The following is a 57,671-nucleotide window of genomic DNA, read 5'->3' as shown; positions in this document are numbered from 1 at the left end:
GGCACACGGCTTGATCGAGCTTATGTAGAACGAGAAGTCATGCCCATATATATGAAGGGATGGTCAATGAATTCCGTTTGCAACAAATTATTCCGTGCAGAACTAATTGTTGGGAATGAGATATTTTTTCAGAAAGGGAGGGTCCTCGGAGAAGACAAATTGTTCGGAATGGAGTTACTAGCCGCCTCGAACTCTATGTTCTATGAAAAATATGCAGGTTATCATTATCGGGAAGTACAAGGCAGCGCGACCAGGAACCTGTCCAAGATGGATTACTTCGGCCATGCGATAGAAGTATACGAAGAGAATTACCCGCAGGTTTACGCTCGGTTAATGGGACCGGCCCAATTGAATCAACTGAAGTCTATCGAATTAATTCAAGCGATTATGTCCTACATACATGTTTATTTTATACCTGGAAACGGTCTTGCGATTAGGGAGCAATTGTCGGCTGTAAAAGATATTCTGAGGCATACATCAGTTCAGTCTGCGCTTCGCATGTACATAAATCTTAACGTGGATGTAGGGAAGTACGAGCTGTGGATGCTGAGGCTGATGAATCGACGTTCTGCGCTTGGGCTTTATGGATTGACGGCATATAGTAGATTTAGAAACCATACAAGAAACGAGGGGTAGTCAGGTGAAAATATTAATGTTTGCGCATTCTGGTAGCCAAAATCGGGGCTGCGAGGCCATTGTCCGTTCTACAACTAACTTGATCAAAAATCATATTGGCGAATCCAAGGTGTTTTTGGCCTCTTCGAAACCGGAGACCGATAGAGGAATTGACGGACTGGAAGAAGTTTTTGACGGATCGGCTTCCATCATTAAGAAATATTCGGGCAAGTGGTTCGTTGCGTTATTAGAAAATAAATTGTTTCGAACCGAATCCTATGCCTTAGGAGAACTGGAAGCCAAAACAATCAGTCGAATTAAAGATATGGACGTTGTTATGTCGATCGGCGGTGACAATTATTGTTACGGGGAACAACCTGGTTGGTACGAAATCGACAGAAGAGTAAAAAAGCAGGGCAAAAAGCTAGTGTTATGGGGGTGCTCGATCGGAGAAGAGGATATGTCCCCACAGAAGCTTGAGGATCTCAAGCAGTTCGATCTTATCGTTGCACGCGAGTCAATCACATATAACATGTTGAAAGAGAAGGGACTTGCGCAAGTTAAACTTGCAGCCGATCCTGCGTTTACGATGGATCAAGAGCAATTGCCTCTTCCTGACGGGTGGCAAGATGGCAATACCATCGGGATCAACTTCAGTCCGCTCGTCTGGAGACTTAATGAGCAATCCAGGCTAGCCGTGGTCCAGTTGATACAGCATATTCTGGATTCTACCGATATGACGATTGCGTTGACCCCACATGTTATTTATGAAGGGAATAACGATTATGAGATGCTCCAGCACTTCTACAAACAATTTCATGCGACCGGGCGAGTGATATTGCTGCCCGATCATTTGTCTGCGATACAGTACAAAGGGTATATCGGACGGATGAGATTCTTTATTGGAGCGCGTACGCATGCGACGATAGCGGCTTATTCTAACCTGGTGCCCACAATGGTGCTTGGGTATAGCGTGAAGTCTAGAGGGATTGCGAAGGATATCTTTGGAGAAGAGAAGCTGGTGCTTCAAATTAACGAGCTGTCGGATGCCCAAACATTAAAGGCGGGATTTGACGAGCTTCTCCAGGACGAAGCAAACATTAAGCAACATCTTAGACAGGCGATACCAGGCGTGAAGCAATTATCGCGTCAAGCGGTCGACTATCTGAGAGAAATGGCTTAGTGACAGCCATGAAGAAGAAACTACTATTCGTGATGCCTAGTCTGGCAGCAGGCGGAGGAGAACGAAGTCTCGTAAACCTATTATCTCAAATCGATCGCGATAGGTTTGAGGTCGATATTTTTCTCCTGCACCCAGAAGGCATGTTCATGGAGCATTTACCGATATGGGTTACCGTTCTGCCGTTGCCAGGTGATTACCGCAACTTTATTCGTCCGTTAGTACCGGCGGTAGCGGGATTCCTGAAGGGGAGAAAGTTTAAGCTGGCATTCAGGCGACTTCAATACGCGATTGTTAACCGTGCACCTAAATCCGTTGGCGAGCGTGAGCAAGCAGCCTGGAAATATTTGAATGAGAGCTTGGTCCCACTAGAAGGCACTTACGATACGGCAATCGGTTTTCTAGAGAAGACATCCATTTATTTATGCGTTGATTTAGTGTCAGCACGTTCCAAAATCGGGTGGGTACACAATGATTATTCGATGCTGGAAACGAAAGCAGAATTTGATCTCCCCTATTTCCGGAAGCTGGACCATATCGTAACGGTATCGGATGAATGCGCGTCATCGCTAAAGACAATTTTTTCGGAGCACAGCCACAAGGTTAGTGTTATTCACAATATTGTCTCTCCCATGATGATTCGGGGGCTTGCCAAGAGTAGCGAGACAGACATATTCGAGCGACGCGAACGAGAAATCGTCATCTTAACGATTGGGAGGCTGCATGAGCAGAAAGGTCTGGAGCTTGCCATCGCAGCTTGCCGGATCATTTGTGACCGTGGTTTCCGTATACAGTGGAATGTAATCGGCGAAGGCGAGGAGCGGGTAAGATTGTCAGCGCTAATCGAACAATACGGAGTAAACAAATCCTTCAGGCTATTGGGATTACGTTCGAACCCTTACCCGTATCTCGAGCAAGCTGATATCTATGCACAAACCTCCAAATTCGAAGGGAAATCAATTGCCATCGACGAAGCCAAAATCTTGCAAAAACCGATTGTCGTAACGAACTTCAGCACAGCAAAGGATCAAATTCGGCATGAATCGGATGGATTGATTGTGGATATGAACGCAGCGAGCATTGCGGATGGCATTATTCGACTTATCGAGGATCATACCTTACGGCAGCATCTGAAGCTGCAATTATCCGGCATGGAATTAGGAACCGAAGAAGAGATTAACAAGCTGTATCGACTTTTGGCTTAAGGGGGTTCTGTATGAAGAAAAAGTTATTGTTCGTGATGAATAACTTGCATTGCGGAGGAGCGGAGAAGTCGCTGGTCTCCTTACTTAATCATATCGACTATTCTCGATATCAAGTCGATCTGCTGCTCTTTAAGCGCGAAGGAATCTTCATGAAACAATTGCCCCCTGAAGTGACATTAGTTGGAGACATGCAGAACTATCAGTTGTTTGATATGCCGATAGGCCAAGCAATCCGAATAAGTCTGAGACAAAGAGATTTTCGGATTGCCTTCGCAAGAATCGGCGCCGGGTTCATCTTTAGAAGTAAAGTAAACGCGGCTCAGCGAGAACAAAAGCTGTGGAAATATTTATCAACCGCATTGCCTCCCATTTCGATCCGATACGATGCTGCTATTGGTTTTCTGGAGAAAACGCCTGTTTATTATTGTTTGGATAAAGTCGATGCGGAGGTTAAAATCGGATTTGTTCACAACGACTACGAAAAACTTGGCATGGATCCTGCCTACGATAGAGAGCATTTTGGCAAGCTGGACTATTTGGTTACAGTTTCCGACATTTGCTCCGATGTATTGCTTCGATTGTTCCCTGAGCACATGAAAAAGGTAAAGGTGATTCAGAATATCGTATCTCCGGACTTGATTGTTGCGATGTCGCACGAAAGCGAGAGGTATGGCATTCCGTCTCTGGAAAACGAGTTTACGATTGTTTCGGTCGGTCGATTAAACATGCAAAAAGGGTTTGATATGGCCGCGCATGCTTGCCGTTTGTTACTTGACCGAGGGATTCATATTCGTTGGTATATCGTTGGTGAAGGCGAGGAAAGACGTAAACTAGAGTTGTTGATAGAAACGTTGGAGCTGCGTGAACATTTTTATTTGGTTGGTTTACAGGATAACCCTTATGCCTATATCAGGCGTGCGGATCTTTATGTCCAGCCATCCCGATTTGAGGGGAAATCGATTGCCATCGATGAAGCGAAGATATTGGGTATGCCTATCGTCGTTACCCATTTCTCGACGGCGGAGGATCAGATTAGTCACGGGAAAAATGGTTGGATCGTCGAAATGAATGCTGAAGCGTTAGCGGAGGGGATCGCCGCTTTGGCAGGTGATCCAAGCTTAAGACAAACATTATCTGAAGAACTCAAACAGGAAAGACTTGGTACGGCAGGGGAAGTAGAGAAGCTGTACGAATTGATTGCCGGAGGGGGGAGAGCTTGATGCTGCAGCTTATTGCGATAATCGTTCTTGTAGCGGTAATAGCCGTCATTTTTATCGATTTTATGCCCATTGCAAGGGATTGGTTGGGGCGTATCCACATAGGAAGATACAGCAGCCGGAGCGCATGGAAAGTGGCGGTAACGGATACAGGGATGAAGTGGCTTAATCGTACACCTACTATTAAGGTGACGGACAACAATCGAATGATCGTGATTGATATGTTAAAGGGTAACTATAAACGAACGACCATACAGCATTGGCAAGAAGCCGCATTGTTGCTGGGGTTTGCCGAGCATATGCAGCTTCAAGGCGAAGATGCCGGATTAAAGATGAGGATTGAACAGTACTATTCGGATACGTTCGATTCTGGTGGCCAATGGAAGGTCAAACCTCAGCATGTCGATGTTGGCATTCTTGGTTATGCGATAATGAAGACGGCAGGTGAATCCGTGGATCGTTTCAAGCCAGCTCTTGATGAGCTTTGGCAATTGATTCAAGACCACACGGGTGAGGATGGAACCGTTAAATATCGGATTTCAATGCCACAATACCGATACGTGGATACGATTGGTTTTATCTGTCCGTTTCTTATTGCATACGGTACAAGGTATGGGAAGAAGGAATGTATTGAGCTTGCTGTTCGACAATTGGAGCACTACGAGCAACATGGGATGTTAGGCAAACATTATATTCCAAGCCATGCCTATCATATTACCAAGCTGATGCCTGCAGGGTTGTATGGCTGGGGCAGAGGTCTTGGTTGGTTTGCGATCGGCTTGATCGATGCTTGGTCGGAGCTGCCTGCAGAGGATGTAGCAAACAAAGAAAAGCTAGCGGGAATGATCAAGAGATTTGCGAAAGCAGTACTCTCATTCCAGCATGCAAGTGGAAGCTGGAATTGGTCAGTTAATCGAGACGAAGCGAGAGCGGATTCGTCGGCAACGGCAACACTCGGCTGGTTTCTGGTTCGTGCCGCCGATATTGAGGAACTGCAGGCAGCTTGCAAAGAAGGAGCAGAGCGTGCTGCAAACTATCTCATGCGCGTTACCCGTCGTGGAGGCGAAGTCGACTTCTCGCAAGGAGACACGAAGGATATCGGGGTTTATTCTATGTTGTTTGGTATACTTCCGTTTACTCAAGGCTTCACGATAAGATTAGCGAGCGCGATAAGCCGATGAGAGTCAAGCACACGGTTCTCAACATTGCGGCAGGGCTAGGTAATCAACTGATCATTACTGCGCTCAGCTTCGTTTCTCGTACCGTTTTTATTAGCAGCTTAGGGCTAGAGTATTTGGGAGTGAATGCATTATTTACTAGTGTGCTGGCTATGCTCTCTCTTGCCGAAGCGGGGATCGGGGCAAGTATCGTCTATCATTTGTACAAACCGGTAGCAGACGGGGATAAACCAAGAGTCATGGCGTTAATGCGTCTGTATCGGAATACATACCGCATTATTTCTGGTGCGGTTATGCTGCTCGGGCTATTGGTATTACCGTTCTTGCCGCTCATTGTCAAAGAGACGAGCATCGAACATATTGAGCTGATTTATTCGATCTTTCTTCTGAATACAGCGGTGCCTTATCTGTTCGTATACAAACATTCGTACCTGAACGTCAATCAAAAAAACTATATCGTGACGATGGCGTTTTCGATTTCCGCGATCATATCGACAAGTGCCAAAATTGCAATTTTGTATTTGACAGAAAATTATTTGTTATATCTGGCTTTCGATAGTTCAATAACGATCATTACATCGCTCTTGTTAGCGGGGTATGCCAATCGAGCATATCCGTTCTTAAAGGAAAAGTCGAGTGTACAGCTTGACCCCGAAACCAAAGCGGGTTTTTATCGAAATATGAAAGCGATCTGTATCGCCAATATCGGGAATTATTTTATCTTTGGCGTGGAGAGTATTATGATTTCGACCTTCGTCAGCCTTGCTGCCGTCGGATTGTACGCCAACTATAAGATGTTGCTCGATATAAGCCGTACCTTTATGAATCAGATATTCTCCGGGATGTATCATAGCGTCGGTAACCTGGTAGCGAAGGAAAAGGATGCAAAAATTTATGAAATTTACAAAGTAACGTTCCTCTTGAATTTTTGGTTATATTCGTTACTAGCGATAGGCATGTATGTGCTTATACAGCCGTTCATCTCAGTATGGCTTGGTGAGTCGTTCCGCCTGGGAGATTCGATTCTACTCGTCCTCGTTATCATGTTCTATGAGCGAGGAATGCGCAATACAATTACGACTGTTAAGACAACATCCGGCATCTTTGTGGCAGACAGGTACGCTCCGCTGGTTCAAGCCGCTATTAATTTGGGATTATCGTATTGGCTCGTTCATTGGCTGGGATTCGTCGGAATCTTCTTAGGTGGATTAATCAGCGCAATCGCGATTCCGTTCTGGACGACCCCTCTGCTTGTGTATAGAGAGGTGTTCAAGAAGTCTCTTGTTCATTATTATGGACGATATGTCGTATACACGATAATCGGTCTTCTAGCACTAGGTACTGCCCATTTCATTTGCGGATTCATTTCGGATGATCATTATTTGGGATTATTGATGCAAGGGGTGGCGATTGTCTCTGTTGTAAATGCGATGTACATCCTGGCGTTCTATCGTACGAAAGAGTTCGGGTATTTGCGTAATCTGGCCAAGTCCTTTATAGGTAAAGTGGTGCCGGATCGAACTCGTGTGCAAGCTGCGACTTTAAAAACAGGTGAATAAAAAGGGATAAAATTAAGGCCTCCTGTCTCGAGACAGGAGGGCCTTGTTGTATTATCTATAAAATCGTTCCGTAAGGACGGAAGAATGCTATTGGAGCAACTTCCTGCCATATGACCGATCCATCAGCGACTGTTGCACCAGAGGCACTTGGCCAAGCAGGGATGATCGTTCCCGTCGTCCCAGATTTCGTAGCTTCATATATTCGATTGCCCCCGTAAATGCGGGTTCCTTTTACTTGTGCTTTACTTGGTGCCCATGCTGTTGCGCTAACTGCTCCTGCTACGACGCAAACCCAGCCAACGTGACTTCCAGCAGATGGAGCTGCATTGCCGTACGTATCTCCTTTGAACCAAACGCCTGAAGTAGGAGGCGTGAGCCCTTCAATATCGATGTCGTAGTCTATATAAATGCCAGCTTGGGGAGCAGGCAAGTTGATGTTTGAGAACACGTTTCTACTATTTGTGAATTGGCGGACTGCTTTGCTGTTGGTCGAATTGTAATATTGGAGATTCAGACGTCCGCTTCCCGTGTAAGTGATATGTGATCTTTTGATGGATAATGAGATCGTCCCAATCACGTTAAACACGTTTGTTAGCAAGTAAGCAAAGGAGCTGCTGGAGATCGATATTGAGCTGCGTTGCAGCTCGATTTCGCCGTATCCCGTGTTAAATTCGCCTTGGAACAAATAGGTATTCGAATTTACGACGATTTGGCAATCCAGCAACTGCGTGATAGGCGATTCTTCCGGAGTGTTTATGTTGCCAATTTTCACGATTGAATCAATTAGCTTACCGTGGCTAATGACCACAATTCTTCGTTTCATTGAAAAAATATGGTTATTGATCAGGCATTTATTGAAAGTACAAGAAGCGAATGTGATATTTTCTGCGAGTTTGCTTTGATTTCGGGTTTCAAGCTTTAAATTGAGATTCATAAATACAGTATCGGAAAAGCGGTAAGCTCTGAATGTCAGATCCTTCTGGGTGTTATATCCTTCGAACGTACACTTATCAATCGAATTCGCGGTAACGACAGGGGTTCCGACGAACTGATCGGTCCATATGAAATGGTTGCTTTCATTTACTGTCATGTCATCATCAGGCATGGCGAAGCTTCCGACATCAATTAAGGTATTGTTCTGGAAGTAGAGGTCGTAGCCGGTGCCTCCTAGTCCTGCATTAGGGGTGGATACGATTGTATTATGAGAGATATTGACATGGGCATGCGGCAAGTGTGCATCCATCAGACCTATACCAGTCTGGCAGCGGTACAAATAATTTTCTTTTACATTCGCCATATGAAGCGAATATAAGTTAATACCAATTGAACTCAAATTATAGAAATGGTTGTTATGAATTTCTATGGTCCAGCATCCGACTAGAGCACCATGAAAAAGATTGTAAAACAAATTGTTACGAACAATACAGTTGTCTCCGTAAGAATCTTCCTGATTAACGCCATATCTTGTAGGATCAGGAAATATAGGCTTACGGTCTAGCAACCCGGTCCCGTCATGAATGCTATTGTATTGAACGGTATTGTAATTGCCACCGAGTGTAATGCCGCCCCGATGGATGTTGTAGACCTCGTTATGCTCGATGGTGTTATGGTGTGGCGTAAGTCCGAATTTTAATGTAATCTGCATGTTCTTGGCTGGATTGGTTTCGTTATTGAATAGGAAGCGGAACTTTCGTGCTTCAGTCGGAATGGAAATGGGCGTATATATTTTTTTGTTGCTGTAATAACCGAGATACGAATTATCTGCAGCGTAATAAGCCACATCGATTTCCTTGTTGGTAATGGCCGTAAGCCGCGTATATCCAGCTCCTGCGACCAAAAAACTATTGTAATCGGTTGTAGGCAAGGTGATAAGTTGAGAAACGAGTGTCTTCCCTGTGGCTGGAATGACTGCTCCTGTATTACGATCGATATCGTTGACCGTAAGACCAAGACCAAACTCCGCATAATCGTAATTTCCAGTACTGTCGATGGAAATACCGTCCCCCATATAACTGCTGATGGTACATTGGCTAACCGTGCAATGAGAAGAGCCTTTGATTATTTGAATCCCATACGTCCATTCAACGGCTGCTTCTGCAGGGTTGACGAAGCTTCGATCTGCCTTGTCCCCGATCAGGACCGCATTGCGTACATGACTGTCAGTCACGCTCTGCAGCTTGATACTGACACCATCTTGACCGTTCGAATCTCTGCCAGGGAAGTTGTAGTAATCGGTAGCTCCGGTTCTAGTATCGAAGGGGGATTTGTTCGTAGAATCGTAGATGACCTTAAGCGTCGAGCCGCCGAAGTCGAGCGTCAAATTGCTCTGCGTAATCATAATGGTGCGAGGATAACAAATGGCGTACAAACCTTTCGGCACGAAGAGATATCGGTAACCATTGTCGTAAGCCCATTGAATCGCGTTGTTGAATCCCTGCACGTTGCGGTCAGCCTGCAAATAGTTGGCGTTGGTATACGGTTTGGAAGGGAGTCCGGCTATGATCCCCCATCGTGATAGCTCCAGCGTATAGCTTAAAGTGCTTCCGGAATCTGTCCCTGTCCCCGGTGATCCTTGAGGCCCTTGCGGTCCGACGTCTCCCTTAGGCCCTTGAATACCCTGGGGCCCGGCCGGCCCACTCGCACCGGTTGGTCCAGCAATCCCCTGCGCGCCGGTCGCACCAGTTGCGCCTTTAGCACCTGCGGCACCTACTGGACCTGCGGGACCTGCGGGGCCTGCGGCACCGGCTGGACCTTGAGGACCGGCCGCTCCCGCAAGTCCCTGTGCACCAGTCGCGCCAGTTGCTCCCGTCGGACCAGTCGCACCAGTCGGTCCCGTGGCACCGTAACCGCTTGGCAGTGCCGACGTTCTAATTTTGCCCGTGGTAGGATCATAAATGGAGTCCATTTTGGTCTGCAATTCGTTATCGTCATAGACGAGGAAATCTTGTCCGTTTACGTTCAGATATCCGTTATCAGGCATACGCTCACCTCTCGTCTCTATGGATTTGTTACTAGTATCAGTATATGTATGAGATAGATGACGGGAAGTGTATGCGTCTAGCCGCAGATGCGGAGGTGCATCATCTCCATGGAGGCCTATTGATTGGCATAAGGGAGCGGCTATTATCCAGCTCAGCTAGATGCTAGATATCGTGAAGGACTTTGTTACGTTTAACAGAACATTTTTGTTCGTTATAGCAGACAGCATACTGTCCTTATGATACAATGTTCTTAATAAAGAACATTGAACAATCTCTAGTTCTTTTTGGAGAATAAGATGGCGGAGGCGAAAACATTGACAATATTGATAACGGGCGGAGCAGGTTATATCGGCAGTCATACCTGCGTAGAGCTGCTGCGAGCAGGGCATGACATTGTCGTTATCGACAATTTATCAAACAGCCATTCGGAAGCACTTGACCGTGTCGCCGAATTAGGAGGCAAAGCCTTCCCAGTCTATATACAGGACCTGACGGATCGGCAGGCTCTTCGCGCAATATTCCGAGTGCATGACATTGATGCTGTCATCCATTTCGCTGGACTCAAAGCGGTGGGTGAATCCGTGCAGCTGCCGATGAAATATTACCGTCAAAATCTGATCAGCACCATGATGCTGTGCGAAACCATGGATGAGTTTGGCGTGCGGCGTCTGCTCTTCAGCTCCTCGGCTACGGTTTATGGGCTGCCCAAGGAGGTACCGATTTCGGAGCAAGCCGAGGTTGGTGCCGTTAATCCATATGGGCGAACGAAACAGATGATCGAACAAATGCTCGAGGATTTGGTCAGCTCAGATCCGCGCTGGAGCATCGGTGTGTTGCGTTACTTTAATCCAGTTGGCGCTCATGTGAGTGGACGGATTGGAGAAGATCCCAGCGGCGTGCCGAATAATTTGTTGCCGTACATAACGCAAGTTGCAATTGGCAAGCTGAAGGAGGTAGCCGTCTTCGGTGACGACTATGATACGCCGGATGGTACGGGCGTCAGAGATTACATCCACGTGGTGGATTTGGCTAACGGACATTTGCGCGCACTCGACAAGCTTTCGGCGGATCGTGGACTTCATGTCTATAATCTTGGTACCGGCTGCGGGTTTAGCGTAATGGATATGATCAGAGCATTTGAGCGAGCATCTGGTCGCAGTATTCCATACCGGATCGTAGCGAGAAGGCCAGGGGACGTAGGGGCATGTTATGCGAACCCGTCCAAGGCGAATGCCGAGCTGGGATGGCGAGCAGAGCGCGGCATTGATGAAATGTGCGCGGACGCATGGAGATGGCAGCTGGCCAATCCGAGAGGGTATGCGAGCAGTATGGCATATGCGGAACCAATCTAAGACCAAGAGGTGTGCGTATGCACAAGCAGAGTGTCCAGGTGAGTGTCGTCATCCCCGTGTTTAATGCCGGCTATAAGCTGCACAATTGTATGCAATCGATCCTTGCTCAGACTGAGCAGTCATGGGAAGTGATCGTGATCAATGACGGTTCAACAGACGAGAGCGGCTCGATCTGTAGTTATTACGCCTCCTTGGACGATCGGATTGTCATCATCGAGCAGCAGCGAAGGGGCAGTATCGCGGCGAGGCGGAAGGGCATTGAACTCGTGACCTCGCCATACATAACCTTCTTGGATGCCGATGATTGGATGGAGCCGACCATGCTGGAGAGGCTGCTGCAAACCATCAAGGATTATGAAGCCGATATAGCGGCAAGCAACTCCTACCGCGTGCTCAACGACTTCGCTTGGCCTAAGCGATTTAACACCAGTCACTACTTTCAACAAGAAAAAGTATACAGAGGAACTTCGATCAGGGACGAATTAGTAACTTCATTTATATACGGACATGACTTCCCAGCCTCGCTGCATGGCAAGCTGTACAGAACCGAGCTTGCGCGGAAGAGCGGAGCGTATCTGCAACATCTGACTTTCTTCGGAGATGATCTGTATTTCAATATGGAGATGTTCTTGCTGTCGAACACGGTCACGCTCATTCCGGAACCGTTGTATTACTATCGTGCAGGCGGGATGACCAGCCGGTATATGCCGGAGCTTCTGCAGCAAATCATTTCCGGTTATCGCATACAGCGTCTGGTCATTGATCATTATTATCCGACTGCAGCCAAAGAGGATAACTACATCGGTTCCAATGTCATGCTCCTTAATACGCTACCGACCTGCCTTCGGAACCTCTTTCTAGGCGGATTGTCTCAGGAGGAGCGCCATTCGCAGATCGTGGCGATGTGCAATCATCCAGAGGTGAAAAGCTGCGCGCATCACGAACCTTCCGCCAAGCATGTGAATCAGCGACTCGTTCGGGCCATACTTATGGGAGATATCTCCTATCTGGATCGATTGGGGCATGTTAAATTTATGAAGCAGCGACTAAAAAACTGGATACTACATCCTCTTTACGCAATTGATTCCAGTAAATTCGACAAATTGAGAAACAATTTCTTAAAATCTGAAGACACAAAGCGACAGTATCTTCGTTCCAGATAGGCTATTATTTGGTATATGAACTTTAGCGAGTCTAATATATGGGAGACTAGGAAGTGCGCTTATTATCTGGGCACCTTATAGCGCATGGAGTCAGTGGTGCAACCGCCCCAATCGAATGGGGGATTTTGGGGATGACACGATTTATATCGGACAACCAGCAGGAATTGGATGCGGAGTGGGTAGAGCTGATGTTAAGCGCGCGTTCGAAGGGTCTCACAACAGAAGAAGTGAGCAAGGTACTGCGTATCCTTCAAGAGCAGGGGCAATCTAATATAAAAGAAAACGCTGTATAGGTATACAGCGTTATTCGCGGTTGAACTTCCATTTATTAAATTCCAGAAACTCTTTGAATTGTTCCTTGCTCACGCCAGAAGCCATTGCTTCACGCACGAGTTCCTCCCAATCCCGGTCTAGGTTAGCGGAAGTACCCGCACCTTGTTCCTGGCCTATAAATTCCTCCACAGGTACATTCAAAACCTCGCCAATCTTCTCTAAGAACTGGATGGAAGGATTCTGTTGCAGTCCTCTCTCAATGGAGCTTAAATAAGATTTCGCAACCCCTGCCCGTTGAGAGAGCTCAGTTAACGAGAAACCCTTTCGTTTGCGAAACATCTGAATCCGTTCTCCAATCATAGCAGAGGCCTCCTTGGTAAGCGCAATCACAACAATATACGTTCTATTATAACGAATATATTGCAATTACGAAAGCGAAATAACGGAGAATGGTTCTGATGATGCAAGGGATCGGGACTTTTTGGCATTATAAGTAAAAAAATGAAGGTTAAAATGATGATACTTTTGCAGCTTCTTGTTTCTGGAGTGTTTTGCCCAGATATCCGGATGGATCAGATGCGAGCGAGGAGTAGTCGCCTTGCTCGATTAGCTTGCCTTCGCTAAGTACAAATACATGATCCGCGCCACGGAGCGTAGAGAGTCTATGCGCGACAAGAATGATGGTCATAGAGCCTTTGAGCCGGTCAATTGCTTCTTGTATATGGCTTTCGTTGTCTGCATCGAGTGCGCTAGTGGCTTCATCAAGCACCAGTATAGACGGCTTACGAATAATCGCTCTAGCCAGGACGAGCCTCTGACGCTCACCGCCAGACAACCTAACGCCGCGATCCCCGATCAACGTATCTAGTCCTTCCGGCAGCTTGCTCACAAATTCAGCGCAGGAAGCGAAGCGGAGCGCTTCCCATATTTGCTCATCCGAAGCTTCAGGCAGCACCAAAGTCAAGTTGTCCCTAATGGTCGCGTTGAACAGGAATGGGTCCTGCGGCACGTAGCTGATCGAACGGCGATACGCCGCCAGATTTGCCGTGGATAAGGTGACACCGTCGATTGTGATTTCACCTTCGCTAGGTGTCATGAGTCCCATAATAACATCGATCAGCGTACTTTTGCCCGCACCGGATGGACCTACGATTGCGGTCATCGAGTTCGCGGGTATAAACAAATGGATATCCTCAAGTGATGAGGGGGAACCAGGCGCATATTTGAAGGATAATCGACGGCACTCGATACCTTGACGTATGGTCATAGGCAAGACTGTTGCAGCCGTCGGCTTCATTCGTTCGGTGGCCTCTTCGTAATCTTGTCTTAGCATGGAAAGGGTTTTACAAGCAGGCTCCATGGATGCAAGCTGCTCCAGACTAGACTGGATGGATGTAAATCTAGGCCACAGCCGTGCAAAGATTACAGTAATGGTAAGCAATTCGATGCCTTGCGTACGGAAGAGCAAGAATGTTCCCAATATAAAGCCGGAAATCAGGAATGTAGAAGACAGTTTGTAGATGAGCTGAGAATTCATTCGCAGCTTGACGTAGGATATTTGCTCGCGGTTCGTGCCGTTAGTCAAGTTGTATAACCAATCCAGACGCGAAGCTTCGAGTGAGTTGCTTTTGATATCCTTCATTCCTGTGATTTGATCGGTAATTCCTGCAAGATATTGTTGAGAAAGTTGGGAGGTTTGGTTTCCCAGCTCCTTTGCCTTGCGAATAAATTTACGGGAAAGCAAGCCCAGCACAGCACCGCAAATCAGGACAAACAACGTCAGCAAAGGCGATAACCAGAAGGCGATTCCGATCTGGATGACCGTGAAAATAACGGAAGCGACAAGCTGCAGAAATGTGTTCATAGCTCCGAGCACGCGTGCTAGTTCTATGGTCAGCACATTAATCAAGTCAGATCCGCGTTTGCGCAGGAAAAAAGGCCAGCTGGCATTTAATAAACCATTATAGGTTTCGAGGCGCAGCTTCTGCGCGTATCGTTGCTGCAGCATAACGTTCCGGATCATAATATACCGGTAAATCAAGCTGTGAGAAATCGTGGTCAAGGTGAAGAGCCCCAGTACGATACATAAAGCTGCAAGGGTAGGGAAGCCTCCTAAGATCTCACCTATCCATGCAAAATATCCTCCTCCCATGTCAAGGCTGACTAGGCCAATAATGCCAAGCAGCGGAACGAGGAGGAGGATGCCGACGCTTTCTAGCAAGCTGCTGGCGACCATACCGAACAGATTGAAGTACAGCGCTGCTCCCGAATGGTCATGTAATTGTTTCACATAATATCTTATTTCTTTCATACTGCTAACCTCTCTAACTGGCCCGACGGGCATGATTGGCGAATTTCTCGACGACGATGAATCGATTCATTCCTTCGTACCCGCTTACATAACACGAGCCGCTGCGCAGCCAAGCGTGCGCAATTAGCTGCCCGTTCTCGTCTCTCGCAGTTCCGAGATACAAGGTGCTTGCAATCCCCCGTCGTTTCAGCATCATCATGCCAGCCATGGCTTGCACCATACACTTGCTTTCCCAGGGCGTGTAGCGGCTCATAATTCCGATCGCGGATCGGATATGTTTAACCGTGCGAATATGTAACTCGTCGATATCGGGAGATGTTTCTTCATTATTGTTGCCTAATCCGGGTGCTACTTTGGCGAAGCTTCGTTTGAATTTCAGCTTAGCCACCCCTAGGAACAGTAATGCTTCAATTAGCAAAAGGATCGTGCGCCGATCAAGCGAAAGCAGTGCTCGTAGCCTCTTCGTTGACAAGGATCAGCCCTTCCTTCCGGAGTTGCTCCAAGAATGCGATGGTTTGAGCGGCGCATTGCTCGGTGTCTACTGAATATTCGGAGGTCATGGATTCGACAAGCTTTTCAACCGAGATAGGTTCGGAGATCCCATCCCAGATATATCCGCCTACATGGCCAAGATTGTAGTAGTTTCCGTTTTTAATGCTCAGCATTACTTTTTCTCCACCCATGTCGCTAACAATATTTTCTTTGCAGGATGACACGATATCGGATAAGGAAAGCGGCAACGATTGGATCATGAGAACATCTCCTTATAAATGGATTGGTTAACGAAGTCATGCAGCGCTGCTAAGCTGTTTCCATGAGAAGGACGGGTTAGCTGGAACATATCGATGTGCCCCAAATATGTGGTGATCGTCTGGAAATGCCATTCCATAAGACCAAGCGGCTGCAGCAAATATCCGCGGAACGTATGTCGCAGCAACGCGTGGAACCGTTCGAGTCCTTCGATCGGTGCGATGGCGGCTCCGCTGCTTCTTTTCGTAAGCTCGAATATGCCGGCAAGCGGCAATGGCTTATTGCAAAAGCGGCTCGTAACGGGAACGGCAAATTTTGTTTCCCTCTCGAACAGCGGTTGCAGGCCTGTAGTTGATTTGCCTAGCAATTGCATGGACTCCTGCCAAATCTTTTGCTGCGGGTAGGCGGGCATGACGATGGGTGTTCCCTGATTGCTCATATACACGGCGATCAAGTCGTCACTAAGCAGCTCATGTCCTTGTTGCAGCAGGTAGGATGATAGAGTGGATTTGCCTGCACCAGAGGCACCGACAATCGCGTAAGCGCGGCCATCTATGGCGAGCGCACTCCCATGCAGCGGTAATATTCGTCGTTGCATCAATATAACGCCCATGCAGCTGCCAAGCAAAAAGAGTCTGATTTTATCGGAATTAGCGCTCGGGAAAGGAGATACCCATATGGTATGTCCGTCTTGCATCCCGAAGATGGCAGTATCCGGTATACGAAGCAATACGATGTCTTCGCCAAAAGCCAAATGCTCATGGTTGGACTTTAGCTGTTGCCATAATAATTCCAGAGAGCGTTCGACGATCGTTACTTGGGGCGCGAGTTCCGTTCCCTTGCGCTCCTCGCTGACGGATTCCAGCTCCGGCAGTGGGAATTCGCTTTCGATAATGAGACCGAACGAATGATAACGGTTGTTACGCTCCGGGAACTTCATCTCTATCACTCCATGAACAGGTTGGATTTGGGTAAGTCTGTTTTAAGGCAGGCACCCTTGTACGTTATCGTACAAGGGCAACCTGTGCTTGGTAAAAGAAGGATTGCATCTAACGTGCGAACTAGCTGTAGTTCACTACGTCGTGTTCGTCCGCATCCGGATCCGGTTGAAAAGCATCCGGTTTCGCGATACCTGGGCCTGCCATCGTCATATTGACGTTAAGCACTTCGAGCCCAGGCTGTTGCCATGCTTTTTTAACTTGTTTCATTTGAAATCACCTCCCTTCAAGCGTATTTGGGGGACATCTATTCGGTTACGCGTTACGTTTCAGGAACCGGCGGAAGATGAGCGCCCGCATGAGAACACGAAGTTCAGTGTCAAACACGATCTCAGGTTTTGGCGTATTTCCGATCGCGGCATATGCCTTGCGTAACGATTCTTTGTCGAGCATCTCGGAAACGGATGGATCTTCGATGGTCTCCCTGAATTCGTTCATAAGCATATCCCAACGAGGCAGCATTCGGTATAAGCCATCAGCACCCTGAATGCCTCTTACTCGCTGATTAAGTCGAATCGAATCCGGCAAATATCCTTTGGTAGCCCTGCGAATCAGAGACCTACCGTAACCATTCTGAACGAATTGATGCTCTGGTACGGATAAACAGAAGCGGATAACCCGCAAATCATTGGTAGCGTCCCGTTCCCAGAGAGAATGGCGCAATGACTGCTTGCAGCCCACTGTTCCGGTTATGGACCAGTAATACAACTTCTCAAAGTGTTTCTGTCTCGCGTCATAAATGTTTTGTGATGGATCACCCCAGAAGTCGTATCCGTGTTGCTCGAGACGTTCGAATACTTGGGTCCGTCGTGCGAAATCTGGATGAATGAGTTGCGGCAATACAGGTTCGTTATGACCGTTGCCGAACAGGCGGGCAAGCGAAGGGAATGCTTTTCGGCCAATGACTTTGCGTAGCTTCACACGGTTAGCGTTAAGGTTAACGCTATATTGATTGAACTCACGATAGAGGGTTAGCAGTTTGAACTTGCGAAGCAGTTCTGCCTGATAATCCTGCGCTGGCCCCCATGAGATCGTCCAATTGCCGCGGCTGCCTGTTAGCAGCACTCCTGCGCCAGTGGCTTGCGCTTGCTCGTAGATCCCTTTCAACCAATATGAATTTTCGTAAAATTTATAAGGTGTCTCCAATAGTTCGAGCCAGTCATCAATTTCGGAATATGGATTATGTTCCGGAAAGTCAAAGTATTGATCCCGAATGTTGCCGACATAGGACACGGTTTCCTTAATATGTGCCCGTTCGTTCGCCACTCGGCTGCGAGGCGTCCAGTCAGCGAAATCCTCGACCGGGACGTAGCTGAATGTATGAAGTTGTTTGTTGCGAGACTGAAGTTCTCTGGCCGCAAAGCTGACTACCGAGCCGGAGTCGAGTCCGCCGCTCAGATTGGCGCCGACCTCTCGGTGCGTCCGGAGTCGGGAAGTTACGGCTTGCCGGAACACATCCCGGAACGCTTCTTCATATTCTTCATTGGAGCGCAGCTTGATCTTTTCTTCCGGTATGAGAGTGACATACCGATTGAAGGTCAGTCGGCCCTCACGAAGAGTGAAGCTATGTGCCGGAGGGATTTGGCGGACGTTCCGATACACGGTGGATGATACGTCGACTGCTTCTGTCGTAATCGGTATCGCTAGAAACTCCGATATCCATTGTTCGCTTAAGCTTCGCTCAACCCCTGGCAAAGTCAGAAGTGGTTTGATCGTCGTACAGAAAGCGGTGAATTCATTGGTCTGCGAATAGTACAGTGTCCGTGAACCGGCAAAGTCCCTTGCTCCAAACAGTGTGCTTTCATTCGAGTCCCAGATGATAAACGCGAAGTCGCCAATGAGATGAGCGGGACATTGGGTTCCCCATTTCCTATAAGAGAGAAGCAGCAGACTACTGTCCGTCATCGATGTTCGTTCCGTCAAGGGAACCCCTAGCTTCTCAAAAAGTTCATTGCGATTATCAATAATGGCATCCGCCGTAATGATGAGACCACTCTCGCCATCTGCATATGGAAGCCGTTCAGATAATGATTCGGGCGTAATCCATTGTCCATGACAGCCAAGAAACGCTTCGCCTTGTTGCCAGGTTCCGATATAATCGGCAGGGAAAACGGAGAGAGCTTCCATCATGCGCGGACCATAATCGGCAGCAAGCGCTTGTTTTTCAAGACGAATCATACAGCTAATCGCGCTCATATTGCCTCCGTTTGTTCTTGTTATAGAACAGTGTGATATATTGGTATAAAGCCCATAAACGTAAGGGATATTCATCTAATAATATTTTAGAAAAGAAAGCTGTCAGTGAAATTTTTGTTCGTTCCTGTTCTTTATTGAGAACTCGTGATTAGATTATCATCACCGGTATTGGTTGTCAACAGTGTTTGTTGATTTTAATAAAATGAAAAACATTTTCGTTTTCGTTGACAGTGAAAATGGTGAATGATACGATTTATTCAATTGTTCTCAATAAAGAACATCTATAGGTGAGGTGCTGCAATTGGACATTCATTACGATGTCATCATGCCAGGGGATGAAGGCTACACATTGTCTTCTTACTTTCATATAATCAGACTTAGCAAGGAGAAAATTGTTGAGGATTGCCACCCTGGATTGTCTCTCAGCGTTCTGCGTCTGGATTTGGGTAGATTGTACCGTTTCAATGAAACGGGAGGGCGGATTTGGGAGCTGCTTCGCGAACCGCTTACAGCGGCAGAAGTTGTGAATGCCTTATTAATTGAGTATGATATTGATCGAATCACTTGCGAATCCGAAGTGTTCGGATTTCTTGCGAAACTGTCGAAGGAGCGGCTGATTCAGTTCGGGTTATCCTGTTAAGTCATCTGGGAGGTGCGAGCACCTGCACGAAATGCTCATCGGTCTTGCCGCTCTGCTTGGAGCGACAATGCTTGTTTATTTAATGTTTATTGTACCGACGCAATGGCTGAAGATCGAACGTGTGCATGTGGGGCTGGGTCTGGGCATTCGAATCTTGCAAATCAGTGATCTTCATGTTGATAGACTACGAATCAGTGCCGCCAAGTTGGCTACGATCATACATACCGAAATGCCGGACTACATCCTGTTAACCGGCGATTACACATACAAACCACGTTTTTTGTCAAAAGTAGACCGATATCTCGGGGAGATTGTCAGGGCTGGTATTCCGGTGTATGCCGTGTTAGGCAATCATGATTATGCGCTGCCACGTCCGAGAGAGTTGATCGATCTGTTCCGAAAGCACGGAATAACTGTTCTCCGCAATAGCAGAGTGGAGCTGCAGTCATTTACGCTGATCGGGATTGACAATTATAGTACGGGGCATAGCCGTGTAGAGCTATCGTTCCGCGGTGTCCGCCGGACAAAGCCGCTGGTTGTCATTACGCATGATCCGAACGTCGTGCTTGAGATTCGTCAGTCCTATGACTACTTGATGGCTGGTCACATGCACGGCAAACAATTTAATGTGCCGTATTTCTACTCGATAAAGCCCAAAGGCCCTTTATCACAAAAAGGTATTTATAAAGGATTACATCGCGGTGATTATGGCGTCTATTATATATCCAAGGGAATCGGTCAAGCGGGCGTCAACGCCAGATTTATGGTACGCAGCGAGGTAACCTTACATGAACTCTAACGAACGACGCCCAGAAATTAAAAGGCATATGCCTTCCGATTTTCTGGGCGTCGTTGTCATATTAGTAGAGGAAGGAACTGCGGTCAAGCTTGTTCAAGGTTCGTCGTGAACTTCGGGAACACCGCCGTGATCATCGTCTTCGCCGGGATAATCACGTCGTAATCCTTTATGCAATGATTTGTTTTCGTACCGAAAAGCGCTCTGTGTATGCTGGTCTTTGCGCCAAGGCGTGCTTTTGCCCAGTGATTCACTGACCAGACCTGAGCCGTATGCCCCTTCGGGAAACTCTTCGTTGAACAGATCGTTTTCGTGTGAATCGGCAGTAGATAGGTCGTCGTCAAAGTCGCGGTCATCCTGATTGCCAAGGAACACTGACGTTTTCCTCCCTGTATGGTTGTTTTCCTATTCGCGGTCGATTCCGGAGTCAGGTTCAGCCGTCCTTACTGTCTTGGAGGCATGACTTTAGAAACGCGCACTAATAAAGTTCCCCGTATTAATCTGTAAAATTCACCGTTCCCACCACAAAATAGAGAAATTGCCGCAATTCTTCCGCTTCCTCTTCGTTAAGCTTAAACACGTATTCCAGATAACCTTCTTCTTCCAGATCATCAGGGCCGATAATGGCTGTTTTGCCGAATTGAAGATCCGTCACCAGCTTTTTGCCATAGAAACGATTCGTCGTTATAACGGCAAGATCAAAACGTTTCAGGCTTGGGGTAATGAATGTAACGAACCGCGTGTTTGTATCTTCGGTAGAATCCGAGAGAAAGTCGTAATTAGGCAATTGCATGGGATGTACCTCCGTATGGTTATGTTGGTTATTATTATACCTCATTGCAGATGCGGGGGAAGCATGAGCTGAATAATTGTGGCTTGTCATGTATGGAAGGTTGTGGTAGTCTGTAAGCAACCGAATACATGAACGAACGAGGAAGCACCTCTTTGGCCAAAGGCCGAAGACGGTGCTTTTTTTGCGTTCACTTACCGTTTCGTTCTCATGATTCGCCAACAAATAAAGGTTGAAAGGTGAGTGTTTACATGCAGATCGTATTTATGAACACATTTGAGAAACATGTAGGAGGAGAGGGAATACAAACCGCAAGATTGTTTATCGGGGAGGATCAGGGAAAGTGGTCCGTCGAATGGCGTGAAGAGGAGGACGAGGGAGAACTCTCCTCTGTCTGGTTCGAGGGAACCTCTTGGGAGGAGATGATGTTGGCGTTCAGACATGGCGTTGCCAAAGAGATGGGAGCCGGCTTTATCCCCATCATTGGAGGCATGTTGGAGAACTCACGACAATCGTTTGGCGGGAGCTTGACGATGCTGCATTGCTACGGAGAGCTGTTCGCGGACCAAGAGCTGTTCCAAGCTTTGCGCGAATGGCGGAGGAAAGCAGCTTCGGGCGAGAAGAAGTCCGCTTATTTGGTGGCCAATAACCGGATGTTATGGATGATCAGTGCTTTCGTGCCTCAGACCGAAGAGGAGCTTAGCCAAATTCCTGGATGGGGCAAGGGGAAGCAGGCTGCTTATGGTGCAGATGTGCTGTCGATAACGACCAATGCTGAACGCACGACGACATTCCCGCTCGATTGGGTCGAAGATCGGCTTGATCCGGAGGTCTATACGGCTTGGCAATACAAGCAGAAGGAAAACAAATACAAGCTCGAGATGGAACGCCAGCAAGAAAAGAAAAAAATTTGGACGGTCCTCGAGCAAGGCGGAAAGCTGGTGCAGCTGGAAGAAGCGCTGAAATTGTCGCGCCGGGAGCTTCTGATTCGAATTGAGATGCTCCAAGCGGAAGGGTATGACGTAGAAGCTTTTGTAGATCGTGAGCTCAGCGAAGTGCCGGAATCGGAGCAGCAATTAATATGGGAAGCGATGACGGCCCAAGGAGATCGTTACTTAAAGCCTGTGCTGGAGCAGGTATACGGACAAGCCGAGGAAGGGAAAGCAGGACGGCAGGTAGAGCAGTTGTATGAGAGACTGCGATTAATGCGAATTCGCTATCGGAGGCAGGCCGGTATGGGAAGCGGCAATACAGCAGAAGCGGGTTAAGATGGTTTGGAACTAGGTCCAAAGGTGCATATCGGCGCTTACTAGTATACTTGTCCTAGTTATTCAGGTATAATAGTGTCAAATAGACAAATTGCGAATTTTGTCGAACAAAAAAGGAGCGCTTCCTGTTATGAAGGCAGAGTATATAAACCCGTTTCTTGAATCTGCAAAAATCGTAATAGAGCAAGTCGTTCAAATACGGCCTGCGACAGGACAGCTAGGTCTCAAGGACATTAAGTTTGTTGAGAATTACATTTGGATTCAAATTGGTCTCAACGGACAAATGCAGGGCGACATTGTATTCGGTCTAAGCGAACAGGTAGCTTTGAAGATGGTGTCCGCGATGATGGGTGGTTTCGTAATCTCTGAGATTGACGAAATAACCAAAAGCGCGATATCTGAGCTTGGCAACATGATTAGTGGCAATGCGAGCACAATGTTATACAATCAGGGAGTAAAAGTAGATATAACGCCGCCAAAGGTAATCCATTCTGCACAGTCAGCTGGTTTCAACGCGAAGCAAGCATTAACGATTCCGCTTATTATGGATGGCATCGGCGAACTAGACATTCAAGTTCTCATCGCTTCATAAGCGCAAGAAAGCTCCTGCGGGAGCTTTTTTTTTGCTTCCACGGATAGAGTGAAGTACACTTATTAGTAGTGCAGATAACGAACAATCTCAGGTAGGTGATGAGTGATGTTGAACGGAAAAGTCGTGTTGATTACGGGAGCCTCCAGCGGGATAGGGGCTTTGACTGCTGCACTGCTGGCAAGGCGGGGCGCGATACCCGTATTAACGGGTCGGAATGAAACAAGATTGGCTAAGACAGCTGCCTCCATAGAGGGGGATTGTGTCTATTACGTGATGGACGTAACCGATATGGTACAAGTTGAGAATGTTGTCAGCCGTGTCATTGAGAAATATGGTCGTATTGATGTTTTATTAAATAATGCGGGTTATGGCCAGTTCCAGACGTTCGACAAGATGCCTGTTGCAAGCTTTGAAGACATGATGGACACCAATTATATGGGGATTGTACGCTGTACGAAAGCTGTGTTGCCGCATATGCGGGAGCAAGGAAGCGGACATATCGTTAATATTGCTTCGATGGCAGGCAAAATCGGTTCAGCCAAATCGACAAGCTACACCGCGACCAAACATGCGGTGCTTGGTTTCACCAATTCGCTGCGTATGGAGCTGCGAAGCGAAGGGATTGCCGTGTCCGCCATTAATCCAGGACCGATCGACACAGAATTTTTTGAGATTGCTGATCCATCGGGTTCATATACGAAGAATGTCAGTTGGTTTATGATGAAACCTGCTTACGTTGCCAAGGCGATCGTTCGAGTAATCGAAAGGCAGAGGACAGAGCTGGATCTGCCGCATGCAGCAGGCTTTGGCATCAAGATGTACGGATTGTTCCCGCGGATAGCGGATCGAATGTTCGGTGGATTGTTTAATCGCAAATAAGAAAGTGATAAGAGGGGTTAACGTATGGGAAACAACAAATCATGGAGTGAGCTTGGAATAAACAGTGTGCTGGAGCAGGCGCTGTGTGATAACGGCCTGAAGAGTCCGACAGACGTACAAGCGGATACCATTCCGGCATTACTTGCTGGCAAGGACGTATCGGCAAGATCGCAGACGGGAACGGGCAAAACGCTAGCGTTTTTACTTCCGTTACTGCAACGACTGGATGCCGCCTCTGCCAATATTCAAGGCGTTGTTATTTCTCCGACGCAGGAGCTAGCTATGCAGATCGTGCGTATAGCGGAGCGTTATGCAGAGCCAATCGGAATCCGTGTGCAGCAGTTGATCGGAGGAGCGGCAATGAAACGACAGGTGGAGAAGCTGAAGCTACGCCCTCAGCTTGTAATTGGTACGCCAGGCCGTATTCACGAACTGCTCAAGAACAAAAAGCTGAAGCTGCACGACGTACGTTTTGTTGTAATCGATGAAGCGGATCAGACGTTCCAGCTAGGCTCGGAAAAGGATCTGGAAGCGGTGTTGTTCGCGATGGGGAAGGAGCGTCAAACGGCGTTTTTCTCCGCGACCTATCCAGAGGAGATGGAGCGGTACGAGAGACGCTGGATGAAGGAACCCGTCCGGTTTCAGCTTACGATGGAGCATCGTGTATCGCAGACGATCGAGAATCTCTATGTGGTGAGCGACCGCAGAGACAAGACGGATACTGCCAGACGTTTAGTACGCCTTCTTAATCCGGCTTCTGCTCTACTTTTCCTCAACGATACGAACGAGATTGCGAATTGGGAGGCGAAGCTCCGGTTCGAAGGGTTTGCCGTCGAGACGTTGTATGGAGACTCTGACAAGCAGAGGCGAGCCGCGACATTGGCGCGTTTCCGCGAAGGTTCTTGTCAGTTGCTGCTTGCGACGGATGTCGCAGCGCGTGGTCTTGATATCGAGGGACTCCCGCTGGTCCTCCAGCTTGATCCGGCTGTAGATGCGGATCATTATGTCCATCGCGCGGGACGAACAGGGCGTATGGGCAAGCCGGGTACCGTTATAAGTATCGTTACTCCGCATGAGCTGTTTATTATGGACAAATTCCGCAAGTCACTAGGTATCGATCTAAGTGAACGGGCCATGTATCGGGGCAAGCTGCTCTCGGATGAACAGCTGCGTGAAGCGACCAGGCCGGGAGCCTATCGAAGCAGCGGCAAGGAAACTGCTTCTAATCGTGTAAGTACAGCGGGAACGACAACTAGAACAGAAAGCGGCTCGGCAGCCAATTCCTCAACCCAAGAAACGATGAACGTAAGCGGAATGGCAGGGGATGGGCAGCGTGCAGGCGCAGCTTCAGCGAAGCCCGTTACCCAGGAGGCTGGTCGTACGGCTGTCCGAAATGCAACCCGATCTGCGGCTCCAACTGGCGCCAAACCAGCTGTAAAACCAGCGGCAAAACCTGCTGCAAAGCCAGCAGGGAAACCGTTGTCCAAAGCGCAGGTCAAGGAGCAGAAAAAGCGTGACGGCAAGAACAAAGGCGCACCAAAATGGTTGAAAGAAAAACGCGATTCTACGAAAAAAGAATAGAAAAATGTCATAGAAAAAAATTTTTTCTTAATAGCCACCCCCTTTAAACGGACTTCCCCTTGCGAAACTTATGGGCGAAGGAAAAAAGCGGCAAGTCCGCAACCGTTAAAAGGAGAGTGGCTATTATGACAAAAAATACTTTGTGGAAAAAAACAGCGGTTACCGCAACTGCGGTATTGATGCTGGCAAGTGGTGCGACATCGGCATTCGCGCACTCGAACGATAACGATAGAGGTAAGGGTAACAACGATAAAGGCTGGGCGAACCACGACAAGGACGACAGAGACGATAAAGATGATGACAAAAACGACAAGTGGGATAAAAACAAAGGCTGGGGCGATAACGATGACCGTTATAACGTCAAATGGAACTTCAAAGACGAAGAACAATTAGATTGGGCGATGGAATATATTATGCGCCTTGCAGCCAAGGGCGTATTTACCGGGTATGAGGATGGAACCTTCAAGCCTAACCAACATATCTCCCGCATCGAAACCTTGACAGCGGCAGTTAGGCTCATGGGTCTTCGAGAGCAAGCAGAATCGGCAGAAGAGATGAATACTGAATTGAACTTCAAGGATTCGGACAAGCTGAAGAAAAAATATCCATGGGCGATCGGATACGTATCCGTGGCGCTCGAGAACGATCTGTTCGCCGAATCGGAGACAGAAGTTAAACCGGAGCAAAGCGCAACGAGACTTTGGTCGACGATTCTGCTGATCAAAGCGCTGAAGCTCGAAGATCAAGCAAAAGCGCTTAACAATACGAAGCTGGACTTCAAGGATGCAAAAGAGATTCCAGCCGGATCTGTAGGCTATGTCAAGCTTGCTCTGGATATGGGCATCATTACGGGATATGAGGACAAGCACGGCAATAAGATATTCCGCCCTAATCAACCAGTTACGCGCGCAGAGCTAGCGGCATTGCTCGACCGTACGGACAATGAAATGCCGGATCATGATGCTCGTGCTATTAACGGCACGTTGAAGTCTTCCTCCAACGGCGCATTAACGATTGTACAATCGGATGCAACAGAATTGTCGCTTGCGGTAGACCCGTCCGTCTTCATCTTCCGCGACGACAAACGTGCTACAATCGCTGATCTCAAAGCCGGCGACAAAGTATTTGTCCGCACGTATCAGAACAAGGTTGTGTTTGTAGAAGTAACGGAGAAGGCTCCGGTATCGACAGCGTTCACCGAGCTAGGATTGGTCAATACCCTCAACTTTAATGCACAGGCGAAGCTGGCGACAATTACGGTTGCTCGTACGGAAACCAACAATACGACAACGACTCTGATCTACAACGTTGACACGAACGTATCGGTTGTTGGTGACGTAAGCAAGCTGAGAGTTGGTCAGTTGGTAGAGGTTAAAGGCGAGAACGGTACGGTCAAAACAATTACGATCAAAGAATAATAGCTATCTATTCACCGGTTAAAGATCGAGGAGGTATTCCCCTGCAAGGCTGTTACAGCTTGTGAGGCGGATGCCTCCTCTTTGTTATGGCAGCAATTTTTGAAATTTCTCTTCAACTTGGTTATGCTGAGAGGAGTGTATTAGAAGGGAAGAATGGACAGCGGCAGCAAAGGGGGAAATGTTCGCAATGGATAATGTTCTGGAGGTAACCGGGTTAACGGGAGGTTATAGTCCCAAGCGACCGGTTCTGCATGAAGTGGCATTCAACATTCGGCCAGGCGAGATGGTAGGACTGATCGGATTGAATGGCGCCGGTAAAAGTACCACGATCAAACATATATTAGGGCTGTTAACACCACAGCAAGGTGATGTAAAGGTCGCGGGCGTTAAGCTCGCCGAGCACGCAGAGAGGTACCGTTCTGCGTTCGCGTATGTGCCGGAATCACCGGTTCTGTTCGACGAATTGACAGTAGAAGAACATTTGCGGTTAAGCGGAATGGCCTATGGTATCCAGGAAACGGACTATATGAACCGATCTGAGGAGTTGCTGGACGAATTCCAGATGACACCGAAACGAAAGGCGTTTGCCGCGCATCTATCCAAGGGGATGCGGCAGAAGGTGATGATTATGAGCGCGCTGCTTGCCGCGCCTCCATTGTATATCATCGATGAGCCTTTTCTGGGGCTTGACCCGTTAGGGATTAGATCGTTGCTGGAAAGATTGGTTGAAGTGAAACGAAGTGGGGCAGCTATCTTGATGAGCTCGCATATTTTGTCGACGGTGGAGGTGTACTGCGACCGATTTATCGTGATGCATCAAGGGCGTATCGCGGCCCAGGGTGATCTCGATGCGGTACGCAAGGCAGCCGGGTTCCAAGCGGGAGATGCTTCGCTTGAGGATGCATTCTATCGGCTTGTAACCGGAGGGGAGCATTGATGGCAGGTGTTCGCGAGCAGTTGTTAGAGCTATGGCGGTCGCGCGCGAGCGCCTTTCGCAAGGAGACGTTTCCATATTTGCGTTATATGGCACAGAGCGGATTTCCCGCATTTATGTCACTTGTTTTTATCGCCTCAGCCATCTATTATATCGGGTTGATCCGGGATGTGCCTACGGACTTTCCAGTTACAGAGGTTGGCATTATTGTCCTTACACCTTTGATTAGTTGGAGTCCTCTGCGGACATGGTTAGGTGCCGCGGACGTTGTTTATCTCATGCCGAGGGAGCATGAGATGAAACCTTATTTAGCGAGGTCATTCCGATATTCGGCATGGTTTTCTGCTATTCTTGCTGCCATCGTGTTCCTACTCTATATACCGATCTACAATGGTGGACATGGAGAGACGTCACCCTTACTGCTAGCGGTTGCTTTCCTCCTCTTAAAGTCCGCAGGACATTATGGCGCATGGCGCGAGCGGGGTATGTCGTGGGGTGCGTCGAGATGGCTGTACCGAGTGGTTCGCTGGATGTTGACGGCTGCCGTGATTGGTGTATGGCTCATCTACCCAGCATGGCAGGGTGCTATATTTATGATGATCTGCATATTGTTGGGCGCTGCTGCCTACCGGCTTCCGCGGGGCCAGCGTTTTCCTTGGGAACGTCTTATACAAGAAGAGGCTGCGACGAGAAAACGGTATTATTCGGCGTTTGGCATGTTCATCGACGTGCCGGTCTTGTCGGCAAGCATTGCTCGCAGACCCTATCTGGCATGGATCTTGCCGCGTATTCCATTCGGTCAGCATAACGCATATGTGTATATGTTCGCTGCTTCGTTGTTTCGTACAGAGATAGGAGGCATCTTGCTCCGCTTGTTACTGCTAGGCGGGCTTGTATCCTATTGGGCGGCGGATGCCGCTACGCTGGATGGATATGGAGCGGCGTTCGCGTATGCCGTCTTCTCATTCGTTCTTACGCTGCAGCTAGGTGGTCTGCGTCACGTCAATCGTTATACGGTCTGGAAAAACATCTATCCACTGCCCTTGGACGGTCAGCGGGAGCAATACGCGAGATTGGATCGCGCTGCGTTATTAACGGCTCTGTCTCTATTGTGGATACCTCCGGCAGCTCCTCTTCTCGCACAAGATATTTATGTTGTGCCTATTGGCATGGCAGTCGTCATGCTCATCTATGTCATTGCGATACGACCATCCCGTATGCGAAAGAAACTTCTGCTCGACGAAGACGAGTAGAAGCTCGGTAGATGTTATGAGAGTTAACAAACGAAAGGCCGGGTTACGGAATTCATCCGCTGCCCGGCCGTCTTACATTTGTTATTGGGCTGCTACTTCTGTAACAGCTTTGTAGATCGTGTCGAACAACTCTTCCAAGTTCTCCTCTTCGATACAAGAGAAAGCGACGCGCAGGTCTGTTTCGCCAAGCGCGATGGCGCCGATGCCATATTCATTCAGCAGATGGGTACGAACATCTTCTGCGGCAACGCCGTCGAGCTTAAGGCACATGAAGTATCCGGAGTTAAATGGATAATAGTTAAGCGTGTCGCCGTAACGTCCACTGTCAAGAAGCGACTTGACGCGATTGGCACGTTTCTTCATAATCTCGAATTTCTCAGCCTTCTGTGACTCGAATTCTGGCGATTGCAGCGCATGCAGCACAAATGTTTGGGACGGATGCGGTCCGCTCGAGATGGTTGCCCGGATAATGCCAAGCGTCTTCTGCTCTAACGCGGCAAGCGTCGCTGCAGATTCGGATGCGTACGTGATAAAGCCAACACGGAAGCCCCATACATATTCTTCTTTTGTTGCACCGTCAACCTTGACGGCCAGCACGCGCTCGTGAAGTCCGGCAAGCTTAGGGAACAACGATTCTTGCATCGAATCCTCGAAGAATAAACCAAAGTAGGCGTCATCCGTCACAGCTACGACATGAATACCGGCCTCTGCCGCTTCGCGAATCGCAGCTACAATCGCGTTGCCTTCCTCTACTCCAGGCGTATAACCCGTCGGATTGTTAGGGAAGTTCAGCAGAACGATCGCTTTGCCTTTGTCCTTCTGGGATAGCAACGCTTCACGCAAGCCTTCGCTGTTAAACCGCATTTCTTCGTTATATAGCGGATATTCTACGATTTGTGCGCCACGGCGCACGTTGAAGGTCAATTCGTAGTTTTCCCAATTTTTGTTCGGGATGATGACTGCGTCGCCTTCGCCTGCGAACAGATCGGCAACGATGCTAAGTCCGTGTGTAAGAGCATTCGTAACGACTGGAGTACCAAAGCTCTTGGATTCCAGCGATGGATTATCATTTATCATCTTGGAGCGCCATGCGCTTCTCAGCTCCGGCTTGCCAGCCGGCGGCGCGTACTCATATATATCTTTCGGATTATAGGCGCTGAGCGTGTCTTGAATGAGCTTGAGATGCATCGGCTGTCCGCCTTCGGTCGCAATGCCGATTGTGGCGTTAAACTTTTTCGCCTTCGTCTTGGCTTCAGCCGATTGGCTCAAAATTCCTTCTTTAGGAAAATAGATCGCTTTGCCTAGATCAGACAACATCGCATAAACGTTCGGGTTTTCTCGCTGCAACGTCTCATTTAACTGCTGGGCCAGTGGGTTCATTGCTTGAATTCCATCCTTCCGAAAAATGATTCATGGTAAATTGCATTGTAATGTTCGTGATATTATACCATCTTTACGCGAGCCAAACCATTCATCCTCATAATTATTTTTCGTTGCTTGCGGTCAAAGTTGATTTATAATGAAAAATAATTGTTGTCCTTTTTAAAGGAGGAAGTGCTTATGCTTGGAATATCGCCGGATTCGCTTCAATTGCTGCCGGCCTTCGCTAAGATCGTCTGCGAACCTGCTTGGCGGTGGGCGCGGCGCGAAAAGCCGATGGCGAACTTCGATTTGTTCTACGTATGGAGCGGTGAAGGAGAGGTTGAGGTGAATGGCGTCCATTACGACGTTGGCCCTGGCAGCTGCTTCTTGTTCCGCCCTGGAGATTATACCAGCGCCACGCATCATCCGCAGCGACCGCTTGTGCTGACCTATATCCATTTTGCCGTAAATGAAGATATCGATCTCGTGCCGGAGCGTTACCGGATGTTATATGATACGGTGGACTTCGAATATATGTTATCCCGTTATGTTCGATTATTTCTTGTCAGTACTTACGCCGCGGAAGAAGAAGCGAAGCTTGTGCTTAAATCGCTGCTCATTCAGCTGCTGCGCGCGGACACTGAAGCACCGGTAGAGAAAAAAGCCAGCAATCAGCTGACGGAAGCGATTCACGAAGTGGCAAACTATATTCGGCAGAACCCCGGCATTGCGCATCGGGTAGAAGATCTTTCGACGAGAGCGCAACTGTCGCCGCGATACTTCTCTATGAAGTTCAAGGAGATGATTGGTATGTCTGTACAGACATACATGATTCGGACGCGCATCGAGCGAGCGCAGCATCTCCTAATGCACGCGGGTATGAACGTGACGGAAGTGGCGGATGCGCTCGGGTATCGGGACATCTTTTTCTTCAGCCGCCAATTCAAACAATATACCGGACGAAGTCCATCGGAGATCAGGTAAAAGGAATTTCTCTAGCAGCAGCAAAAAGACCACAGGCAGCCGTTGAAATGATCCGCGGCTGATTGTGGTCTTTTTGCATACATATATCGGGCTTTATATAAGGTCGCCAAGCCGTTGTCCCATTCGGACTTTGGTTCCGATCCCGATAGCGGGATCCGGGGAATACGTGCCATCCTCCATGACAAGAACAACGGTTGAGCCGAATTCGAAATACGCAAGCTCATCTCCTCTGGCTAGTTGTTCGCGGCGGGGTTCTACATACTTGATGCTGCTGACGTTCATCGCGCCTACCTTCACGACTGCAACATCACCTTGCCGATGTTTGAGGTAGGTGACAAGACGTTCATTGCGGCTCAATACTCTAGTCATGACGGTAAGTCCAAAATCGTTGACAGGGTATACCTTGCCTGTCAGATGATCACGTTCCATTACATCGCCGTCTACTGGTGAATGGATGCGATGATAGTCGGTCGGACTCAAGTAAAGGACGTAATAATAACCGTTCATATAACTGGCCGCTCGCGGAGAGTGACCAAGCAATTCTTCTATGGTGTAGTCTTGACCTTTCACGTTGAGCATGGAGCCTTCCTTGACGGGACCGGCACCGGTAATTAGCGCATCGACCGGACTGGTCAGGCTGCGTTCTCCACTATGGATAGCGCGGGAGCCTGGCTTAAGCTTACGTGTGAAAAACTCATTTAGGCTTCTGTATTCTCCTATTTCCTTCTCGGCTTCATGTACGGCAATACCATATAACTTGGCGAACCGCGGAATGAAGACCCTGCTGGCAGCCGATTGCGCGAACGTGCCGGTCATGCGGGAAATCCACTTTCTCGAGCAAAGCTCGGTCATGGCTTTGAAGAGCCGTTTGCTCATAGCCGTCACGTCACGTCCTTTCTGATTAACAGGCTACGCCTGCCATCCACCAAACAGTGTGACATAAACCATATATTTTATCAATAGTCAGTAGTAGTCCGCTGATTAATACGGTAGCCGGTTTAATCTTCCTCGACAAGGCCGAGGATAGAATTAAGGCGGTGATAGGATGGAGTTATGGACAGGACTTGGTATGGTATTGTCAGCATTAGTAGTCTTCTGGTTGATGCGGCTTACAAACGAAATTCAGAGACTCATTGACGGACTAGCATGCGCGGCGCTTGTCGTCTTCGGGACAATTGCGGGAGCTGCCGTTGCCAGAACACTGGCGAATGATACGGTATTTATGACCGAGGTTCACAGCGTATTGCTGAACTGGGCATTTTTGATCGCCGGGGCTTATTTGGGAATCTACGGGGCGGCTCGGCTTGCATACCTTGTTTGGCCGCGGCGATGATAAATTATGTCTGCTACTTGTCCCTGGACAATTCATCCAGTATGATAGGCAGAGATTGGATGAAGGAGTGAGGTCAAACTTGGAAGAGAGAAAGTTAAGCAGGCCGATTGCTGTTATTTTTGATATGGATGGTACATTGTTCGAGACTGATACCTTACTTGTGAACGTGCATCAAAGAGTCTTTGGCACGCTGCGCGAAGAGGGTCTATATACAGGAGCGACACCTCCGGTGGAGCAACTGCTTGCGTGTCTTGGTATGGTGCTTAAGGATTTATGGCGTAAGCTGATCCCGGATTCCAGCGAAGAGGCACGGGCTAGAGCAGACGTGTTGCTGCTGCAATACGAGCTTGAAGGGCTTGAAGCAGGAGAAGGCCGACTCTATGCAGGCGTGAAGGAAACGCTTGAGGCGCTGAAGGCCGGGGGCAGTAAGCTGTTCGTCGCCAGCAACGGACTCGAAGACTACGTAAAGGAAATCGCACGCTTCAAGGAGATCGCGCCATTATTCGACGGGCTGTATAGCGCGGGCGAATATGGGACGACAAGCAAAGTCGATCTCGTTGCTCGCTTGCTGAGTGATCATGATCTTACGCCGTCCAAGGATATATGGATGGTAGGGGATCGTTCTTCGGATGTAGAAGCTGGGGGACGGAACGGTCTGACGACGGTAGGCTGCGCTTATGCCGTATACGGCAAACAGGCCGAGCTTGCAGAGGCGGACGTTCGGATCAGCAAGTTCCCGGAGTTGCTCTCGATTCAACAATAACCTTAGTGAATGACAAGATATCAAAAAACACTTTGTTTCCGGGAGAGTATACGCCGGAAGCAAAGTGTTTTTTGTTAAGAATCAACGGAATCACGGACGGCTTCTTCAGCTGCGGGTTTGCGCTGTTTGTGCTTATGACGCCATATCGCGTATTCCAGCGGTCGTATGATCGCTTGCCGATAGGTATCCGCTTCCCCTGCCCGGATAAATACTTCTCTGGCTGGCTTCGGATTGACCTCGATTAACCAGATCCGACCGGTCTTGTCGATCGCGAGATCGATCGCGAGCTCGCACAGCGCCCCGCAGACTAACTCCAGATAGGCAGCAAGGCCGACACCAAATGATTCGACCTCGCGTTTAACCGCAATTCGTTTGTCGTTATCCCGGATCCATTGCTCCAGCAACGCATCCATCTTTACCGCGCGCCCGCCGCCATGCAGGTTGGCAGTAATGCTGCCGGAGGCTCCGACTCTGCCTGCACAGCCGGTCATCTGCCAGATGCCCTCGCCGTTCTTCTGAACGAGCAGACGATAGTCATGCACGCGGCCATTAGACAACTTAAGCTGCAGACCTTGCTGTACGATATAGCGGACATCCTTCAAATTCCATTTTTCCAGATAACTGCCCAGCTTTTCACTGCTCATGCGTTGCGGAGGAACGATCTTACGATCCTGATCGCGCCCTTGTACGAACAGCAGGCCATCCCGCCTTTTCTCGATACGCAAGATGCCTCGCCCGCCGGTACCGTTAATTGGCTTCAAATAAAGCAGAGAATGGGATTTCAGCATGTCCCGAATATCGTCCACGGAATGGATGTAACGGGTTCTCGGCAAATACGTGCTGAAGCGGTTGTCCTTCGATAATAACGTATGAATCTGCCACTTATTGCGCAGTGGACGATTGAGAAACGTCAAATGGCTATAACGCGAGCGGAATTTCAGCAATTGATCGAACCGAGGCGATTGCTGAATTCTGCAACGATCGAATATGAGGGACGGAAATGAGGTCCATCGCCGGACCCATCGTCCCGATTCTGGATGATAGAATAACGCATGTATACGATGTTTGGCATCATTGACATCCTGTGGCGTAAACACGAATATGTGCAGCCCGAGTTTACGCCCTTCTACGGTCATGTGCTCATAATATTTTTTTTCTTCGAGCTTGCCTGCATCATTGAGGTAGAGTGTCAATATGCCCAGTACGGGCTGCGTCATGCAGGATTCCCCTTTCGAACCTAAGCGTCGATTTGCCAGTCGGGCCTCTATGAATGGATACTGCTTTCATGCCGATTCGGAAGCATAGTGCCATGCTGGGTACGTTGTCGGACGCGACGTGACAGGCCAGACGTCCGAGACGTCCTATCATTGCTTTCATCAGAACCGTTCCTGCGCCAAGCCTGCGAGCATCAGGCCTGACGACGAGCAGGCAGCCGCCGTCCCCGCCATCTATTGCGAAGCCTAACCCCGTTATTCGGCCCCCCTGCTTCGTGACCGCAATAACCGCCTTGCTGTATCCGCTGCCGTCTGTAAGAAGCGCCGCGGCATCCAAATCACGGAGCGCTTGAAGAGAGGAGATCGTGATACGCTTCTCTCCGTTGCGGAGCACGAATCCGACCATTCTCCTTCGCTCTGCACGCCATAATTCCGGTGTCAGCAGCAGCAGATCCATATTATGCGCCTCCCGCTTTGTTCTTTGTTTTATTGCGAATCACGTAGCCGCTGTATTGGAAGATACGTTCTAAGGACTTCTGGCGGATATGGGGTTCGTCAAACTTCATCGGCTTGGAGTTCGCCTCGAAGAACCAGAGATGTCCTTCGCTGTCCACGCCAAGATCCATCGACATTTCACACAGCCGTTGTCTGGAAGCGCGTTCGATCTGTCTAGCGATTAACACCGTCGTAAGCCTTACCTTTTGTAAAAGTATATGAGCGATCTCCGAATCAAATGAATTCGTGAGGAGCTTCTCGGGATCCTCGATCCGTCCCCCTCTGGGGACATGTGTAGTGATGCTGGATACGCCTGCGAGTCTAGCCCCGAGCCCGGTTAGCTCCCATAGGCCTGACCGGTTCTTTTGTACAAGAGCTCTGAGATCGAATCGGCGATCCTTGAACGAGGCGAGCGGGATGCCTTGCTGTGCGATATAAGGTACACCGCCGCTTTGTTTTTGGATACGAATCCAAAGCTTCTGCATCGTTGAGCAGTTATAGGTAGAGCTTTTTTTGTCTTCCTGTATTTTGAGACGGTAAGGCAATGATTTCTCTTGGTGCACACGGACAGTCATTATCCCTTTTCCCGCTTTGCCGCTCTCCGGCTTGAGATAGAGATAATCATGTTTGCGCATCAGCCTGCCTAGACCGCTTACTGTAACCAGACGCCTGGTCGTGGGAATAAACGGTTTGGTTCGACTGGATTTGCGAAGCCATTCGAACAACTGCCACTTATTGAAGAAGGAAGGGTTAAACAACGTGAGTCTTGGATGGTTGCGGCATGCTGCAATTTTTTGTCTGACAGCCGGCTGCATCTCGTCTTCCCTCTGAGGAATGCGGTTATAGATGATGTTCGGGAATGGCAACAGCACTTGCTGCCAATTCCCTGTATCTTTATGGTAGACGTAGCCCTTCAGCTTCTTGCGGTGAAGGTAAAGCTCCTTGACCGTCAAAACATAAACGATGAAGCCAAATGACTGACCGGTACGGATTAAATCGGTAAAGTTGTCGCGATTGCCGCGGAAGCTGCCGCCAGGTTCTTCGACAGTTAGAATGGCTAAGACGTGCATGGAGCTGGTAATGGAGGCTACCTGCGTTTCTCGTTCCTCCTGCGAATGAATAGTCATTGACCCGACCCTCCTTGGAAGCGGCTCAAATACAGGCAATGGTCCACGATGTAGGAGACGGAAGCTTTGCCCTCCGAACGAAGCGCTGGGAGCTTGAAGATCGAACGTCCCGGTTTGGCATTCGCTTCGAACATCCAGACATCGCCCGTCTTATCGATGCCGATATCGAGGCCAAGCTCGCCAAGTCGATGCGGATAGTTGCGTTCGATCGCTTCGGAAAGCTTGACGGCGACACGCCGCGCTTTCTCCAGCATGGCGTCTGCTTCGCTTCCGAAGGTTCGGCTAAGCGCTTGATCCGGAGTAAGCAAGGAGCCGCCGTTCTTGACATGCGTAGTGACGCTGCCTCTCCCGGCTTTCTTAGCCCCTACGCCGGCTGCGATCCAGCGGTTGCTTCCGTTCTTGTGCATATGAAACCTGAAGTCGATGGGACACCGATCCAGCTCAATGAGCTGTATGCCTTGTTGCGCAACATAACCGCTCATCCGGCTGCCAAGCCGAGCCTGCAGCATGCGCATCATCGTCTGGAAGCTGCTGTATCTAACGAGAACATTTTCGCTGCCGCGGCGGTATCGGACGAAATAACCGCGGCGAGGATGGTACGTCAGGCGATAAATTCCAATACCAAGGCTGCCGCCGCCAGGTTTGTAATACAGAAATTTATGTTTGTCTAACATTTCTTTTATTTTGGCAGAGGACGGATTGGGAACAGACTCGGGCAGATGGGCCAGTGCTTCGGGATCGTTATCGATCAGCTTGTAAACATCCGCTTTGTTGAGAAAGCTCCAATTAAAGATGGGAATTTGACGTTTGACGAAACGCTCGCGAACCGCGCTAATATAAGCCGATGTTTCCGCCTTGCGATTGGGCAGACGATTGTAAATCACATCCGGAAGCGGCACGATTCTGCGGTACCAGCCCCCTTGCGGATTGAGGAAATAACCGTTGACGGTTTCTTGCTGCCAGTTAATATCGCCTGGTGTAAAGCTGAACATAAATGCTTTGCGATCGCCGGAACGAATGACTTGCTTAATAAAGCCGGAGCGAGTGCCAAAGGGGTAACTTTCGGCATTATGAATCGTGTCCGTTAGTATGCCTACCAATGGTCCTAGCTGTATTTCGTTGTCGCCATTGGTCTGAACGTAGACAACGCCGGATTTGGGGACCCGGATTGTTTGACGGACGCCAGACGACAGGTATAAGTGATGCCCCGCACGTTTGAGTGGTTTGATCACGACAGTAAGGACGTCACCACCTAGCCGGAGCAGGGTTGACTTCTTGCCGGTTAGCTGGAGTTGTGCCATGAGGGATCTGGAGACGTACACGATCTTATCGGATGTCTGTGTGAAATGGACATTGCAAGTTGTCAAACTCATCGATAAACCTCCTGAACTATTGAAGACCATAACCTCATGGCCGATTTTTCGGTAGTGGATGCGAGAGGTGGCGGGCGGTTTCGCTCGTGGTTGTTAACGTTTTGGCGTTGCGCTGACTCAGATAACGTGCATATTGCAGTAGTCGAGTGATCGACATTTCGGCTGCCGCGCGATCCCCGGATTGACGGAAGGAGTCGCGTCCAGGCTTGGCGTTAACCTCTAACAGCCAGAGCTTGCCGCTCGGTTCTAGACCGAAGTCGAATGCTAATTCGCCGAAACGTCCGAAATTCTCTTCGAGAAGTACAGCGGTCTGTGCGCTTATCGTATGAATTTTGCTTAGCAAATGTTCGGCTTTGGATCGCATAAAGCTTGCGGCAAGCGTTTCTTCCGCAGGTTTGGCGGTACCGCCGCCGTGCAGATTGGAGGTCATGGATTCCGTTTTGCCCAGTCGAGCGGCACTTCCGGATACTTGCCACAACCCTTTCTCGTCCTTCTGAAGCAAGACGCGAATATCGTATGGCCGGTCATCCGCGGTACGCAGCGGGAGATAAGGCTGTATGAGGAAGGGGGAGCTCCCTATAAAAGATTGAAGCCACTGACCGAGCGCATCAAAGCTTGTAAATGTTTCCTTAAAGGGGGCGTTGTTACGCGTTCTGCCCCGCACGATTAGCTCGTTTTCTGCCGCATAGGGGGCATCGATGTGCAGGAAGCCTCTTCCCTGCATGCCCGCAGCAGGTTTGAGGACGACGCCAAGTGGTAGTTCTAGCAGTTGATGCTCGAGCTGGCTAATGTTACGGTACATGGCTGTTGTGGGCAAGTAAGGAGCAATCGTCGAGTAGCTTCGCAAGCAATCGTATACGCGGAGCTTGGAAGGGAGCCTGCCGTTAATCCGTTCATGGTGCTTCCATTCGCTCATCGCGTCCAGTGCGGCGGCGCATCGTCTTCGATTGTGGGCCGACTTGGGAAAGCTGCGGTCATAGACGACGTCAGGCAGAGGCACTCTGGCGGGCTGCCAGCTCCCTTCCTCGAGCCTGCAGCCGATTAGTGTGCCGGACGCTGAGTCGAAGCTGTCTGGAGAAAACACGAATACATCTATCCCAAGCGCTGCCGAAGCAGTGCTCATATTGCGGCACAGATTGGGCTCCGGCGGGATAATTGTGCCAGGCGCCGTCGCCTTGTTCCCCGCTAGCGAAGCTGCCATAATGCCAAGTGCGATCGTTCTTTGCGGCATGGCTGCTGCCTCCTTAGAATCCCGACAGGTGTCGGGCGTATTGAATCATCATACGGACGGAAGGCCGAATTTTACCTTCGGTTAAAGGGGTATTGTCGTTTTTGGATGGTTTCGAATTGACCTCGAGCAACCAGACCTTACCGCTTATATCGAGCGCAAGATCGATGCCAAGCTCTCCGAAGTGCGCTGGAATGTGAGTGTCAATCCCGTGAGCGATTTGCAAAGCCGCGATCTGAAGCCGTTTGGCTGAATCCAGCCTGCTGACGCTATTGCTTAAATTACTTTTCGTTACAGCCGCGCTGACGGTACTAAGCGTTCCTCCGCGAGCCAAGTTGGAAACGAACTGCTGGCTGCCTGCCGTGCGCGCCACAATGGAGGTAATGATCCACTTCCCCGTGGCGTTTTTCTGTACGAGCGCCCGAAAGTCGACTGGACGCTTCTGTATTTCGATTAATTGCAACCCTTGCTGAATTTGATAACGGGCTGTCTTCATCTTGGCCGAGATAGAGGCATATAGTTTCGGCAAGACAGGGTAGACGACTCGCTTCGATCCCGCGCTGGTAGCGTGTAAAGCTTGATAGCTCATGCCATCCAGTTGGGATACGCGAATAATGCCTTTTCCCAGACTTCCGCGCGCTGGCTTTAGGAATACATGACTGTAACGCTCGCACATTTTCTTCAATGTTGCGTAGTTGCGAAGGCGATGTGATTCCGGCAAATACCGGTGGAGCTCGGCGTCCTTCTGCAGCGCATCAAACACTTCGGTTTTGTCGAGAAACTTCTCGTTGAACACAGAGGTTCCATGAAGACGTTTGGATTCGCTTAGAAATGTCTGGACCCCTGGATCATTCTCCAATTTCCTGCTGGTCAACCGATTATTCACGATATCCGGAACCGGCATTCGATGCTTCCTCCAGCCAGCGTCATACAACCAGCCGTCGACATGATTGGCATTGCCAGTTAGTCCATGAGGCGTAAAGAAGTATACGGATGCGCCTTGCGCCTTACAGGCCTCGACGAGCTCCTTGCAAAACATGGTAATGGTACCGAAGGGCTTATCTGGAGCTGCTGGATCGTCGCGGCTGATAAGGACGCCGATGAGTGGACCGACGGATATGGTACCCGAGCGATAAGAGAACCGCAGAGACGTTCGACCGGCGCTTGGCAGTCCCATCCGCTCAGCAAGTTGAGGACTGATGCGGAGAGTGTCCGACTTCGCAGAAGGAATGATCTTAAGCGCCTGGCGGAACGATCCGAACTTCAGCAGCACATGCTGCCCAACCGGTATTTTCCATAGCTTCACATAGGCATCGCCTAACATGACCGTATCCTCCGGCAGTGTGCCGGAGCTCGTCACCTGTATGGCAACTTTCGTTTTGAGCATTTCGATTCTCCTTCCAAACCAGGAGCTATTGCGAATAGAGACATAGGCCTATGGGTGTTTGCACGAACTAATGCATCATATGAGGCATACGCCGTGTTTGTGATAGTGCAATGTCATATGTGGAACGGCGTGAGCATATATATCAAGCAATCGCGGACAGGCCGACTGAAGTAGGCTGGGGAAAGGAGCGGATAACGATGGAGAATAAAAAAACAAGCAAGCTGAAGCACGGTATTTATACGTTGATCGCAGCAGGAATGTTATTCTACGCATTTGCGGATGTCAGGCTCGACGAATTGGAAGGAACGGGTGGCGTATTCTGGTTCATATGGCTGGCTTTTGCGATCGTAATTATGGCTGCCAATATCAACACGCTGCTATTGACACAGGAGAAACGTGAGGCGCTCGCACAGGTGAAGCGCGCCAAGCTGCGGCGCAGAGAACAATCGATCACGAACTTTGTGAATCGGCGTGTCAACGAAAAAGGTACTCGCGTTCGAGGACGCTGATTAGCCGAACATTAGGCGCGTATTTGTGCAAATTCGGATGATAGACAAAATGGCGGTACCAGTGGATGAGCCCTGGTACCGCCATTTTTTTTGTTGATTTCCCTAAAGGGGAAAGCTTGATTACGTTTGTTATTCCATCTCACGAAACTGAACGAGCTGCTTGACAAACCGATACACGGCTTCTTGTTCCTTCAGGTTTAGTCCAATCATCTGGCTTTTGATTTTATCCGAATAGTTGGAGGATTCTCCTTGATCCATTCGGCTTGGAGTGCCGAGCTGAACAAGCTCCTCCAGCGGAGTGTTCATCGCGAGTGCAATTTTTCCCAATACATCGATGGTCGGATTTTTTTCACCGCGTTCGACTTGTCCCATATAAGATGCGTTGATTTCGGCACGAAGAGCTAATTGCTCTTGGCTCAATCCTTTGGATTTGCGCGCAAGCCGTATGTTTTCGCCGATTTGGCGGCCAATATCACTCATTCGTGTCACCTCTAGCCTAACGATAGAGTTTTGGAAGCCGCACGGGCAACGTCTTATAGTATGCAACTAAAATAGTGACTATAGTCATTGACTATTAAGTGGATGATTTATTATAATTATCATAAAAATGCCAAATGTGATAGAGTAGTGGCGATTATGGGTGAAGCAGGGTGATTAAGCCATGATGGTAGAAGAATTTGAGTTTTATCGTAATGTGAGGGCGAATTATTGTAATGTTCCTTTTTTATTCTGGTTTACCTATCGGTTATCACACCGTCACAATAAAACAGGATTAGCCAAAGGATCGTTCAGCTGCGGCGTTAACGCACATACGCAGAAGCTTGAATATACGTTAGAACTTGAGACGGAGATGGTCCATCGGCCTTACAGTGAGAGCGGGACCATTCTATTCTCCAGTATATATGAGGAGATCGTGCCGCAAGTAATTTCTTACAAAAATGTGATCATTCACAAGCAGCGTTATCGCGTACCGATTACATACGACTGGCATGATTTCGTGCGGAGCAGCGCCAAGGCGGGTATACACAAAGTTTCGATTCAGGCGTTGCTCCGGAAGTGGAAGCTTCGCGGAGTCGGCGATACGTTTGTTGACGCCAACTTCAAGGTGACGAAAGTACAGATAGACTGGTAGTGTAATTATGTTGTCCAGTTCTCTATAATGGAAGGTAACGAGGAGTGATTCAGGTATGCCTTCCAACCATGATTCGGGCAACGACACAAGCACGAAACACGAACTAATTATTCAGCATATCCAGGGATTAGCGGTTGGTACGAAAATATCGGTGCGCGCCATTGCCAAACATTTGGGCGTCAGCGAAGGAACTGTATTTAAGGCATTTAAGGATGCGGAGGCATCCGGTTTGGTAAGCACCAAGGAGCGGATCGGCACGGTTCGGATCGATCGAAAGCGGCGAGAAGCGCTGGATCAGCTGACATTTGGTGAAGTAGCGGAGATCGTCGAGGCGCGAATCTTCGGCAGCGGCGATGGACTCGACAAGTCGCTTCATAAGTTCGTGATCGGAGCGATGGAGCTGGATGCCATGTTACGTTATATTGATAGCGGCAGTCTGCTGATCGTAGGCAACCGCATCAGCGCACACCGCTGCGCTTTGGAGCAGGGGGCAGGCGTTCTTATTACAGGCGGCTTCGAGCCAAGCGGTGAAGTGGTGCGGCTGGCGGACGAACAGGGACTGCCGATACTGACCTCGCGGCATGACACATTTACTGTGGCCTCCATGATCAACAGGGCGATGTTTGACCGGCTTATTAAACGCAAGATTATGCTTCTCGAAGATATAGTCACCTTCAGCAAACCTGCCGATGTAATCAAATCAGGCTCTACACTCTCTGACTTCCACCGTTTGACCCGCGAGACGGGCAACTTCCGTTTTCCGGTTGTGGACGATAGAGGTCGCGTCATCGGCATGATTACGGCAATGGATGCAATCGGCTCCTCTACCGAAGCGGTTGTGGACCGTGTCATGACACGCAATCCGATTACCGCAGCTCCGAACATCACCGTTACTTCGGCTGCTCATACGATGGCCGCAGAGGGGATTGACCTGCTGCCGATCGTCGATCGCAACCGCAAACTGCTCGGGGTCGTTACACGAAGAGAAGTGCTGGATTCCATGCGCTTCGCAGGCAAGCAACCGGAATCCGGTGAAACATTTGAGGATCTGATGTGGTCGGGGTTTATTCAGACCGAATCGAACGGGTCAGAAGAAGCGAGCATCAGCTACAAAGGTGCGATTACGCCGCAGATGTCTGGCGCGCTGGGCATGGCCTCGGAAGGATTAATTTCAACACTGATGATGCAGGCTGCGCGGCGGATGATCCGGGAAACGGGCAAACGCGACTTTCTGCTGGAGAGTATGACGTCTTATTACGTAAGACCCGTTCAAATCGACAGCGAGGTTACGATTAAACCGAAGGCGATGGAACTTTCAAGAAAGTTCTCCAAGCTCGAGATCGAGGTGCTCGACTCCAAGGGGCTAGCAGCCAAGGCGATGCTGACGGCACAGATGATCGATCCGTATTAATCGATCACATATCATTAGCCTCCTAAGGTTGAGGCGGGCCTCGAAGAGATCGGAAAATCAACTACATGGAGCTCTATCCTCCCACAGGGGAGCCAATGAGATCGAAAAAACGATCTCACCGAGTATTTGATATGAGGCATTCGGATGCCGAGATAAAAACAAACGGAGTGGGGTTATCCCCGCTCCGTTGCTCGTATTGCGCCTAGATTACGAAGTCCGGCGAATAGATTAAACAATCCAATGACCATAAAGATTGAACCGATCACGATCTTGAATGTCGATTCGTCCGACATGAACAGCTGGATGATCGACATAAATAGCAGCATGACTCCCATGCTAATATTCATGCGGGCCGCGTTAACGGCGCGTACTCTAGAATCGGGAGAACGTCTGGACTTAAAGCTAAAGAAAACGGAAAGCACTAACGAGACGAGGATGATCGGGACCAGTATCGTTTGCAGAAGTTCCAATTGTTCCATTCGTATTTGTTGCTCCTTTGTTTTTTGTTTGCGTAGTCCTTATATCGTCGTCTATTGTACCACGTTTGTCCCGAATTTGCTTCATCAAGCGGGCGGTTTGGCTTTGAGGCGAGCTGACATCCATACCTGCAGTACATTATCTGCAAGAAGCACTGTTTTGAGTTCTACCCCGTAATCCTTTCCGCTTACATCCGCATATATTTTGCTTTCGAGCAGCTTGCGCGCAAGATTGGCGTCTGCGTCTATATCGTAGATACTTCGTCCGATCAGGATAGAGAGATCTTCTTTTAGCCGCTTCGCTAGCTCCATTTCCGTCATACGATCCAGTTTCGTTGCCCGATCCGACTCTTCCAGGACTCGAATTTGTATACTCTTAATGACAGTATGCTGGTTTTTGTACAATTTCAATTTCTTAATATCCTCTTCGTATTGCTCCAGCTTGGCCTCCAAAGCATTTAAGGTATTGTAATTCGATTCGAACTGCGCGACGAACAACGAATGAAGAACTACGGCCCCGACGATCGCACCTACCAGGAACGTCCCCAGCATTCGCATCGCGTTTATATATTTGTCGAAAGCCGGCAATCGCATGTTACGCCGCTCCTTTGCACGCGAGCTTGATCAGCTCCGTAGCCATATGCGCCCCTAAGAAAGCGAAAATGATAAATGCGATTTGCTGCGCAACAGGTGACAATTGTCCTGCTGTAAAGTTGCTTTCGATGACTCTGACGGGATCAACCGAGCCGCCAATTGCGGCAACGATCGCCCATATTTTGAGCCGAAGCGCTGTATCCAGCATGACTGTCGCAGGTGGAAGCGTCATAAAGACGGAGCCAACTCCGGCTAACATGGCACCTCCGAGCACGATTCCGAACGCAATAAAAAAATCAAGACCTGCCTTGGACAAAAAGTAGGACAAGCCATTCCCTCCTCTATGAAAGCATATGCTTAGGTTTCGGTTGCCTTCAATATTCGAAGTCGAGTTTTCATCTTGGAGACGCATCGTGATCAAAAGCGTACTTTTTAACTTCCTCTACCATTGTATGGGCGTGTCCGAGGTAATTATGATAAAATGGGATAATACGAATCCATGTTCGGGAAACGAGAGGGGCGGTTGGTTTGACAGCAACAGGAGCAGCATCGTTCGTTCACTTGCACGCGCACAGCGAATTCAGTCTGTTAGACGGAGCGGCGCGGATACGCGATCTGACCGCCAGAGCGGGGGAGCTCGGGATGAAGGCGCTCGCGCTTACGGATCACGGCGTTATGTACGGTGCGATACCGTTCTATCGTTCGTGCTTAGCGAGTGGCATCAAGCCGATAATCGGCTGTGAGCTTTATTTGACTGCGGGATCACGTTTCGAGAAGGGCGCGCGCAAGGACAACCCCACTTATCATCTGATCGTACTCGCCAAAAACGAGATCGGTTATCGTAATATTATGAAGCTCAGCTCGATCGGCCATCTGGAAGGTTTTCATTATAAGCCGCGCATCGACATGGAGTCGCTGGCGGCGCATTCTGAAGGCGTTATTTGTCTGAGCTCTTGCCTGAAGGGCGAAGTATCTCAGCATTTGCTCTATGACAAACCTGCAGAGGCGCAGGCAGCGGCACTCCGCTATAAGGCGATTTTCGGTGATGACTTTTACCTGGAGCTGCAAGACCACGGCATGCTGGAGCAGAAGAAGGTAGCGGCCGCGATGATCGAATTGGCGAGGACCCAGGGCATAAAGCTGGTTGCGACTAACGACGTACATTATCTGCAGCCTGAAGATGCAGAGGTACAGGATGTATTGATTTGCATTGGTACTGGAAAAACGGTTGATGACTCGGATCGGCTGCGTATCGGGACGAATCAGCTTTATATGAAAAGCGCTGATGAGATGGAGTCGCTGTTCCGGCATGTGCCTGAGGCTATACATCATACGCTCGAGATTGCAGACAAATGTAATTTGGAGCTTACGCTCGGGAGAGCCGCACTTCCGGTCTTCCGGCCTGTACCTGAGGGCAGCAATTCGCCTGCATATTTGGCGGAGCTTTGCCGTGACGGTTTGGTTGCGCGATACAGCGGGTTACCTGCATGGACGGAGGATGAGCATTACCGTAAAGGTGCCGAAGAGAGATTGGACTATGAGTTGTCCGTTATCGAGAAGATGGGATTCAGCGACTACTTCCTGATCGTCTGGGATTTCATTAGATTCTCGCATGAACGCGGGATCCGGACGGGGCCGGGTCGGGGATCCTCGGCAGGAAGTCTAGTTGCGTACGTATTGCGGATAACGGATGTCGACCCGCTTAAATATAAGCTATTGTTTGAACGGTTTCTTAACCCTGAGCGGATTTCCATGCCGGATATCGATATTGACTTCAACGATGAACGAAGGGATGAAGTCATAGCTTACGTATCGGCCAAGTACGGCGAAGAGCATGTCGCGCAAATCATCACATTCGGTACAATGGCAGCCAAAGCGGCTGTGCGCGACGTAGGTCGCGCGCTGAACGTTCCGTTCCAGGAGGTGGATCGCGCAGCGAAGCTGATTCCCGGTCAGCTGGGTATTACGCTTGCGGAAGCGTTAAGGAGCAGCGCTGAACTGCGCGATGCCTGTGAGAAGCAGCCGAAGACTAACGCACTGCTGAAGACGGCAATGAAGGTCGAGGGCATGCCGCGGCACGCATCCACTCACGCAGCAGGCGTTGTCATTGCCAAGGAGCCGCTGACTGAATATGTGCCACTGCAACAAGGCGGTGAATCCATTCCGCTGACCCAGTATTCGATGGAGCATCTGGAGGCTGTCGGTCTTCTCAAGATGGATTTTCTTGGACTGCGAACGTTGTCAATTCTGGAGCGGACGCTCGTCTGGATTAAGGAATTAACAGGCAAGGAGATCGACTTTAGAAACATTAACGACGCTGACCAGGATACCTATGCGATGCTGGGGCGTGGAGATACAACGGGTATATTCCAGCTGGAGTCGGCGGGTGTCCGGCGGGTTCTGCGCGAGATGAAGCCGACAGAATTCGAGGACATTATATCCGTGCTGGCATTGTATCGTCCGGGTCCGATGGAATTTATTCCTCAATATATTGCGGGCAAACATGGCACGCAAGTGGTTCAATACCCGCATCCTTCGCTTGAGCCGATACTTGCCGATACGTACGGAATTATCGTATATCAGGAGCAGATCATGCAGATCGCCTCTCTCATGGCTGGTTTCTCGCTAGGAGAAGCCGATCTTCTTCGCAGGGCGGTTTCGAAGAAGAAACGCGAGGTGCTGGACGAAGAACGCGGACATTTCGTGAAAGGGAGTATGTCGCAGGGCTACACGGAAGTCGAAGCGAATCGCGTCTACGATATGATTGTCAGGTTCGCCGATTACGGCTTCCCGCGCGCCCATGCAGCGGCATATGGCGTGCTCGCGTTTCAGACGGCATGGCTGAAGGCGCATTATCCCGTTCCGTTTATGGCATCGATGCTGGCCTCCGTGACAGGAAACATGCGCAAGACGGCAGAGTACGCCGACGAATGCAGACGTACAGGTATACCTGTGTTGCCCCCGGATGTGAACGAAAGCGGAATCTCGTTTACACCGGTAGGAGGCTCCGTTCGGTTCGGACTTGCATCTGTCAAGAATGTAGGGACGCAGGCCATCGATGCCATCACAAGAGAACGGGGAGATGGACCGTACGAAAGCTTACTCGATTTGTGCAAGCGAGTGGATCTGCGTGTTGTGAACAAACGGGTGCTTGAATCGCTTATTCAGGCAGGCGCATGTGATTCCTTCCCTGGTCATCGCGCGCAGCTGCTTGCCGCACTTGATGAGACGGTGGAGACCGCGCAGAAGTGGCGCAAGGAACGAGAAGAGCTCCAAATCGAAATGTTCGGCTTCGAAGAAGTACAGAACTGGGATGTAGAGCTGCCGGAGGTTCGAGCATTTGCCACTTCGCAGCTGCTGGATTTCGAGCGCGAACTGCTTGGGATGTATTTATCAGGTCATCCGCTTGACAATGTTTCGGCGAAGCTAGAGGATTTGGAGCTTGATCGGCTGGTTGAATTGGCGGACGCGACAGATGGATACGTGGCGCATATAGCCGTTATGGTGGCTGGCCTCAAGCCGTTCACTAACAAGAAGGGAAATGCAATGGGATTCCTGGAGGTCGAAGACAGAATCATGCGTGTCGAAGCCGTCGTTTTCCCTGCAGTCTGGAAACGTTGCGGCGACAAGCTGAAGCGAGAAGGACTCTATATCATGCAAGCAACTGTACAACAACAAGATGACGACTATAAGCTGCTCATCGAGGATGTTGTGCCGCTTGATGAGAGTCATACGCGAGAGGCTTTATCAGCCCATGTAAGACGATTGCGCCAACAAGCGCGCAACCGAGCCGCCCGGACAGCCGGATATGGCGCGTCTGGATCCGTCCCGCCAGCAGCACAGAGCGAGGGCGGCAAGAAGCCGGTCCAGCCAGCGGGAACGGAGAGGAGCTCCGCGGCTTCTAGTCCATCTGCCAAGGAGCGGGCCACAAGGCAGCAGCGAATGTACATCAAGATTACAACGGAGAAGGAACGTTCGGATGTGTTGAACAAGCTGAAGCAAGCACTTGTCTCTCACCCGGGACGACTGGATACGGCTTTATTTTATGAAGGGGACGGTAAGGTAATTGCACTAAGCGAAAGCCATCGGGTTACGCCAACACCCGCGCTGAAGGCGATGATTGAGCGGCTGCTTGGACCGGATACTGTTGTCATCCGATAGATCAATCCTCCCATATTTCTATGCACATTATAGCTTGTACGAGCATATGCATAGAGATACAAGCAGTAGCGAGAGGATGAAGCCGATGAACGGAATTGAGAAGTGGCTGGCTAAACGCGGAGTGAGCGTGGACGACGTGGCTGAGATCGTATATACCCTGCAAAGACCCTACAATCCGGATCTGACGATTGAAGAATGCGAGATAAGCGTGAGAGCTGTCCTCGAGAAACGTGAGGTTCAATATGTGCTCTACACGGGCATTGCGCTTGATGAGCTTGCCGAGAGGAGATTGCTGCCAGAGCCGCTTCAGTCGATCATGGAGCGCGACGAATCGTTATACGGCGTGGATGAGACTTTAGCGCTCGGCATTACGAATGTATACGGGATGATTGGCTTAACCAGCTTTGGTTATTTGGATAAGGTGAAGCCTGGCATTATTCGTCAATTAAATATTAAAGGCGAGAAAATTCACGTGTTTCTAGATGATCTGGTAGCAGGTCTCGCCGCTGCGGCATCTGCAAGAATAGCCCATGGCGACCCCAAGGCGAACCAATATCATTTGCCCGAATCGCCATGATTATGTTATGATTACGAGATCATATGGCCTTTGACAGGTCTGTTTATGTATTGACGATAAGGTCGACATGGATCGATGTAATTCAATAACACACAATATTTGGTTGTGAGAGTGTCAAGCCGCTCGGATACATCTCCGTAATGGCTTGGCATTCATTCGCGATAAGACAAGCCATGCTGCTAGTCGGCATCGAAAGAATTCTCGGATCGAAGCGAGCCTCGCCTTCGGAGGAAGGCGTAAGCCAGTTTCACCTAGCGGCAAGCTTCAGGAGGTACCAAGATGTGGACGGTTATCTACATTGCACCAACAGCAAAAATGGCAGAAAACATTAAGAAACGACTAACGGAAGAAGGTTTTCTAGTCAAAATTCGGTCTGTTAATCTGTCTAAACAGCAATATGAGATTCTAGTGCCATCCGGCGAGCTGGAGGAAATTCAAGAAGTGTTTAACTCCATTATTCGCCCATGACGGCCGGTTCAATATTATTGCGCCTTGAGGGGTGTAGCATACGTGCAAATTAAGGACTTATTCTCGAAAAAAAAATACGCAACCATTCCTTCGGCGGCGACAACGGAGCGTCCCAAACGCGATATTCCGGAAGGTCTGATGAACAAGTGCTCGAAGTGCGGCACGATTCATTACAGCAAGGAACTGGAGAAAAACTTGAAGGTATGCTCGTCATGCGGACATCATTACCGGCTTAGCGCGTGGGAGCGGATCGGGATGACGCTCGATGACGGGCGTTTGTTTGAATACGATGCAGAGATGGAATCGGTAGATCCGCTAGGCTTTCCGGGCTACAAGAACAAGCTGGAACAGCAGAAGGCGAAATCTAATTTGCGGGATTCCGTCGTAACAGGAGAGGGCTCCATCGGAGGACTCCCAGTAGTTGTTGCTGTTATGAGCTTCGATTTCTTTACAGGCAGTATGGGCTCCGTTGCAGGAGAGAAGATTACAAGAGCGATTGAGGCAGCACACGAGAAACGTCTGCCGATTATCATATTCTCTACTTCGAGCGGCGCGCGCATGCAGGAAAGTATTTTGAGTCTCATGCAGATGGCCAAGACAAGCGCTGCATTAGCGAAATTCCAGGGTGACGGTGGATTGTATATTTCCGTCTTTACGGATCCAACGACTGGCGGCGTATCCGCTAGCTTTGCGAGCCTTGGTGACTATAATTTGGCCGAGCCCGGTGCATTGATCGGTTTCGCTGGCCGGATTGTTATCGAACAGACGATTCGCCAAAAGTTGCCTGATAACTTCCAGACGGCTGAATTCAATCTGCAGCATGGTCAGCTCGACAAGGTTGTTCATCGCAAGGATCTGAAACAAACGTTAACGCAATTGCTTGATATGCATAGTGCGAAGGAGGGGTCGTTCGATGGCGAATGAGCTGCCTTTCGAGAAGCCGGTCGTTGAGCTTCGCCAGAAGATCAAGGAACTCAAGAGCCTGAGCGTGGACAAGGGCATCGACTTTACAGAAGAGATTCTCCGTCTGGAGGAGCGCTGCAGACAGTTGGAAGAAGAATTGTACAGCGAATTGACTGCTGCGCAGAAGATGCATTTGGCACGCCATCATGGACGTCCGACATCGCTTGATTTTATTGGTGCTATCTTCACAGATTTTATGGAGCTTCATGGAGATCGTTTGTTCGCGGACGATCTTGCTATCGTGGGCGGTCTTGCCAAGCTGAACGGTTTGCCGGTTACGGTAATCGGACATCAGAGAGGCAAGGATACTCGCGACAACATTGCCCGTTTCTTCGGCAGTCCCCATCCGGAGGGCTTCCGCAAGGCGCTTAGGCTCATGCAGCAAGCGAATAAATTTGGTCGCCCGATTATTACTTTTATCGATACGAAGGGCGCTTATCCCGGCAATACGGCCGAGGAGCGGGGCCAATCCGAAGCGATTGCCCGCAACCTTAGGGAGATGGCTGGCTTCGGCGTTCCGATCATATGCGTGGTCATCGGAGAAGGCGGTAGCGGCGGCGCACTAGCACTTGGTGTAGGTAACCGGGTACTGATGCTGGAGAACGCCATTTATTCCGCAATTTCGCCTAACGGCGCGGCATCCATCCTGTGGAAGGATGCTTCAAAAGCCGACCAGGCTGCGGAAGCGATGAAGATCACTGCAAAGGATTTGCTCGAATTCGGTATAATCGAGGGTATTATAGAAGAGCCGCAAGGCGGAGCGCATCGAGATCTAGAGTGTCAGTCTGCTGCGATCAAGCGCGAGCTGATTGTACACCTGAAGCAGTTGTTAGGCATGTCGTCCCAAGAGCTTATCGAAGACAGATATAACAAATTCCGCAAGATCGGCTATTTCCAGATGGGAGAACGCAAGCTGGATGAGAATAACGGTGACACCGATTCTCAGGATGTCCCATCCGCATCAGCATCCGAGCAAGATCAAGAAGTAGCGCCAACGATTAATTAGCTGCAACCATTTCGTTACAACCGCCCGTGACAAGGACAAGTCTTAGCCGGGTGTGCATGTATAACAATAACTACGACATTTCAGGCATTAAACGGAGGAACTTAACCATGCGTAAAACAAAGATCGTTTGTACAATCGGACCTTCCAGCGAATCGCTGGAAAACACAAAAAAACTGATTCAGGCGGGCATGAACGTCGGCCGACTCAACTTCTCTCATGGAGACTTCGAGGAGCATGGCAACCGCATCAAGAACATTCGCAAAGCGAATATTGAGCTTGGCACTTCCGTTGCGATCCTGCTTGACACGAAGGGACCAGAAATTCGTCTCGGCAAGCTCAAAGAAGAGCCGATCGAGCTGCTTCAAGGGGATGCCATCACGCTGACAACTGAGGAAATCTTGGGTGATCGTACTCGAATTCCGGTTACGTACAGCAATCTTCCTAACGATATTACGGTTGGTTCCACAGTTCTAATCGACGACGGTCTGATCGGCTTGACGGTAGAATCCGTTGAAGGTACTGAAATTCATTGCCGCATCGTGAACAGCGGTCCGATCAAGAGCAAAAAAGGCGTTAACGTGCCAGGCGTAAAAATTTCGCTTCCAGGCATTACAGAAAAGGACGCAGGCGACATCGTCTTCGGCATTGAGCAAGGCATCGATTTCATCGCGGCTTCATTTGTTCGTAAGGCAAGCGACGTGCTTGAGATTCGTGAGCTTCTTGAGAAACATAATGCGGGTCATATCCAAATCATCTCCAAAATCGAAAACCAAGAAGGCGTGGATAATCTCGACGAAATTCTTGAAGTGTCCGACGGCCTTATGGTTGCGCGTGGCGATCTCGGCGTAGAGATCCCTGCCGAGGAAGTTCCGCTCGTACAGAAGATGATGATCAAGAAATGTAACCGTGTAGGTAAACCTGTCATTACAGCAACCCAAATGTTGGACTCCATGCAGCGAAACCCACGTCCAACTCGCGCGGAAGCGAGTGACGTAGCCAACGCTATCTTCGATGGCACAGATGCGATCATGTTGTCCGGCGAGACGGCGGCAGGCAAATATCCAGTGGAATCCGTTCAAACGATGTCCCGCATCGCTGAACGCGCTGAGAGCGCACTGGAATATCGCGAGATCTTCATGAAACAAGCCAATGCTCAACAAGTATCGGTAACGGAGGCGGTAAGCCAATCCGTAGCAAACTCTGCGCTCGATCTGAACGCAAAGGCAATCGTAACGTCGACGCAAAGCGGCTTCACAGCACGTATGGTATCGAAGTACCGTCCAAAATCGCCAATCATCGCTGTTACGACTGATGAGCGCACAATGCGTCGTCTGGCTCTTGGTTGGGGCGTAATTCCAGTCAAAGGAACAGATGCCGATACAACGGACGAAATGTTTGAAATTGCGGTTAAAGGCGCTATGGGCACAGGCTTGCTGAGCCTTGGCGACACAATCGTTATTACCGCTGGCGTACCTGTAGGACGCGCTGGTACAACGAACTTGATCAAGATTCACCATATTGGCGAATTGCTTGCTCAAGGTCAAGGCATCGGCAGCCAAACGGTAACGGGCAAACTTGTTGTAGCACGCACGCCCGAAGAAGCTATTGCTAAGATGACTCCTGGCGATATTCTTGTGGCAATCTCCACAGACAAAGAATATATGCCGGCATTTGAGCAAGCAGGCGCGGTTATAACTGAGCAAGGCGGCATTACGAGCCATGCAGCGGTTTGCGGTCTGAATCTCAGCATTCCGGTAATCCTAGGCGTTACAGGCGGAACGGACAAGCTTGCTGACGGCATGGAAGTAACGGTGTATGCAGAGACAGGCTTTATCTACTCCGGACAGTCCAAAGTTCTGTAATTCGGCGAAAAATTGGATATCAACATAAAGAAGCGATGGTGAATTCACCATCGCTTTTTCTCCAATTCAGGGTTATGTGCATCTGTACATATTCATAGCGAGGGAAAGAGGGTATCATATGGCATCAAGTCAAAGCGACTGGCAACTGCATCCGCTGCGCGTCCGTTATCAAGAAACGGATCAGATGAGTGTCGTATTTCACGGCAATTATGTAACCTGGTTCGAGATTGGACGTACGGAATGGATACGAAGCGCAGGTTATGACTATAAAACAATTGAAGCAAAGGGTTTGCTGCTGCCCGTTATCGATCTGCAATGCCGATACATCGCGCCTGCACGATATGATGACAAAGTGATTGTCTGCACGAGGGTAGAGGACGCGACGGCTCTTCGTGTTTCATTCGCTTCACAAGTACGGAGAGTGACGTCTGATGAACAATGGCTCGTCTCAGAGGTGCCACACGGAGAAGAACTGCCGGGTGAGCTGCTTGCGGAGGGCGGAACCAAACATGTCTGGGTGGGAGAGGACTGGCAGCCGACGCGGCTAAGTAAAGCGATGCCCGAGTTGTACGAATGGCTGTCATCGGTTCGCAAATAATGTGCGGAAAAAGTTCTATTTTTGGCGAAGGAGTGGAATAGGATGTATAAGTGGCTTCTTGTAGTCATTCTGATCGTGCCTATTATCGAAATTTGGGCTATCCTGCAAGTTGGAGATTGGCTTGGAGGCTGGACGACTTTCTTAATTATACTTGCAATGGGTATTGCCGGCGCATATTTCGCCAGAATGGAAGGGCGCAAGGTGTGGCTGGAGGCGCAGAGGCAGATGGAGACCGGTCAGATGCCGGGGCGTTCTCTAATTGATGGCTTGTGCGTGCTGTTGGGCGGTCTATTGCTGCTCTTGCCGGGCTTCCTCTCTGATATTGTGGGGATTGTATTACTCCTCCCTATGACACGTCCCATCTTCCGCGGTATCGTCCTGCAGTGGCTGGAGAAACGAATGAGAAACGGTAATTTTACGATTCGTAGATTCTAGAATTAGGCGGCTGATGGTGACGTAGACAAGCGGCGTTAACGGAAATTTTACAAATCGTTAATATGCCAATAATAGTCTTGGCTCACAATGGAAAGGACCATGAATAGCAAGAACCCTGTAGGAGGAAAAAAATGACCAAGCAAGTATCGCATTATGTGAACCGGGACTTGAGTTGGATAGAATTTAACCGCAGGGTGCTGGAGGAAGCACAAGATATTCGTAATCCTCTCCTTGAGCGTGCCAAATTCTTATCAATCGTATCCAGCAATCTTGATGAATTTATGAGTGTGAGGGTCGCAGGCATACAGGATCAGCTGAGAGCCGGACTGACAAAAATGGACTTTACGGGCTATACGCCGGCTGGACTGTGGAAGCGCCTGATTAAACGTACAACTAGTATGGTTGTCGAGCAATACCGCACGTATCGTGAGATATTCCGAGCATTGGCCAAAGAAGGGATCTGTATCCGAAGCATCGACGATTTGAATGTCGCCCAGACTAAGGCAGTTTCGGATTATTTTCATGAAATCGTGTTTCCAGTCTTAACGCCAATGGCGGTGGATCAAAGCAGACCATTCCCGCTCGTTCACTCCAAGGAGCTGTATCTTGCCGTGCTGTTGCAACGCGATGGAGCGGCTCCGGAGGAGGAACCGTTGTTTGCGATTGTGCAGGTACCGTCGATCCTGTCCCGATTCGTCCCCGTACCAGGTCGCATCAATAGCAAAAAGCTGGAGTTTGTTCTGCTTGAGGAGCTGATTGAAAGGTTTATTAACACGCTCTTTAACGGGTACACGCCATATTCGGTCAATCCGTTCCGTATTACACGCAACGCAGATTTGACACTCAACGAAGAAGGTGCCGAAGATCTGCTTGAGGAGATCGAGAAGGAGCTGCGTCGACGCCGGTGGGGGATTCCCGTCAGGATGGAAGTCGCAAAAGGAATGCATCCGTACGCCCTTGAGATGCTGAGAGAGGAACTGGAGATCGAGGATAACTTGTTTGAGATCGATGGTCCGCTAGACTTAAGCTTCTTGATGAGGTTTAGTAACAGCCTGCCGGGGTACGATAATCTTCGTTATGAGAAGCTTGAACCGGTCTATCCAAGGGAATTCGAAGATACCGATGATATGTTTGAGGTTATTCGTCAACGCGATGTACTTATGTATCATCCCTACGAGTCGTTTGAAGCGGTAAATGATTTTGTAGAGCAAGCAGCTTATGATCCTAACGTATTGGCAATCAAGATGACATTATACCGTGTCAGCGGCCAATCTGCGCTCGTACAGGCGCTTGCAAAGGCTGCCGAGTCGGGCAAACAAGTGACGGTCGTGGTCGAGTTAAAGGCGAGGTTTGACGAGGAACGTAATATCGCATGGGCAAGACAGCTGGAGAAGGCGGGCTGTCATGTCGTATACGGCCTTGTCGGTCTCAAGACGCATGCCAAAATATTATTGGTTGTACGCAGGGAGCAAGGCACACTTCGCCGCTACGTGCATGTTGGTACAGGCAATTACAACGATAGTACGGCTACACTGTATACGGATATCGGCTTGTTCACCTCGCATCCTGTTATCGGGGGTGACGCATCAGCACTGTTTAACGAAGTTACGGGCTATTCGTCCCCTTACGAATGGAAGGCATTCGGGGTGGCGCCTGCAGATTTGAAGGAAAAGTTGTACCGTCTAATTGAGCGGGAAAAAGCTAATGCACTTGCTGGCAAGCGTGCGCATATTATCGCGAAGATGAATTCCTTGTCAAACAAGGAGGTCATCGACAAGCTTTATGAGGCGTCACAGGCGGGGGTCAAAATCGAGCTTATTGTGCGGGGTGTTTGTTGCTTGCGTCCAGGCGTGCCAGGTCGAAGCGAGAATATTAAAGTCATTAGTATCGTAGACCGTTTCTTGGAGCACTCCAGAGTGATGTATTTCCTCAACGGCGGTTCTGAGGAGGTATATCTTTCGAGTGCCGATTGGATGACTCGCAATCTGACGAAGCGTATCGAGTTAATGTGCCCGGTATACCAGCCTGCGCTGCGTACAATCCTGATCAAAATGCTTAAGATGAACCTTGAAGATAACGTCAAAGCCAGAGAGCTGAAGCAAAATGGCATGTATGAAAGCGTTTTGCAAAACGGCAATGACAAACCATTCCGAAGTCAGTTCGAAGCGAGAAGAATCACACTTTGGAAAGAACATGGGTAGTCGGAGTTTCCCGTTCAACTCGAACGACTCGAGAAAAGCGCCAAGCTTGTTGCCATGAAGGAACATGCTTGGCGCATTTTGTTTGCAAGGACTGCTTTAAGGCTCTAGCACAGGCTCTAGCTCCCAATGTTTCTTGAACTCCGAAGATAGTTCCTCGATTTCTCGCCTTTCAAGTGCGAGAGAGCCTCTTGGAAGCTGTGGGGTTAGGATCAGTTGCGCATCCTGCACTCGAATACGCAATTCTCCAATCCGCTGTGTTTCACTTCGGTCGAGAGCAGCGGCAAGCTGCAGCAGCATGCCGAGTTTAACGATTATATCCAGATCGGCTTCGGATAGGAGAAGCCGATACGGCGCAGTTTGCGTCTTGGCTTTTCCTTTTCCTCGGAAGCTTGCTATCGCTGCCGTCATGACGAGCTCTCGATGTGTCATTCCGTTCAACTGGGAATGGACGATCAGATAGAACGTATGCGGCGCATAGTCATAGTAATCGATTGAAGCGCCGATTCTGTGCAGCTGCGAGGCGGTATCGAGCAGCCTTGTAGCTTCGGCTGCAAGCGGCACTTGACTCTTCAAGATATCTACGAGCTCAAGCGACAATCGGTTCACTTGCATCACGTGCTGCTTAGGCGCTTCCGTATGCAACGAGCTGAGGTTCTTCAGGCTATAGGCCAGCGGATCGGCCAGTCTGGGAGCATTCGGGAACCGGGTTGAGTGGAATAAGCCATCCCTTAGACCTGCGCCGCATATGCGATAATGGCTCGCGCGGATTATTCGTGAGATAACGCGCAGTATGGCGATGCCAGGGATGATCACGTCAGCACGATCCTTGGACAGGCCGGGCAGCTTGCGCCGGCGATCCAGGGGCATGGCGCGCATCGTATGG

General features: G+C 49.4%; 56 protein-coding genes and 1 riboswitch (2 of these 57 running past the window's edge). Of the genes, 33 read left to right on the top strand and 23 right to left on the bottom strand.

The window, feature by feature from the left end:
• The 6 genes in view from ACX1C1_RS25600 to ACX1C1_RS25575 are tightly spaced (at most 11 nt apart) and all read left to right on the top strand, a layout consistent with a single transcriptional unit that may run on beyond the window.
• On the top strand, positions 1–636 hold the 3' portion of the coding sequence (locus tag ACX1C1_RS25600; RefSeq protein WP_458954936.1) for a glycosyltransferase family 2 protein. The gene continues 408 nt to the left of window position 1, outside the view; the window shows 636 of its 1,044 coding nt (coding positions 409–1,044); its start codon lies beyond the left edge, outside the window; the stop codon is at positions 634–636.
• Positions 637–640: 4 nt separating this feature from the next.
• Positions 641–1,798: a polysaccharide pyruvyl transferase family protein gene (locus ACX1C1_RS25595; protein WP_458954935.1), complete on the top strand. Its 1,158-nt coding sequence runs from the start codon at positions 641–643 to the stop codon at positions 1,796–1,798.
• 8 nt (positions 1,799–1,806) lie between these two features.
• Entirely contained in the window at positions 1,807–3,000 is a 1,194-nt protein-coding gene (locus ACX1C1_RS25590; protein WP_458957799.1) for a glycosyltransferase, read from the top strand.
• Positions 3,001–3,011: 11 nt separating this feature from the next.
• Positions 3,012–4,220, top strand: coding sequence for a glycosyltransferase (locus ACX1C1_RS25585; RefSeq protein ID WP_458954934.1), 1,209 nt, complete (start codon positions 3,012–3,014; stop codon positions 4,218–4,220).
• Entirely contained in the window at positions 4,220–5,398 is a 1,179-nt protein-coding gene (locus ACX1C1_RS25580; RefSeq protein ID WP_458954933.1) for a glycoside hydrolase family 88 protein, read from the top strand. Before ACX1C1_RS25585 ends, ACX1C1_RS25580 begins: the two co-directional genes overlap by 1 nt.
• Positions 5,395–6,954: a lipopolysaccharide biosynthesis protein gene (locus ACX1C1_RS25575; RefSeq protein WP_458954932.1), complete on the top strand. Its 1,560-nt coding sequence runs from the start codon at positions 5,395–5,397 to the stop codon at positions 6,952–6,954. The genes ACX1C1_RS25580 and ACX1C1_RS25575 overlap by 4 nt, the downstream gene beginning before the upstream one ends.
• Before the next feature lie 55 nt (positions 6,955–7,009).
• Here the strand turns inward: ACX1C1_RS25575 and ACX1C1_RS25570 are convergent, their stop codons facing one another.
• Positions 7,010–9,934 carry a right-handed parallel beta-helix repeat-containing protein gene (locus ACX1C1_RS25570; RefSeq protein ID WP_458954931.1) on the bottom strand — a complete coding sequence of 975 codons (2,925 nt, stop codon included), beginning with the start codon at positions 9,932–9,934 and terminating at the stop codon, positions 7,010–7,012.
• A gap of 315 nt (positions 9,935–10,249) precedes the next feature.
• On the opposite strand from ACX1C1_RS25570, the gene galE reads away from it, so the two are divergent.
• The 3 genes from galE to ACX1C1_RS25555 all read left to right on the top strand — a co-directional run bounded on the left by galE (position 10,250) and on the right by ACX1C1_RS25555 (position 12,743).
• Positions 10,250–11,287: a UDP-glucose 4-epimerase GalE gene (galE, locus tag ACX1C1_RS25565; RefSeq protein WP_458954930.1), complete on the top strand. Its 1,038-nt coding sequence runs from the start codon at positions 10,250–10,252 to the stop codon at positions 11,285–11,287.
• Between the two features lie 17 nt (positions 11,288–11,304).
• Positions 11,305–12,450, top strand: a complete 1,146-nt coding sequence (locus ACX1C1_RS25560) for a glycosyltransferase family 2 protein (protein WP_458954929.1) — start codon at positions 11,305–11,307, stop codon at positions 12,448–12,450.
• Positions 12,451–12,482: 32 nt separating this feature from the next.
• A riboswitch (cyclic di-GMP riboswitch) is annotated at positions 12,483–12,567 on the top strand.
• 14 nt (positions 12,568–12,581) lie between these two features.
• On the top strand, positions 12,582–12,743 hold the full coding sequence (locus ACX1C1_RS25555) for an anti-repressor SinI family protein (protein ID WP_458954928.1): 162 nt from the start codon (positions 12,582–12,584) through the stop codon (positions 12,741–12,743).
• 10 nt (positions 12,744–12,753) lie between these two features.
• Here ACX1C1_RS25555 and ACX1C1_RS25550 read toward each other — a convergent pair whose 3' ends face one another.
• The 7 genes from ACX1C1_RS25550 to ACX1C1_RS25520 form a co-directional block, all read right to left on the bottom strand.
• On the bottom strand, positions 12,754–13,083 hold the full coding sequence (locus ACX1C1_RS25550) for a helix-turn-helix domain-containing protein (protein WP_458954927.1): 330 nt from the start codon (positions 13,081–13,083) through the stop codon (positions 12,754–12,756).
• Between the two features lie 148 nt (positions 13,084–13,231).
• A complete protein-coding gene (locus ACX1C1_RS25545; RefSeq protein WP_458954926.1) occupies positions 13,232–15,034 on the bottom strand; it encodes an ABC transporter ATP-binding protein in 1,803 nt (600 codons plus the stop codon).
• Positions 15,035–15,047: 13 nt separating this feature from the next.
• The gene (locus ACX1C1_RS25540) at positions 15,048–15,506 is read right to left on the bottom strand and encodes a lasso peptide biosynthesis B2 protein (RefSeq protein WP_458954925.1); all 459 of its coding nucleotides are present in this window, start codon (positions 15,504–15,506) and stop codon (positions 15,048–15,050) included.
• Positions 15,469–15,786 (bottom strand): lasso peptide biosynthesis PqqD family chaperone, encoded by a 318-nt coding sequence (locus tag ACX1C1_RS25535; protein WP_458954924.1) that lies wholly within the window; start codon positions 15,784–15,786, stop codon positions 15,469–15,471. The genes ACX1C1_RS25540 and ACX1C1_RS25535 overlap by 38 nt, the downstream gene beginning before the upstream one ends.
• Positions 15,783–16,724: an aldolase gene (locus ACX1C1_RS25530; RefSeq protein WP_458954923.1), complete on the bottom strand. Its 942-nt coding sequence runs from the start codon at positions 16,722–16,724 to the stop codon at positions 15,783–15,785. The genes ACX1C1_RS25535 and ACX1C1_RS25530 overlap by 4 nt, the downstream gene beginning before the upstream one ends.
• 121 nt (positions 16,725–16,845) lie before the next feature.
• Positions 16,846–16,992 (bottom strand): paeninodin family lasso peptide, encoded by a 147-nt coding sequence (locus ACX1C1_RS25525; RefSeq protein WP_458954922.1) that lies wholly within the window; start codon positions 16,990–16,992, stop codon positions 16,846–16,848.
• 45 nt (positions 16,993–17,037) lie between these two features.
• Positions 17,038–18,978 carry an asparagine synthase-related protein gene (locus ACX1C1_RS25520; RefSeq protein ID WP_458954921.1) on the bottom strand — a complete coding sequence of 647 codons (1,941 nt, stop codon included), beginning with the start codon at positions 18,976–18,978 and terminating at the stop codon, positions 17,038–17,040.
• A 301-nt stretch (positions 18,979–19,279) separates the two neighbouring features.
• On the opposite strand from ACX1C1_RS25520, the gene ACX1C1_RS25515 reads away from it, so the two are divergent.
• Together ACX1C1_RS25515 and ACX1C1_RS25510 are read left to right on the top strand one after the other, a co-directional pair.
• Positions 19,280–19,618, top strand: a complete 339-nt coding sequence (locus tag ACX1C1_RS25515; RefSeq protein ID WP_458954920.1) for a PqqD family peptide modification chaperone — start codon at positions 19,280–19,282, stop codon at positions 19,616–19,618.
• Between the two features lie 31 nt (positions 19,619–19,649).
• Positions 19,650–20,417 (top strand): metallophosphoesterase, encoded by a 768-nt coding sequence (locus ACX1C1_RS25510; RefSeq protein ID WP_458954919.1) that lies wholly within the window; start codon positions 19,650–19,652, stop codon positions 20,415–20,417.
• Positions 20,418–20,510: 93 nt separating this feature from the next.
• Here ACX1C1_RS25510 and ACX1C1_RS25505 read toward each other — a convergent pair whose 3' ends face one another.
• Together ACX1C1_RS25505 and ACX1C1_RS25500 are read right to left on the bottom strand one after the other, a co-directional pair.
• Positions 20,511–20,789, bottom strand: coding sequence for a hypothetical protein (locus ACX1C1_RS25505; protein WP_458954918.1), 279 nt, complete (start codon positions 20,787–20,789; stop codon positions 20,511–20,513).
• A gap of 121 nt (positions 20,790–20,910) precedes the next feature.
• Entirely contained in the window at positions 20,911–21,207 is a 297-nt protein-coding gene (locus ACX1C1_RS25500; protein WP_458954917.1) for a DUF3055 domain-containing protein, read from the bottom strand.
• A 248-nt stretch (positions 21,208–21,455) separates the two neighbouring features.
• Here ACX1C1_RS25500 and ACX1C1_RS25495 point away from each other — a divergent pair, with 248 nt between their 5' ends.
• From ACX1C1_RS25495 to ACX1C1_RS25465, 7 genes are all read left to right on the top strand, one after another.
• Positions 21,456–22,472, top strand: coding sequence for an HRDC domain-containing protein (locus tag ACX1C1_RS25495; protein ID WP_458954916.1), 1,017 nt, complete (start codon positions 21,456–21,458; stop codon positions 22,470–22,472).
• A gap of 130 nt (positions 22,473–22,602) precedes the next feature.
• Positions 22,603–23,064, top strand: coding sequence for a chemotaxis protein CheX (locus tag ACX1C1_RS25490; protein WP_458954915.1), 462 nt, complete (start codon positions 22,603–22,605; stop codon positions 23,062–23,064).
• 105 nt (positions 23,065–23,169) lie between these two features.
• The gene (locus ACX1C1_RS25485; protein ID WP_458954914.1) at positions 23,170–23,943 is read left to right on the top strand and encodes an SDR family NAD(P)-dependent oxidoreductase; all 774 of its coding nucleotides are present in this window, start codon (positions 23,170–23,172) and stop codon (positions 23,941–23,943) included.
• A gap of 24 nt (positions 23,944–23,967) precedes the next feature.
• The gene (locus ACX1C1_RS25480) at positions 23,968–25,524 is read left to right on the top strand and encodes a DEAD/DEAH box helicase (RefSeq protein WP_458954913.1); all 1,557 of its coding nucleotides are present in this window, start codon (positions 23,968–23,970) and stop codon (positions 25,522–25,524) included.
• A 125-nt stretch (positions 25,525–25,649) separates the two neighbouring features.
• A complete protein-coding gene (locus tag ACX1C1_RS25475; RefSeq protein WP_458954912.1) occupies positions 25,650–26,942 on the top strand; it encodes an S-layer homology domain-containing protein in 1,293 nt (430 codons plus the stop codon).
• Between the two features lie 187 nt (positions 26,943–27,129).
• Positions 27,130–27,879, top strand: coding sequence for an ABC transporter ATP-binding protein (locus ACX1C1_RS25470; RefSeq protein ID WP_458954911.1), 750 nt, complete (start codon positions 27,130–27,132; stop codon positions 27,877–27,879).
• Complete coding sequence (locus tag ACX1C1_RS25465; protein WP_458954910.1) at positions 27,879–29,129, top strand: ABC transporter permease; 1,251 nt, start codon at positions 27,879–27,881, stop codon at positions 29,127–29,129. Before ACX1C1_RS25470 ends, ACX1C1_RS25465 begins: the two co-directional genes overlap by 1 nt.
• An 81-nt stretch (positions 29,130–29,210) precedes the next feature.
• Here the strand turns inward: ACX1C1_RS25465 and ACX1C1_RS25460 are convergent, their stop codons facing one another.
• Positions 29,211–30,509, bottom strand: coding sequence for an aminotransferase class I/II-fold pyridoxal phosphate-dependent enzyme (locus tag ACX1C1_RS25460; RefSeq protein WP_458954909.1), 1,299 nt, complete (start codon positions 30,507–30,509; stop codon positions 29,211–29,213).
• Between the two features lie 180 nt (positions 30,510–30,689).
• On the opposite strand from ACX1C1_RS25460, the gene ACX1C1_RS25455 reads away from it, so the two are divergent.
• A complete protein-coding gene (locus ACX1C1_RS25455; RefSeq protein ID WP_458954908.1) occupies positions 30,690–31,475 on the top strand; it encodes a helix-turn-helix domain-containing protein in 786 nt (261 codons plus the stop codon).
• Positions 31,476–31,568: 93 nt separating this feature from the next.
• On the opposite strand, the gene asd is transcribed toward ACX1C1_RS25455, so the two are convergent.
• Positions 31,569–32,351, bottom strand: a complete 783-nt coding sequence (gene asd, locus ACX1C1_RS25450) for an archaetidylserine decarboxylase (RefSeq protein WP_458957798.1) — start codon at positions 32,349–32,351, stop codon at positions 31,569–31,571.
• 169 nt (positions 32,352–32,520) lie between these two features.
• Between asd and ACX1C1_RS25445 the strand changes: the two genes are divergently transcribed.
• On the top strand, positions 32,521–32,808 hold the full coding sequence (locus ACX1C1_RS25445; RefSeq protein WP_458954907.1) for a hypothetical protein: 288 nt from the start codon (positions 32,521–32,523) through the stop codon (positions 32,806–32,808).
• A 79-nt stretch (positions 32,809–32,887) separates the two neighbouring features.
• Positions 32,888–33,571, top strand: coding sequence for an HAD family hydrolase (locus ACX1C1_RS25440; protein ID WP_458954906.1), 684 nt, complete (start codon positions 32,888–32,890; stop codon positions 33,569–33,571).
• A 74-nt stretch (positions 33,572–33,645) separates the two neighbouring features.
• Here ACX1C1_RS25440 and ACX1C1_RS25435 read toward each other — a convergent pair whose 3' ends face one another.
• The 6 genes from ACX1C1_RS25435 to ACX1C1_RS25410 are packed head-to-tail and all read right to left on the bottom strand — an operon-like array spanning position 33,646 to position 40,395.
• On the bottom strand, positions 33,646–34,788 hold the full coding sequence (locus ACX1C1_RS25435) for a YheC/YheD family endospore coat-associated protein (RefSeq protein ID WP_458954905.1): 1,143 nt from the start codon (positions 34,786–34,788) through the stop codon (positions 33,646–33,648).
• Positions 34,745–35,242, bottom strand: a complete 498-nt coding sequence (locus ACX1C1_RS25430) for a GNAT family N-acetyltransferase (protein ID WP_458954904.1) — start codon at positions 35,240–35,242, stop codon at positions 34,745–34,747. Before ACX1C1_RS25430 ends, ACX1C1_RS25435 begins: the two co-directional genes overlap by 44 nt.
• Position 35,243: 1 nt before the next feature.
• Entirely contained in the window at positions 35,244–36,407 is a 1,164-nt protein-coding gene (locus tag ACX1C1_RS25425) for a YheC/YheD family endospore coat-associated protein (protein ID WP_458954903.1), read from the bottom strand.
• On the bottom strand, positions 36,404–37,780 hold the full coding sequence (locus ACX1C1_RS25420) for a YheC/YheD family endospore coat-associated protein (protein ID WP_458954902.1): 1,377 nt from the start codon (positions 37,778–37,780) through the stop codon (positions 36,404–36,406). The genes ACX1C1_RS25425 and ACX1C1_RS25420 overlap by 4 nt, the downstream gene beginning before the upstream one ends.
• A gap of 34 nt (positions 37,781–37,814) precedes the next feature.
• Complete coding sequence (locus ACX1C1_RS25415; protein WP_458954901.1) at positions 37,815–39,011, bottom strand: YheC/YheD family endospore coat-associated protein; 1,197 nt, start codon at positions 39,009–39,011, stop codon at positions 37,815–37,817.
• A 13-nt stretch (positions 39,012–39,024) separates the two neighbouring features.
• Positions 39,025–40,395, bottom strand: a complete 1,371-nt coding sequence (locus ACX1C1_RS25410; protein ID WP_458954900.1) for a YheC/YheD family endospore coat-associated protein — start codon at positions 40,393–40,395, stop codon at positions 39,025–39,027.
• A 197-nt stretch (positions 40,396–40,592) separates the two neighbouring features.
• On the opposite strand from ACX1C1_RS25410, the gene ACX1C1_RS25405 reads away from it, so the two are divergent.
• A complete protein-coding gene (locus tag ACX1C1_RS25405; RefSeq protein ID WP_458954899.1) occupies positions 40,593–40,904 on the top strand; it encodes a hypothetical protein in 312 nt (103 codons plus the stop codon).
• 129 nt (positions 40,905–41,033) lie between these two features.
• Here the strand turns inward: ACX1C1_RS25405 and ACX1C1_RS25400 are convergent, their stop codons facing one another.
• Positions 41,034–41,384: a helix-turn-helix domain-containing protein gene (locus tag ACX1C1_RS25400; RefSeq protein WP_458954898.1), complete on the bottom strand. Its 351-nt coding sequence runs from the start codon at positions 41,382–41,384 to the stop codon at positions 41,034–41,036.
• A 181-nt stretch (positions 41,385–41,565) separates the two neighbouring features.
• On the opposite strand from ACX1C1_RS25400, the gene ACX1C1_RS25395 reads away from it, so the two are divergent.
• A complete protein-coding gene (locus ACX1C1_RS25395; RefSeq protein ID WP_458954897.1) occupies positions 41,566–42,036 on the top strand; it encodes a hypothetical protein in 471 nt (156 codons plus the stop codon).
• 55 nt (positions 42,037–42,091) lie between these two features.
• Entirely contained in the window at positions 42,092–43,447 is a 1,356-nt protein-coding gene (locus ACX1C1_RS25390) for a DRTGG domain-containing protein (protein ID WP_458954896.1), read from the top strand.
• Between the two features lie 173 nt (positions 43,448–43,620).
• Here ACX1C1_RS25390 and ACX1C1_RS25385 read toward each other — a convergent pair whose 3' ends face one another.
• From ACX1C1_RS25385 to ACX1C1_RS25375, 3 genes are all read right to left on the bottom strand, one after another.
• On the bottom strand, positions 43,621–43,926 hold the full coding sequence (locus ACX1C1_RS25385) for a YtpI family protein (protein WP_458954895.1): 306 nt from the start codon (positions 43,924–43,926) through the stop codon (positions 43,621–43,623).
• A gap of 84 nt (positions 43,927–44,010) precedes the next feature.
• Complete coding sequence (locus ACX1C1_RS25380; protein ID WP_458954894.1) at positions 44,011–44,517, bottom strand: hypothetical protein; 507 nt, start codon at positions 44,515–44,517, stop codon at positions 44,011–44,013.
• A gap of 1 nt (position 44,518) precedes the next feature.
• Positions 44,519–44,845 carry a YtrH family sporulation protein gene (locus ACX1C1_RS25375; protein ID WP_458954893.1) on the bottom strand — a complete coding sequence of 109 codons (327 nt, stop codon included), beginning with the start codon at positions 44,843–44,845 and terminating at the stop codon, positions 44,519–44,521.
• A 200-nt stretch (positions 44,846–45,045) separates the two neighbouring features.
• Here ACX1C1_RS25375 and ACX1C1_RS25370 point away from each other — a divergent pair, with 200 nt between their 5' ends.
• The 9 genes from ACX1C1_RS25370 to ppk1 all read left to right on the top strand — a co-directional run bounded on the left by ACX1C1_RS25370 (position 45,046) and on the right by ppk1 (position 56,788).
• The gene (locus ACX1C1_RS25370) at positions 45,046–48,678 is read left to right on the top strand and encodes a DNA polymerase III subunit alpha (RefSeq protein ID WP_458954892.1); all 3,633 of its coding nucleotides are present in this window, start codon (positions 45,046–45,048) and stop codon (positions 48,676–48,678) included.
• A gap of 85 nt (positions 48,679–48,763) precedes the next feature.
• Positions 48,764–49,255, top strand: coding sequence for a phosphatidylglycerophosphatase A family protein (locus ACX1C1_RS25365; protein ID WP_458954891.1), 492 nt, complete (start codon positions 48,764–48,766; stop codon positions 49,253–49,255).
• Positions 49,256–49,534: 279 nt separating this feature from the next.
• The gene (locus ACX1C1_RS25360; protein ID WP_458954890.1) at positions 49,535–49,723 is read left to right on the top strand and encodes a glutamate decarboxylase; all 189 of its coding nucleotides are present in this window, start codon (positions 49,535–49,537) and stop codon (positions 49,721–49,723) included.
• A 42-nt stretch (positions 49,724–49,765) separates the two neighbouring features.
• Positions 49,766–50,647, top strand: a complete 882-nt coding sequence (gene accD / locus ACX1C1_RS25355) for an acetyl-CoA carboxylase, carboxyltransferase subunit beta (RefSeq protein WP_458954889.1) — start codon at positions 49,766–49,768, stop codon at positions 50,645–50,647.
• Positions 50,637–51,692, top strand: a complete 1,056-nt coding sequence (locus ACX1C1_RS25350) for an acetyl-CoA carboxylase carboxyltransferase subunit alpha (protein ID WP_458954888.1) — start codon at positions 50,637–50,639, stop codon at positions 51,690–51,692. Before accD ends, ACX1C1_RS25350 begins: the two co-directional genes overlap by 11 nt.
• Positions 51,693–51,799: 107 nt before the next feature.
• Entirely contained in the window at positions 51,800–53,554 is a 1,755-nt protein-coding gene (pyk, locus tag ACX1C1_RS25345) for a pyruvate kinase (RefSeq protein WP_458954887.1), read from the top strand.
• Positions 53,555–53,672: 118 nt separating this feature from the next.
• Positions 53,673–54,152 carry an acyl-CoA thioesterase gene (locus ACX1C1_RS25340; RefSeq protein ID WP_458954886.1) on the top strand — a complete coding sequence of 160 codons (480 nt, stop codon included), beginning with the start codon at positions 53,673–53,675 and terminating at the stop codon, positions 54,150–54,152.
• 42 nt (positions 54,153–54,194) lie between these two features.
• Positions 54,195–54,587 carry an FxsA family protein gene (locus ACX1C1_RS25335; protein ID WP_458954885.1) on the top strand — a complete coding sequence of 131 codons (393 nt, stop codon included), beginning with the start codon at positions 54,195–54,197 and terminating at the stop codon, positions 54,585–54,587.
• Between the two features lie 131 nt (positions 54,588–54,718).
• A complete protein-coding gene (ppk1, locus tag ACX1C1_RS25330; protein ID WP_458954884.1) occupies positions 54,719–56,788 on the top strand; it encodes a polyphosphate kinase 1 in 2,070 nt (689 codons plus the stop codon).
• Between the two features lie 96 nt (positions 56,789–56,884).
• Here ppk1 and ACX1C1_RS25325 read toward each other — a convergent pair whose 3' ends face one another.
• Positions 56,885–57,671, bottom strand: partial view of a Ppx/GppA phosphatase family protein gene (locus ACX1C1_RS25325; protein WP_458957797.1) — the 3' portion only. The gene runs 701 nt beyond the window's last position; only the last 787 of its 1,488 coding nucleotides appear in the window; the start codon falls outside the window, past its right edge — the gene reads right to left on this strand; the stop codon is at positions 56,885–56,887.

It is taken from the genome of Paenibacillus sp. strain BS8-2 (assembly GCF_054483835.1).
This window is presented reverse-complemented; position numbering and strand designations above follow the sequence as displayed.

Coding starts and splice junctions, on each gene's coding strand:
- ACX1C1_RS25555 (WP_458954928.1), top strand. CDS start 12,582: ATGACACGATTTATATCGGACAACCAGCAGGAATTGGATGCGGAGTGG.
- ACX1C1_RS25480 (WP_458954913.1), top strand. CDS start 23,968: ATGGGAAACAACAAATCATGGAGTGAGCTTGGAATAAACAGTGTGCTG.
- ACX1C1_RS25545 (WP_458954926.1), bottom strand. CDS start 15,034: ATGAAAGAAATAAGATATTATGTGAAACAATTACATGACCATTCGGGA.
- ACX1C1_RS25520 (WP_458954921.1), bottom strand. CDS start 18,978: ATGAGCGCGATTAGCTGTATGATTCGTCTTGAAAAACAAGCGCTTGCT.
- ACX1C1_RS25485 (WP_458954914.1), top strand. CDS start 23,170: ATGTTGAACGGAAAAGTCGTGTTGATTACGGGAGCCTCCAGCGGGATA.
- ACX1C1_RS25525 (WP_458954922.1), bottom strand. CDS start 16,992: ATGAAACAAGTTAAAAAAGCATGGCAACAGCCTGGGCTCGAAGTGCTT.
- ACX1C1_RS25490 (WP_458954915.1), top strand. CDS start 22,603: ATGAAGGCAGAGTATATAAACCCGTTTCTTGAATCTGCAAAAATCGTA.
- ACX1C1_RS25400 (WP_458954898.1), bottom strand. CDS start 41,384: ATGAGTGATATTGGCCGCCAAATCGGCGAAAACATACGGCTTGCGCGC.
- ACX1C1_RS25455 (WP_458954908.1), top strand. CDS start 30,690: ATGCTTGGAATATCGCCGGATTCGCTTCAATTGCTGCCGGCCTTCGCT.
- ACX1C1_RS25405 (WP_458954899.1), top strand. CDS start 40,593: ATGGAGAATAAAAAAACAAGCAAGCTGAAGCACGGTATTTATACGTTG.
- ACX1C1_RS25430 (WP_458954904.1), bottom strand. CDS start 35,242: ATGGATCTGCTGCTGCTGACACCGGAATTATGGCGTGCAGAGCGAAGG.
- ACX1C1_RS25420 (WP_458954902.1), bottom strand. CDS start 37,780: ATGAGTTTGACAACTTGCAATGTCCATTTCACACAGACATCCGATAAG.
- ACX1C1_RS25445 (WP_458954907.1), top strand. CDS start 32,521: ATGGAGTTATGGACAGGACTTGGTATGGTATTGTCAGCATTAGTAGTC.
- ACX1C1_RS25390 (WP_458954896.1), top strand. CDS start 42,092: ATGCCTTCCAACCATGATTCGGGCAACGACACAAGCACGAAACACGAA.
- ACX1C1_RS25570 (WP_458954931.1), bottom strand. CDS start 9,934: ATGCCTGATAACGGATATCTGAACGTAAACGGACAAGATTTCCTCGTC.
- ACX1C1_RS25500 (WP_458954917.1), bottom strand. CDS start 21,207: ATGCAATTGCCTAATTACGACTTTCTCTCGGATTCTACCGAAGATACA.
- ACX1C1_RS25580 (WP_458954933.1), top strand. CDS start 4,220: ATGCTGCAGCTTATTGCGATAATCGTTCTTGTAGCGGTAATAGCCGTC.
- asd (WP_458957798.1), bottom strand. CDS start 32,351: ATGAGCAAACGGCTCTTCAAAGCCATGACCGAGCTTTGCTCGAGAAAG.
- ACX1C1_RS25470 (WP_458954911.1), top strand. CDS start 27,130: ATGGATAATGTTCTGGAGGTAACCGGGTTAACGGGAGGTTATAGTCCC.
- ACX1C1_RS25360 (WP_458954890.1), top strand. CDS start 49,535: ATGTGGACGGTTATCTACATTGCACCAACAGCAAAAATGGCAGAAAAC.
- ACX1C1_RS25380 (WP_458954894.1), bottom strand. CDS start 44,517: ATGCGATTGCCGGCTTTCGACAAATATATAAACGCGATGCGAATGCTG.
- ACX1C1_RS25510 (WP_458954919.1), top strand. CDS start 19,650: ATGCTCATCGGTCTTGCCGCTCTGCTTGGAGCGACAATGCTTGTTTAT.
- ACX1C1_RS25535 (WP_458954924.1), bottom strand. CDS start 15,786: ATGATCCAATCGTTGCCGCTTTCCTTATCCGATATCGTGTCATCCTGC.
- ACX1C1_RS25475 (WP_458954912.1), top strand. CDS start 25,650: ATGACAAAAAATACTTTGTGGAAAAAAACAGCGGTTACCGCAACTGCG.
- ACX1C1_RS25350 (WP_458954888.1), top strand. CDS start 50,637: ATGGCGAATGAGCTGCCTTTCGAGAAGCCGGTCGTTGAGCTTCGCCAG.
- ACX1C1_RS25560 (WP_458954929.1), top strand. CDS start 11,305: ATGCACAAGCAGAGTGTCCAGGTGAGTGTCGTCATCCCCGTGTTTAAT.
- ACX1C1_RS25530 (WP_458954923.1), bottom strand. CDS start 16,724: ATGAAGTTCCCGGAGCGTAACAACCGTTATCATTCGTTCGGTCTCATT.
- ACX1C1_RS25435 (WP_458954905.1), bottom strand. CDS start 34,788: ATGACGCAGCCCGTACTGGGCATATTGACACTCTACCTCAATGATGCA.
- ACX1C1_RS25585 (WP_458954934.1), top strand. CDS start 3,012: ATGAAGAAAAAGTTATTGTTCGTGATGAATAACTTGCATTGCGGAGGA.
- ACX1C1_RS25410 (WP_458954900.1), bottom strand. CDS start 40,395: ATGCTCAAAACGAAAGTTGCCATACAGGTGACGAGCTCCGGCACACTG.
- ACX1C1_RS25385 (WP_458954895.1), bottom strand. CDS start 43,926: ATGGAACAATTGGAACTTCTGCAAACGATACTGGTCCCGATCATCCTC.
- ACX1C1_RS25425 (WP_458954903.1), bottom strand. CDS start 36,407: ATGACTATTCATTCGCAGGAGGAACGAGAAACGCAGGTAGCCTCCATT.
- ppk1 (WP_458954884.1), top strand. CDS start 54,719: ATGACCAAGCAAGTATCGCATTATGTGAACCGGGACTTGAGTTGGATA.
- ACX1C1_RS25340 (WP_458954886.1), top strand. CDS start 53,673: ATGGCATCAAGTCAAAGCGACTGGCAACTGCATCCGCTGCGCGTCCGT.
- ACX1C1_RS25550 (WP_458954927.1), bottom strand. CDS start 13,083: ATGATTGGAGAACGGATTCAGATGTTTCGCAAACGAAAGGGTTTCTCG.
- ACX1C1_RS25415 (WP_458954901.1), bottom strand. CDS start 39,011: ATGCCGCAAAGAACGATCGCACTTGGCATTATGGCAGCTTCGCTAGCG.
- ACX1C1_RS25575 (WP_458954932.1), top strand. CDS start 5,395: ATGAGAGTCAAGCACACGGTTCTCAACATTGCGGCAGGGCTAGGTAAT.
- ACX1C1_RS25590 (WP_458957799.1), top strand. CDS start 1,807: ATGAAGAAGAAACTACTATTCGTGATGCCTAGTCTGGCAGCAGGCGGA.
- ACX1C1_RS25365 (WP_458954891.1), top strand. CDS start 48,764: ATGAACGGAATTGAGAAGTGGCTGGCTAAACGCGGAGTGAGCGTGGAC.
- ACX1C1_RS25335 (WP_458954885.1), top strand. CDS start 54,195: ATGTATAAGTGGCTTCTTGTAGTCATTCTGATCGTGCCTATTATCGAA.
- pyk (WP_458954887.1), top strand. CDS start 51,800: ATGCGTAAAACAAAGATCGTTTGTACAATCGGACCTTCCAGCGAATCG.
- ACX1C1_RS25465 (WP_458954910.1), top strand. CDS start 27,879: ATGGCAGGTGTTCGCGAGCAGTTGTTAGAGCTATGGCGGTCGCGCGCG.
- ACX1C1_RS25495 (WP_458954916.1), top strand. CDS start 21,456: ATGCAGATCGTATTTATGAACACATTTGAGAAACATGTAGGAGGAGAG.
- ACX1C1_RS25460 (WP_458954909.1), bottom strand. CDS start 30,509: ATGAACCCACTGGCCCAGCAGTTAAATGAGACGTTGCAGCGAGAAAAC.
- ACX1C1_RS25395 (WP_458954897.1), top strand. CDS start 41,566: ATGATGGTAGAAGAATTTGAGTTTTATCGTAATGTGAGGGCGAATTAT.